The 56,077-nt window shown below is 68.1% G+C and carries 58 protein-coding genes (1 of these 58 cut by a window edge); 37 read left to right on the forward strand and 21 right to left on the reverse strand.

Going from position 1 to position 56,077, the window contains the following annotated elements; genetic code table 11:
* Window positions 1–131 precede the first annotated feature (131 nt).
* Window positions 132–500, reverse strand: a complete 369-nt coding sequence (locus ACFWPK_RS30665; protein ID WP_378921716.1) for an Rv2175c family DNA-binding protein — start codon at window positions 498–500, stop codon at window positions 132–134.
* 92 nt (window positions 501–592) lie between these two features.
* Between ACFWPK_RS30665 and pknB the strand changes: the two genes are divergently transcribed.
* Entirely contained in the window at window positions 593–2,545 is a 1,953-nt protein-coding gene (pknB, locus tag ACFWPK_RS30670; RefSeq protein WP_378921814.1) for a Stk1 family PASTA domain-containing Ser/Thr kinase, read from the forward strand.
* A gap of 228 nt (window positions 2,546–2,773) precedes the next feature.
* Here pknB and ACFWPK_RS30675 read toward each other — a convergent pair whose 3' ends face one another.
* Window positions 2,774–4,159, reverse strand: coding sequence for a class II 3-deoxy-7-phosphoheptulonate synthase (locus ACFWPK_RS30675; RefSeq protein WP_378921718.1), 1,386 nt, complete (start codon window positions 4,157–4,159; stop codon window positions 2,774–2,776).
* Between the two features lie 154 nt (window positions 4,160–4,313).
* Here ACFWPK_RS30675 and ACFWPK_RS30680 point away from each other — a divergent pair, with 154 nt between their 5' ends.
* The gene (locus ACFWPK_RS30680; RefSeq protein WP_378921720.1) at window positions 4,314–4,688 is read left to right on the forward strand and encodes a hemophore-related protein; all 375 of its coding nucleotides are present in this window, start codon (window positions 4,314–4,316) and stop codon (window positions 4,686–4,688) included.
* On the opposite strand, the gene ACFWPK_RS30685 is transcribed toward ACFWPK_RS30680, so the two are convergent.
* Window positions 4,689–5,879, reverse strand: coding sequence for a sensor histidine kinase (locus tag ACFWPK_RS30685; protein ID WP_378921722.1), 1,191 nt, complete (start codon window positions 5,877–5,879; stop codon window positions 4,689–4,691).
* Window positions 5,876–6,532, reverse strand: coding sequence for a response regulator transcription factor (locus ACFWPK_RS30690; protein WP_378921724.1), 657 nt, complete (start codon window positions 6,530–6,532; stop codon window positions 5,876–5,878). Before ACFWPK_RS30690 ends, ACFWPK_RS30685 begins: the two co-directional genes overlap by 4 nt.
* Window positions 6,533–6,679: 147 nt before the next feature.
* On the opposite strand from ACFWPK_RS30690, the gene ACFWPK_RS30695 reads away from it, so the two are divergent.
* Complete coding sequence (locus ACFWPK_RS30695; RefSeq protein ID WP_378921815.1) at window positions 6,680–7,177, forward strand: polyadenylate-specific 3'-exoribonuclease AS; 498 nt, start codon at window positions 6,680–6,682, stop codon at window positions 7,175–7,177.
* 64 nt (window positions 7,178–7,241) lie between these two features.
* On the opposite strand, the gene ACFWPK_RS30700 is transcribed toward ACFWPK_RS30695, so the two are convergent.
* The 4 genes from ACFWPK_RS30700 to ACFWPK_RS30715 are packed head-to-tail and all read right to left on the reverse strand — an operon-like array spanning window position 7,242 to window position 11,526.
* Window positions 7,242–8,852 carry a cytochrome bc complex cytochrome b subunit gene (locus ACFWPK_RS30700; protein ID WP_378921726.1) on the reverse strand — a complete coding sequence of 537 codons (1,611 nt, stop codon included), beginning with the start codon at window positions 8,850–8,852 and terminating at the stop codon, window positions 7,242–7,244.
* Window positions 8,849–9,988 (reverse strand): ubiquinol-cytochrome c reductase iron-sulfur subunit, encoded by a 1,140-nt coding sequence (locus ACFWPK_RS30705; RefSeq protein WP_378921728.1) that lies wholly within the window; start codon window positions 9,986–9,988, stop codon window positions 8,849–8,851. Before ACFWPK_RS30705 ends, ACFWPK_RS30700 begins: the two co-directional genes overlap by 4 nt.
* Window positions 9,985–10,857, reverse strand: coding sequence for a c-type cytochrome (locus ACFWPK_RS30710; RefSeq protein WP_378921730.1), 873 nt, complete (start codon window positions 10,855–10,857; stop codon window positions 9,985–9,987). Before ACFWPK_RS30710 ends, ACFWPK_RS30705 begins: the two co-directional genes overlap by 4 nt.
* Before the next feature lie 57 nt (window positions 10,858–10,914).
* Window positions 10,915–11,526, reverse strand: a complete 612-nt coding sequence (locus ACFWPK_RS30715) for a heme-copper oxidase subunit III (RefSeq protein ID WP_378921732.1) — start codon at window positions 11,524–11,526, stop codon at window positions 10,915–10,917.
* Window positions 11,527–11,705: 179 nt separating this feature from the next.
* Here ACFWPK_RS30715 and ACFWPK_RS30720 point away from each other — a divergent pair, with 179 nt between their 5' ends.
* Together ACFWPK_RS30720 and trpD are read left to right on the forward strand one after the other, a co-directional pair.
* Entirely contained in the window at window positions 11,706–12,122 is a 417-nt protein-coding gene (locus tag ACFWPK_RS30720; RefSeq protein WP_378921734.1) for a hypothetical protein, read from the forward strand.
* A 91-nt stretch (window positions 12,123–12,213) separates the two neighbouring features.
* Complete coding sequence (gene trpD / locus ACFWPK_RS30725) at window positions 12,214–13,275, forward strand: anthranilate phosphoribosyltransferase (RefSeq protein ID WP_378921735.1); 1,062 nt, start codon at window positions 12,214–12,216, stop codon at window positions 13,273–13,275.
* Between the two features lie 9 nt (window positions 13,276–13,284).
* Here trpD and ACFWPK_RS30730 read toward each other — a convergent pair whose 3' ends face one another.
* The 5 genes from ACFWPK_RS30730 to ACFWPK_RS30750 form a co-directional block, all read right to left on the reverse strand.
* A complete protein-coding gene (locus tag ACFWPK_RS30730) occupies window positions 13,285–13,560 on the reverse strand; it encodes an Lrp/AsnC family transcriptional regulator (protein ID WP_378921737.1) in 276 nt (91 codons plus the stop codon).
* 4 nt (window positions 13,561–13,564) lie between these two features.
* On the reverse strand, window positions 13,565–14,116 hold the full coding sequence (locus ACFWPK_RS30735) for a hypothetical protein (protein ID WP_378921739.1): 552 nt from the start codon (window positions 14,114–14,116) through the stop codon (window positions 13,565–13,567).
* A gap of 107 nt (window positions 14,117–14,223) precedes the next feature.
* Window positions 14,224–16,029: a DEDD exonuclease domain-containing protein gene (locus ACFWPK_RS30740; RefSeq protein ID WP_378921741.1), complete on the reverse strand. Its 1,806-nt coding sequence runs from the start codon at window positions 16,027–16,029 to the stop codon at window positions 14,224–14,226.
* A 69-nt stretch (window positions 16,030–16,098) separates the two neighbouring features.
* A complete protein-coding gene (locus ACFWPK_RS30745) occupies window positions 16,099–17,148 on the reverse strand; it encodes a tetratricopeptide repeat protein (protein WP_378921743.1) in 1,050 nt (349 codons plus the stop codon).
* A 9-nt stretch (window positions 17,149–17,157) separates the two neighbouring features.
* Window positions 17,158–18,438, reverse strand: a complete 1,281-nt coding sequence (locus ACFWPK_RS30750) for an ATP-binding protein (RefSeq protein WP_378921745.1) — start codon at window positions 18,436–18,438, stop codon at window positions 17,158–17,160.
* Here ACFWPK_RS30750 and ACFWPK_RS30755 point away from each other — a divergent pair.
* The 15 genes from ACFWPK_RS30755 to ACFWPK_RS30825 all read left to right on the forward strand — a co-directional run bounded on the left by ACFWPK_RS30755 (window position 18,410) and on the right by ACFWPK_RS30825 (window position 34,165).
* Window positions 18,410–18,673: a hypothetical protein gene (locus tag ACFWPK_RS30755; protein ID WP_378921825.1), complete on the forward strand. Its 264-nt coding sequence runs from the start codon at window positions 18,410–18,412 to the stop codon at window positions 18,671–18,673. The two genes, ACFWPK_RS30750 and ACFWPK_RS30755, sit on opposite strands and share 29 nt — an antisense overlap.
* Window positions 18,674–19,111: 438 nt before the next feature.
* Window positions 19,112–19,681, forward strand: coding sequence for a C40 family peptidase (locus ACFWPK_RS30760; RefSeq protein WP_378921747.1), 570 nt, complete (start codon window positions 19,112–19,114; stop codon window positions 19,679–19,681).
* Window positions 19,682–19,905: 224 nt separating this feature from the next.
* The gene (locus ACFWPK_RS30765) at window positions 19,906–20,970 is read left to right on the forward strand and encodes an NlpC/P60 family protein (protein ID WP_378921749.1); all 1,065 of its coding nucleotides are present in this window, start codon (window positions 19,906–19,908) and stop codon (window positions 20,968–20,970) included.
* 9 nt (window positions 20,971–20,979) lie between these two features.
* Complete coding sequence (locus ACFWPK_RS30770; RefSeq protein ID WP_378921751.1) at window positions 20,980–21,987, forward strand: peptidase MA family metallohydrolase; 1,008 nt, start codon at window positions 20,980–20,982, stop codon at window positions 21,985–21,987.
* Between the two features lie 100 nt (window positions 21,988–22,087).
* Window positions 22,088–23,215, forward strand: coding sequence for a glycosyltransferase family 4 protein (locus ACFWPK_RS30775; protein WP_378921753.1), 1,128 nt, complete (start codon window positions 22,088–22,090; stop codon window positions 23,213–23,215).
* A 43-nt stretch (window positions 23,216–23,258) separates the two neighbouring features.
* Entirely contained in the window at window positions 23,259–23,654 is a 396-nt protein-coding gene (locus ACFWPK_RS30780) for a polyketide cyclase / dehydrase and lipid transport (protein ID WP_378921755.1), read from the forward strand.
* Window positions 23,655–23,693: 39 nt separating this feature from the next.
* Window positions 23,694–24,131: an SRPBCC family protein gene (locus tag ACFWPK_RS30785; protein ID WP_378921757.1), complete on the forward strand. Its 438-nt coding sequence runs from the start codon at window positions 23,694–23,696 to the stop codon at window positions 24,129–24,131.
* A 26-nt stretch (window positions 24,132–24,157) separates the two neighbouring features.
* Window positions 24,158–25,408 (forward strand): ArsA family ATPase, encoded by a 1,251-nt coding sequence (locus tag ACFWPK_RS30790; RefSeq protein WP_378921817.1) that lies wholly within the window; start codon window positions 24,158–24,160, stop codon window positions 25,406–25,408.
* Window positions 25,398–26,000, forward strand: coding sequence for a hypothetical protein (locus ACFWPK_RS30795; protein WP_378921759.1), 603 nt, complete (start codon window positions 25,398–25,400; stop codon window positions 25,998–26,000). Before ACFWPK_RS30790 ends, ACFWPK_RS30795 begins: the two co-directional genes overlap by 11 nt.
* On the forward strand, window positions 25,997–26,992 hold the full coding sequence (locus tag ACFWPK_RS30800; protein WP_378921761.1) for an ROK family protein: 996 nt from the start codon (window positions 25,997–25,999) through the stop codon (window positions 26,990–26,992). Before ACFWPK_RS30795 ends, ACFWPK_RS30800 begins: the two co-directional genes overlap by 4 nt.
* Before the next feature lie 117 nt (window positions 26,993–27,109).
* Entirely contained in the window at window positions 27,110–27,838 is a 729-nt protein-coding gene (locus tag ACFWPK_RS30805) for a lysophospholipid acyltransferase family protein (RefSeq protein ID WP_378921764.1), read from the forward strand.
* 183 nt (window positions 27,839–28,021) lie between these two features.
* Window positions 28,022–29,401, forward strand: a complete 1,380-nt coding sequence (locus tag ACFWPK_RS30810; protein WP_378921766.1) for an ABC1 kinase family protein — start codon at window positions 28,022–28,024, stop codon at window positions 29,399–29,401.
* A 97-nt stretch (window positions 29,402–29,498) separates the two neighbouring features.
* On the forward strand, window positions 29,499–31,052 hold the full coding sequence (locus tag ACFWPK_RS30815) for an alkaline phosphatase D family protein (protein WP_378921768.1): 1,554 nt from the start codon (window positions 29,499–29,501) through the stop codon (window positions 31,050–31,052).
* A gap of 51 nt (window positions 31,053–31,103) precedes the next feature.
* Window positions 31,104–32,375, forward strand: a complete 1,272-nt coding sequence (locus ACFWPK_RS30820; RefSeq protein ID WP_378921769.1) for an FAD-binding oxidoreductase — start codon at window positions 31,104–31,106, stop codon at window positions 32,373–32,375.
* Between the two features lie 293 nt (window positions 32,376–32,668).
* Window positions 32,669–34,165 carry an MFS transporter gene (locus ACFWPK_RS30825; RefSeq protein ID WP_378921770.1) on the forward strand — a complete coding sequence of 499 codons (1,497 nt, stop codon included), beginning with the start codon at window positions 32,669–32,671 and terminating at the stop codon, window positions 34,163–34,165.
* Between the two features lie 136 nt (window positions 34,166–34,301).
* Here the strand turns inward: ACFWPK_RS30825 and ACFWPK_RS30830 are convergent, their stop codons facing one another.
* The gene (locus tag ACFWPK_RS30830; protein WP_101463622.1) at window positions 34,302–34,718 is read right to left on the reverse strand and encodes a cytochrome c oxidase subunit 4; all 417 of its coding nucleotides are present in this window, start codon (window positions 34,716–34,718) and stop codon (window positions 34,302–34,304) included.
* A 10-nt stretch (window positions 34,719–34,728) separates the two neighbouring features.
* Window positions 34,729–35,718 (reverse strand): cytochrome c oxidase subunit II, encoded by a 990-nt coding sequence (locus ACFWPK_RS30835; RefSeq protein ID WP_378921819.1) that lies wholly within the window; start codon window positions 35,716–35,718, stop codon window positions 34,729–34,731.
* Window positions 35,719–36,201: 483 nt separating this feature from the next.
* Between ACFWPK_RS30835 and asnB the strand changes: the two genes are divergently transcribed.
* Entirely contained in the window at window positions 36,202–38,145 is a 1,944-nt protein-coding gene (gene asnB, locus ACFWPK_RS30840) for an asparagine synthase (glutamine-hydrolyzing) (protein ID WP_378921821.1), read from the forward strand.
* A 57-nt stretch (window positions 38,146–38,202) separates the two neighbouring features.
* On the opposite strand, the gene ACFWPK_RS30845 is transcribed toward asnB, so the two are convergent.
* Together ACFWPK_RS30845 and ACFWPK_RS30850 are read right to left on the reverse strand one after the other, a co-directional pair.
* Window positions 38,203–39,129: a carbohydrate kinase family protein gene (locus ACFWPK_RS30845; protein WP_378921823.1), complete on the reverse strand. Its 927-nt coding sequence runs from the start codon at window positions 39,127–39,129 to the stop codon at window positions 38,203–38,205.
* A 232-nt stretch (window positions 39,130–39,361) separates the two neighbouring features.
* Window positions 39,362–39,718 carry an iron-sulfur cluster assembly accessory protein gene (locus ACFWPK_RS30850; RefSeq protein WP_056816608.1) on the reverse strand — a complete coding sequence of 119 codons (357 nt, stop codon included), beginning with the start codon at window positions 39,716–39,718 and terminating at the stop codon, window positions 39,362–39,364.
* Window positions 39,719–40,033: 315 nt separating this feature from the next.
* On the opposite strand from ACFWPK_RS30850, the gene ACFWPK_RS30855 reads away from it, so the two are divergent.
* Window positions 40,034–40,633 (forward strand): DUF3043 domain-containing protein, encoded by a 600-nt coding sequence (locus tag ACFWPK_RS30855; protein ID WP_378921824.1) that lies wholly within the window; start codon window positions 40,034–40,036, stop codon window positions 40,631–40,633.
* 58 nt (window positions 40,634–40,691) lie between these two features.
* Here ACFWPK_RS30855 and ACFWPK_RS30860 read toward each other — a convergent pair whose 3' ends face one another.
* Entirely contained in the window at window positions 40,692–40,859 is a 168-nt protein-coding gene (locus tag ACFWPK_RS30860; protein WP_378921772.1) for a hypothetical protein, read from the reverse strand.
* A gap of 85 nt (window positions 40,860–40,944) precedes the next feature.
* Between ACFWPK_RS30860 and ACFWPK_RS30865 the strand changes: the two genes are divergently transcribed.
* Window positions 40,945–41,898, forward strand: coding sequence for a helix-turn-helix domain-containing protein (locus ACFWPK_RS30865; protein ID WP_378921773.1), 954 nt, complete (start codon window positions 40,945–40,947; stop codon window positions 41,896–41,898).
* Between the two features lie 188 nt (window positions 41,899–42,086).
* Complete coding sequence (locus ACFWPK_RS30870) at window positions 42,087–42,827, forward strand: response regulator transcription factor (RefSeq protein ID WP_378921775.1); 741 nt, start codon at window positions 42,087–42,089, stop codon at window positions 42,825–42,827.
* A 52-nt stretch (window positions 42,828–42,879) separates the two neighbouring features.
* Here the strand turns inward: ACFWPK_RS30870 and ACFWPK_RS30875 are convergent, their stop codons facing one another.
* From ACFWPK_RS30875 to ACFWPK_RS30885, 3 genes are read right to left on the reverse strand one after another with little or no spacing between them, the layout of a single operon-like run.
* Window positions 42,880–43,392 carry a nuclear transport factor 2 family protein gene (locus ACFWPK_RS30875; protein ID WP_378921776.1) on the reverse strand — a complete coding sequence of 171 codons (513 nt, stop codon included), beginning with the start codon at window positions 43,390–43,392 and terminating at the stop codon, window positions 42,880–42,882.
* A gap of 3 nt (window positions 43,393–43,395) precedes the next feature.
* A complete protein-coding gene (locus ACFWPK_RS30880; RefSeq protein ID WP_378921777.1) occupies window positions 43,396–43,884 on the reverse strand; it encodes a hypothetical protein in 489 nt (162 codons plus the stop codon).
* Window positions 43,885–43,904: 20 nt separating this feature from the next.
* Window positions 43,905–44,363 (reverse strand): MarR family winged helix-turn-helix transcriptional regulator, encoded by a 459-nt coding sequence (locus tag ACFWPK_RS30885; RefSeq protein WP_378921779.1) that lies wholly within the window; start codon window positions 44,361–44,363, stop codon window positions 43,905–43,907.
* A 300-nt stretch (window positions 44,364–44,663) separates the two neighbouring features.
* Between ACFWPK_RS30885 and ACFWPK_RS30890 the strand changes: the two genes are divergently transcribed.
* The 13 genes in view from ACFWPK_RS30890 to ACFWPK_RS30950 are tightly spaced (at most 22 nt apart) and all read left to right on the forward strand, a layout consistent with a single transcriptional unit that may run on beyond the window.
* Window positions 44,664–46,394, forward strand: a complete 1,731-nt coding sequence (locus ACFWPK_RS30890) for a biotin carboxylase N-terminal domain-containing protein (protein ID WP_378921781.1) — start codon at window positions 44,664–44,666, stop codon at window positions 46,392–46,394.
* 22 nt (window positions 46,395–46,416) lie between these two features.
* Entirely contained in the window at window positions 46,417–47,037 is a 621-nt protein-coding gene (locus tag ACFWPK_RS30895) for a TcmI family type II polyketide cyclase (RefSeq protein ID WP_378921783.1), read from the forward strand.
* Complete coding sequence (locus ACFWPK_RS30900; protein WP_378921784.1) at window positions 47,034–48,305, forward strand: beta-ketoacyl-[acyl-carrier-protein] synthase family protein; 1,272 nt, start codon at window positions 47,034–47,036, stop codon at window positions 48,303–48,305. Before ACFWPK_RS30895 ends, ACFWPK_RS30900 begins: the two co-directional genes overlap by 4 nt.
* Window positions 48,302–49,546 (forward strand): ketosynthase chain-length factor, encoded by a 1,245-nt coding sequence (locus tag ACFWPK_RS30905; RefSeq protein WP_378921786.1) that lies wholly within the window; start codon window positions 48,302–48,304, stop codon window positions 49,544–49,546. Before ACFWPK_RS30900 ends, ACFWPK_RS30905 begins: the two co-directional genes overlap by 4 nt.
* On the forward strand, window positions 49,543–49,800 hold the full coding sequence (locus ACFWPK_RS30910; RefSeq protein ID WP_378921787.1) for an acyl carrier protein: 258 nt from the start codon (window positions 49,543–49,545) through the stop codon (window positions 49,798–49,800). The genes ACFWPK_RS30905 and ACFWPK_RS30910 overlap by 4 nt, the downstream gene beginning before the upstream one ends.
* A gap of 11 nt (window positions 49,801–49,811) precedes the next feature.
* Entirely contained in the window at window positions 49,812–50,588 is a 777-nt protein-coding gene (gene fabG, locus ACFWPK_RS30915; RefSeq protein ID WP_378921788.1) for a 3-oxoacyl-ACP reductase FabG, read from the forward strand.
* A gap of 13 nt (window positions 50,589–50,601) precedes the next feature.
* Window positions 50,602–51,552 carry an aromatase/cyclase gene (locus ACFWPK_RS30920; RefSeq protein ID WP_378921790.1) on the forward strand — a complete coding sequence of 317 codons (951 nt, stop codon included), beginning with the start codon at window positions 50,602–50,604 and terminating at the stop codon, window positions 51,550–51,552.
* The gene (locus tag ACFWPK_RS30925) at window positions 51,549–52,406 is read left to right on the forward strand and encodes an alpha/beta hydrolase (protein WP_378921792.1); all 858 of its coding nucleotides are present in this window, start codon (window positions 51,549–51,551) and stop codon (window positions 52,404–52,406) included. Before ACFWPK_RS30920 ends, ACFWPK_RS30925 begins: the two co-directional genes overlap by 4 nt.
* A 16-nt stretch (window positions 52,407–52,422) precedes the next feature.
* Window positions 52,423–54,006 (forward strand): acyl-CoA carboxylase subunit beta, encoded by a 1,584-nt coding sequence (locus ACFWPK_RS30930; RefSeq protein ID WP_378921794.1) that lies wholly within the window; start codon window positions 52,423–52,425, stop codon window positions 54,004–54,006.
* An 8-nt stretch (window positions 54,007–54,014) separates the two neighbouring features.
* The gene (locus ACFWPK_RS30935) at window positions 54,015–54,182 is read left to right on the forward strand and encodes a hypothetical protein (RefSeq protein ID WP_378921796.1); all 168 of its coding nucleotides are present in this window, start codon (window positions 54,015–54,017) and stop codon (window positions 54,180–54,182) included.
* Between the two features lie 3 nt (window positions 54,183–54,185).
* Window positions 54,186–54,578, forward strand: coding sequence for a lipocalin-like domain-containing protein (locus ACFWPK_RS30940; protein ID WP_378921798.1), 393 nt, complete (start codon window positions 54,186–54,188; stop codon window positions 54,576–54,578).
* Complete coding sequence (locus ACFWPK_RS30945; RefSeq protein ID WP_378921800.1) at window positions 54,562–55,314, forward strand: SDR family NAD(P)-dependent oxidoreductase; 753 nt, start codon at window positions 54,562–54,564, stop codon at window positions 55,312–55,314. The genes ACFWPK_RS30940 and ACFWPK_RS30945 overlap by 17 nt, the downstream gene beginning before the upstream one ends.
* On the forward strand, window positions 55,307–56,077 hold the 5' portion of the coding sequence (locus ACFWPK_RS30950) for a phytoene desaturase family protein (RefSeq protein WP_378921802.1). Its footprint extends 771 nt past the window's final position; 771 of the gene's 1,542 nt are visible here — the first part of the coding sequence; it begins with the start codon at window positions 55,307–55,309; its stop codon lies beyond the right edge, outside the window. The genes ACFWPK_RS30945 and ACFWPK_RS30950 overlap by 8 nt, the downstream gene beginning before the upstream one ends.

Genomic DNA, 56,077 nt, shown 5'->3' on the forward strand with positions numbered 1-56,077 from the left:
CGGACACAACGATCTCAACAGCAGAAGGCCCACGATTCGACACGCAAACAGGCTAACAATTTATCTGGCTTATTTCAGGCGTGACACACTAGTCGCCCGCCGGACCGAACCCGTTCGATCCGGCGTGACGATCAGAAGGGTTCGGCGTGGGCGCGGCGAACCACTTCGCGGGCCAATTGGCCGTGCAGGGCGTCGACCGGGCGACCGGGGAGGGTGGGGTCGTCGGTGTAGAGCCAGCCGAGGATGTCCTCGTCGGTGTACTTGGCGTCACGCATGACGGTGATCACGCCGGGAAGCATGCGGACGATCTCGTCCTCATCGTCGAAGAAGCGAGACGGAATGCCTGCGATGCCGTCGCGGCGGATCGCGAGGACCTGGTGGTCACGCAGCAGTTGGTGCACCGAGGTGACCGGGACGCCGAGAATATCGGCCGCCTCCGGCAGCGAGACGATGGTTTCGGTGTCGGGCAGCACGTCGTTGCTGCAGGGGAAGGCACTCACCCGCACAACGGTAGTACGTGTCAGCGCGCACGCATCGTCTGGCATGCCGACACCACCCGGTTACCATCGTGGTGGCCGCACACGGCGGCCGGTTGAATGCCGGAGGACATCACTTGATCGGCCAGATGCTGGAAGGGCGCTATCGCATCGATGCGCCGATCGCTCGCGGCGGGATGTCGATGGTCTTCCGTGGGACCGACACCCGGCTCGATCGCCCCGTGGCGATCAAGGTGATGGACCCGAAGTTCGCCGGCGACCCGCAGTTTCTCAGCCGTTTCGAGTTCGAGGCGCGGGCAGTGGCCAAACTCAAGCATCCCTCGCTGGTCGCGGTGTACGACCAGGGCGTCGACGGCGAATACCCGTTCCTGATCATGGAACTTGTCGAGGGCGGCACGCTGCGTGAGCTGCTGCGCGAACGCGGGCCGATGCCGCCGCACGCCGTGCGCGCCGTGGCCGAACCGGTGCTGCGCGCGATCGGCACCGCCCACGACGCCGGGCTGGTGCACCGCGACGTGAAGCCCGAGAACGTGCTGATCTCCGACGCGGGTGAGGTGAAGATCGCCGACTTCGGCCTGGTCCGCGCCGTGGCCGCGGCCAATACCACCTCCGCGAGTGTGATCCTGGGTACGGCCGCCTACCTCTCCCCCGAGCAGGTCACCACCGGCACCGCCGACGCCCGCAGTGACGTGTACTCCTTCGGCGTCCTGATCTTCGAGCTGCTCACCGGGCGGGTGCCGTTCACCGGCGACAACTCGCTGTCGGTGGCGTATCAGCGGGTCGAGAACGACGTGCCCGCGCCGAGCAATTTCATCGGTGGCGTGCCGCCCGAATTCGACGCGCTGGTCGCCAAGGCCACCTCCCGTGACCCCGCGCAGCGTTTCGCCGACGCCAACGAGATGGCGGCGAAACTGCAGACGATCGCGATGGAACTGAACCTGCCGCCGTACCGGGTGCCCGCACCACGGGATTCGGCCGAACATCTCAGTGAGAGCTATCAGACCGGCGCCGCGCATCATCCCGGCGAGCGCCCGGCGACCCCACATCATGTCGCCGCACACCATTCCCCAGCACCCGAACCGCACCACACCAGGGTGGTGACCGCACAGCGCCCACGGCAGGAGGAATACTCCCCCGCACCGGCGGCGAGCGCGTTCGGCAACGGCGACAATCATTCTCGCCGAACAGGTCTGGTGTGGGTGGGCATCGTCACCGTGCTGACCCTGCTGGTCGGCATCGGCGGCTGGTGGCTCGGCGTCGGCCGCTACTCCTCGGTGCCGCCGATCGCGGGCATGGACTCCGAGCGGGCCGTCGCGGTCCTGCACGAAGCCGGTTTCGAGACGGCGTTGCGGCAGAAGGCCTCCGACACGATCCCGGTGGGCGGGGTCGTCGGCACCGATCCGTCGGCCGGTTCGCGGGTGACCAAGAGTTCCACGATCGCGGTGCTGATCTCCAACGGCAAACCACGAGTGCCCGATGTCAAGCCCGGCGACCAGCTCAGCGCGACCAATCAGGCGATCCGCGATGCGGGCCTGCAGCCGATCGACAGTGGTGAGGCGGCGAGTACCGCGCCGAAGGGTTCGGTGGCGAAGGTGGAGCCCGCGCCGGGCACGATCCTGCCGATGGGCGCGCAGGTGAAGGTGTACCGCAGCAAGGGATCTCAGCCGGTCAATGTGCCCGATGTGCGCGGGAAGACCGCCGAGGAGGCAGCAAGTGCGCTGACCACCGCGGGCCTGGTCGTGCGCGAGACGCGGGTGCAGTTCGACAAGAACGTCGAGGGCGACAAGGCGATCGCCACCGAACCCGCCGTCGGCACCACCCTGCAATCGGGCGACACCGTGACGCTGATCGTTTCGAACGCGGTGAAGGTGCCCAATGTGATGGGTCAAAGCGTCGGCAATGCCCGCTCCAAGCTGCAACAGCTCGGCCTGCGGGTGGAGGTCAAGTCCCTCACCGACTCCGACGGTTCCCTGGTCATCGGCCAGGTGCCCGGCATCAACTCCAACGTGGAGGCGGGCAGCGTCGTGACGCTCACCGCCCTGCCTTGAAGGGGTAAGGATCCCGAGAAGGAGAAGCCCGGTCGCGGTCCTCGCTGACCGCCCCTGGCTCGTCAACCGCGCACGACCCGACCTCGAGGAGGGTCCGCCGCGCAGCGGCGGTTCGCGGCCGTCCCGCTGTTCAGGTGCCGTTGCGTAGGCGACGAAGGAGCAAGCAACGGTGCCTGAACAGCGGGACCGGCGGGGCCGCGAACTCGAGCGCGCCAGCGCTCCAAAAACTCAGCGCAGCATCTCTGCGACCAGGAACGACAGTTCCAGCGACTGCTGGGTGTTCAGGCGCGGGTCGCAGGCGGTTTCGTAGCGGCCGCCGAGGTCGAGGTCGGAGATGTCCTGGGCGCCGCCCAGGCACTCGGTGACGTTCTCGCCGGTCAGCTCGATGTGCAGGCCGCCGGGGTGGGTGCCGAGGGCGTGGTGGACCTCGAAGAAGCCCTGGACCTCATCGACGATGCGGTCGAAGTGGCGGGTCTTGAAACCGGTGGACGACTCGTGGGTGTTGCCGTGCATGGGGTCGCACTGCCAGATGACCTGGTGGCCGGTGGCCTGCACCTTCTCGATAATCGGGGGCAGCACATCGCGCACCTTGCCGTTGCCCATGCGGGCGACCAGGGTGAGCCTGCCCGGCTCGTTGTTCGGGTCGAGCCGCTCGACGTATTCCACGGCCAGCTCCGGCGTGGTGGTCGGCCCGATCTTGAGGCCGATCGGGTTCGCGAGCAGTTCGGCCAGCGCGATGTGGGCGCCGTCGAGCTGACGGGTGCGCTCACCGATCCACAAGAAGTGCGCGGACAGGTCGTAGAGCAGCGGTTCGCCCGTTTCGGACTCGCTCAGCCGCAGCATGGCGCGCTCGTAGTCGAGGACCAGCGCCTCGTGCGAGGCGTAGATGCGCGCGGTCTTCAGGCTCGGGTCGTTGACCTGACAGGCGGCCATGAAGCGCAGGCCGCGGTCGATCTCCTCGGCGAGGGTCTCGTAGCGCGCGCCCGCGGGCGACTGGGCGACGAAATCGCGGTTCCAGTCGTGCAGGCGGTGCAGGTCGGCGGTGCCCGCGCTGGTGAGGGCGCGGACCAGGTTCATCGCGGCGCTGGCATTGGCGTAGGCGCGGACGAGGCGCGACGGGTCGTGGCGGCGCAATGCCTCGTCGGCGACGAGCGAGTTCACCATGTCGCCACGGTAGGACTTCAGGCCGAGCGCGTCGGTGTCGGACGAGCGCGGCTTGGCGTACTGGCCCGCGATCCGCGCCACCTTCACCACCGGCAGACTCGCGCCGTAGGTGAGCACGACGGCCATCTGCAGGAGTGTGCGGATATTGCCGCGGATGTGGGGTTCGGTGTTGTCGGCGAAGGTCTCCGCGCAGTCGCCGCCCTGCATGAGGAACGCCTCACCGCGCGCGACGGCGGCCAGCTGCGCCTTGAGGTCCTCCACTTCGGCGGGCAGGCAGATCGGTGGCACGCTCTCGAGCACGGTGCGCATGGCGGCGGCCTCGTCGGCGTCCCACGACGGCTGCTGCAGGGCGGGCCTGGCCAGCGCGGCGTCGAGGCGACCGCGCAACTCGGCGGGCAACGGCGGCAGTTCCGGCAGGCGGTCAATGGGTACGTCGACGGTCCAGGTCACCAGATCAGAATACGGACCCGCTCTGGCGGGGCCTACCCCCGGGCCGCTCCGTCCGGCCGTGTCAGCGCTTCCTCACACCGGGCAAACGGGCAGGTTGGTGGACTGGCATGCGGTCACGACACCGCGACCACACGATCAGAAGGGTCTACCGAAGATGAAGACGAACCTGCCCGAACGCACGACTGTCCGCACCGCGCTGGTGATCGGCCTCGCCGCACTCGCCACTATGGGCACCATCGGTATGGCGGCCGCCGCACCGGCCGACCGGACGCATCCGATGCTCGACACCACCTGTTCGCTGGAACAGATCGAGGCCGCCGCACTCGCCCACGCCCCCGACCTCGCCGCGAAGCTGGCACAGCACCCCGAGCATCGGGCGAAACTCGCCGAACTGCTGTCGAAGACGCCCGAGGAGCGGCGCATCGCCGTCCAGCAGCGACAGGGCGCGCACGCTGGACACCGCACCGGCGAGCACGCCGGGCAGCATGCCGGGATGCGCGAGGTGTTCGAGGTGTGCGGCAACTACTGATCACCCGAGGCCGGTGTTCGGGGTTCCGGCGGCGGGCAGTGTCACCGTGACGATCAGCCCGCCGGCGGGATCGGCGGCCGCGCGCACGGAGCCACCGTGCGCGTGCGCCACCGACCGGACGATCGAGAGCCCGAGCCCGGCGCCCCGGCGCGCGCCGGGCTCGTCGGCTCGGCGGGTGATCGCGGCCGCGCGGCGGAACGGCTCGAACAAGCCGTCGAGTTCGAACACCGGCACCACCGGCCCGGTGTTCGAGACCACCAGCCGAACAGATTCCTCCGCACTCTCGCAGCGGATGCGCACCAGGCCGCCGGACACGTTGTAGCGCACCGCGTTGTCGACGAGATTGTGTACCAGCCGCTCCAGCAGGATCGGGTCGCCGTCGACCGGGGCAGCGGCGAGCGAACACTCCACCGTGACTCCGGCATCAGCGGCCTCACCGGCGCTCGACCCAGCCACATGGCGTGCGAGATCGGCGAGATCGCATCGCCGGTGTTCGGTGAGCAGCTGCTCGCTCGAAACCAGCAGCAGCAATCCCTCGATGAGGCGTTCGTGCCGTCCGTTGACCTCGAGCAGGGTCTCACCGAGCTGGCGCAGCGACGCGGGCGGATCGGGCCGATCCAACGCCACCTCGATCAAGGTGCGGTTGATCGCCAGCGGCGTGCGCAGTTCGTGGGAGGCATTGGCGACGAAGCGACGCTGGCCGTCGAACGCGCGATCGAGCCGCTCGAGCATCGCGTCGAAAGTGTCGGCGAGGTCTTTGATCTCGTCGGGTGGCCCTTCCAGCGCGATCCGTTCGTGCAAGCTGCGGTCGGCGACCCGGCGCGCCGTCGCGGTGACCCGCTGCAGCGGCGCCAGTGCGCGCCCGGCGAGCAGCCAGCCGAAACCCGCCGCCGCGATCCCGACCACAACGAGCGCGGTCAACGACGAGAGCAGCATCGCCCGCAGGACTTCGCGACGCTCCTGTTCGGCCTGCGCGACGATGGCCTCGGCCAACCGGTCGGCAGCCGGTGCCCGGTCACCCAGCGCCAGATGCTTGCTGATGATCATGTGGGTGGCCGCCATGGGCCGCTGCTCCAGCCATTGCTCGAGCGAGAAGTACATCAGCCCGATCAGCACCGCACCGGCCACGAAGAACGATCCCGCGTACAGCAGCGTCAACCGCACACGGATGGTCGAGCGCGAGTTGCTCATCGGATCCGGTAGCCGATGCCCGGCTCGGTCTCGATCAACGCCGGTTCTCCGAGTTTGCGTCGCAGCATCATGATCGCGTACCGCACCACCCCGGTGAACGGGTCGATGTTCTCGTCCCATGCCTTCTCCAACAGCTGTTCGGTCGACACCACGCCCCCATCCGCGCGCATGAGCTCACCCAGCACCGCGAACTCCTTGCGCGACAGGGCGATCGGCACACCATCGCGGGTGAGCGCGCATCGGTGCACGTCGAGACGCAGGCCGGCACGCGTGAGGATCGGCGGTGTCGCCGGCCTGGCCCGGCGCCCGAGCGCCTGCACCCGCGCGACCAGCTCGGCGAAGGCGAACGGTTTGGTCAGATAATCGTCGGCACCCAGCCCGAGCCCGGCGACCCGCTCGCGAATCGCGGTCGCCGCGGTCAGCATCAGCACCCGGCTGTGCACTTCGTGCTCGATCATCCAGCGGCACACCTCGTCGCCGGAGGCACCGGGCAGGTCGCGGTCGAGGACGACGACGTCGTAGTCGTTCACCGGCACTCTCTCCAAGGCGGCGTCACCGTCGTAGACGACGTCCACCGCCATCGCGTAGCGACGCAATCCCGTGCCGATCGCGTCGGCCAGCACTATCTCGTCTTCCACCACCAGCACCCGCACCCGGGTCATCCTGCCCGGCGAAGCTGTTGGTTCGCTGTGAGGGCGAATATTCGCGGTACCCGGACCCGTGCGTCCGGCAGGCCGACCGCCGACATAGGGTTTCGATCAGACGGCACGGCACCCCACCAGCACGAAGAGGCGATCTCCCTGCGATATTTCTACGATTCGGAATTCATCGAAGACGGCACGACGATCGACCTGGTCTCGATCGGCGTCGTCTGCGAGGACGGGCGCGAATACTATGCGGTCTCCACCGAATTCGATGCGGGCAGAGCGGGACCGTGGGTCCGCAAGCATGTGCTGCCGAAGCTACCGCCCGCTGGGTCCCCGCTGTATCGCACCAGGGAACAGATCCGCGACGACCTGTTCAAGTTCTTCCTGCCACGGCCCAGCGTGCAGCCGGAGCTGTGGGCCTGGGTGGGCGCCTACGACCATGTGGCGCTGTGCCAGCTGTGGGGTGACATGACCGCGCTGCCCAAGGGCATGCCGCGCTACACCAACGAGCTACGCCAGCACTGGGCTGTCAACGGCAGCCCCGCCCTGCCGCCCATCCCCGACGACGCGCACGACGCCCTCGCCGACGCCCGCCACAACCTGGCCAAATTCGAGGCCATCGAGACCTACCGGCGCACCCCGCGCCTGTAGCACCACAACAGCGAAGGCCCCGAGTCGAATTCGACTCGGGGCCTTCGTGCTTCGCGCTGTCGGGTCAGTGCCCGAACGGCTCGCTGCTGTTGGCGATCGCCTGCTGCTCGGCGAGAACGGTGAGCATCCGGTGCTCCTCGTTCTCCTCGATCTCGGCCCACGACTCGCCCTCGGCCTTGGGATCGGCCTTGAGGAAGCTGCCGATGCCCGGCTTGCCCGCCGAACCCAGCTTGTTCATCTTCTTGGGCACCGGGGCGCCCTGGTATTCCAGCGGGATGGCGTGGCCGTGTGCGTCGACCCCACCCAGTGGCTGGTGGATCTCGATGTACTCGCCGTGCGGCAGCCGCTTGATCACACCGGTTTCGATGCCGTGCTCGAGCACCGCCCGGTCACTGCGCTGCAGACCGATGCAGAACCGGTAGGTCACGAAGTACGCGATCGGCGGCAGCAACAGCACGCCGATCCGACCGATCCAGGTGGTCGCGTTCAGCGAGATGTCGAACTTCAGCGCGATGATGTCGTTGACACACGACAGCGTGAGCACCACGTAGAACGCGATGGACATGGCGCCGATCGCGGTACGCACCGGCACGTCGCGCGGACGCTGGAGCAGGTTGTGATGCGCCGTGTGATCGTTGGTGAGGCGCTTCTCGATCCACGGGTAGGCGATCAGCAGCGTGAACACCAGACCCATGACGAGCGCGACCCAGAACACCGCCGGGATGGTGTAGTTGCCGATGTAGATCTCCCACGGCGGCATCAGACGCGCCATGCCGTCGGTCCACATCATGTAGAAGTCGGGCTGTGAACCCGCCGACACCTGGGACGGGTTGTACGGACCGAGGTTCCAGATCGGGTTGATCTGCAGGACACCGCCCATGATGCCGACGATGCCGAGGGTGAACGCGAAGAACGCGCCCTGGTCGGCGGCGAACACCGGGATGATGCGCGCGCCGACCACGTTGTGCTCGGTGCGGGCCGGTCCGGGGAACTGGGTGTGCTTCTGGTACCAGACCAGCGCCACGTGCGCGCCGATCAGCGCCAGGATGATGCCGGGCAGCAGCAGCACGTGCGCGATGTAGAGGCGCGGGATGATGATGTCGCCGGGGAAGTCGCCGCCGAACATCAGCCAGTGCATCCAGGTACCCATGATCGGGATACCGATGGTGATGCCCGAGAACGCGGCACGCAGGCCGGTACCGGAGAGCAGATCGTCGGGCAGCGAGTAGCCGAAGAAGCCTTCGAACATCGCCAGGATCAGCAGCAGCGAGCCGATCACCCAGTTCGCCTCACGCGGCTTGCGGAACGCGCCGGTGAAGAAGATGCGGAACAGGTGGATGATGATCGACGCCGCGAACAGCAGGGCCGCCCAGTGGTGGATCTGCCGGACGAACAGACCGCCGCGCACCTCGAAGGAGATGTTGAGCGCGGTCTCGTACGCCCGCGACATACCGACACCGCGCAGCGGCTGGTAGGCGCCGTCGTAGACCACGTGGGTCATCGACGGGTCGAAGAACAGCGTCAGGTACACACCCGACAGCAGCAGGATGATGAACGCGTAGAGCGCGATCTCACCCAGCAGGAACGACCAGTGGGTCGGGAAGACCTTGTTGATCGAGCGTTTCACGAACGCGGCGGCGCGATACCGCTCGTCCAGCTCGTTTACCTGGCTCATGAACGACGCTCCCAGAAGGCCGGGCCGAGCGGCTCGATGAAGTCGCCCGCGGCGACCAGGAAGCCCTCGGAGTTGACGGTGATCGGCAGCTGAGGCAGTGCGCGGGCGGCAGGACCGAAGACCGGCTTACCCCACTCGGTCGCCAGGAACTGCGACTGGTGGCAGGGGCACAGGATGCGGTTGGTCTGCTGCTCGAACAGCGAGGTGGGGCAGCCGAGATGGGTGCAGATCTTCGAGTACGCGAAGTAGTCGCCGAAGTTGAAGCTCTCCTGGCCCTTACGCTTGATCGCCTTCTCGGCGTCCTCGGTGCGCAGGCGGATCATCATGACCGCGTTACGGATACCGCGCAACGACTGCAGGGTTTCGTGCGCATCCCCGCGCCACTTCTCTTTCCACGGGAACACGGTTTCCATCGAGCCCGCGTCCAGGTCTTCCGGGCGCACCAGCACGATGTCGTTGGGGCGACCGGTGTCGCGGCGGATGTAGATGGTCTCGCCCGGGTAGTCCGGGGTCCAGCCCGAGACCCACAGCGGCGACTTGTCGCGCTTGGCCCACGGGTTCTTCACCATGCCGCCGATGAACACCAGCGCGGCACCGATACCGAGCACACCGACACCGGCACCCGCGGTACCGAGCATCATCTTGCGGCGACCGAGGGTGGAGGTCTCGAGCGCGTCGCCCAGCTCGGCAGCCAGGGTGCGGCGCTCGACCTCGGGCGACGGGCCGTCGTGGCGCTGCTGGATGGAGATCTCGGCCGGGATGAACCGCTTGCGGATCAGCACGACCGCGATCCCGATGACCAGCACCGAGATGCCGAAGGTCAGGCCGACGAGCGGGGTGTACAGCGAGTAGGCGGCATGGCCTTCGTCGCCGTAGCCCTTCCACTCCCACGGCCAGAACAGGAAGACACCGATGAGCGCGGCGGCGGCCAGACCGGAGATGGCGAACCAGAACGTGACCGCACGTTCGGCGCGCTTCTCGGCCTTGGTGCCGGGCACCGGCCACCGCTCGTTGCGGTAGACGACATCGACGTCGTCGCGATTGGTGCCGAGCTCGACCAGCTCGTCACGCGTCATCGCGTCCAGTTCGTCTTCGGTGGGTTCGCGACCCATGTCGCTGTGCTCCTGTCCACTCATGATCGGGATCCGATCCACATCGCTGCGCCCACAACGGCGGTGATGCCGATGACCCAGATGGCGAGGCCTTCCGTGGCCGGACCGAAACCGCCGAGATCCCAGCCGCCGGGCGCCTTCTCCTCGGCGGAGTTCCTGACGTAGGCGACGATGTCGCGCTTCTCCTCCGGCGACAGCTGCCGGTCGGAGAACTTGGGCATGTTCTGCGGCCCGGTGATCATCGCTTGGTAGATCTGCTGCTCGTTGGCCTCGGCCAGCGGCGGCGCGAACTTGCCGCCGGAGAGCGCTCCACCGCGACCGGTGAAGTTGTGGCAGGAGGCGCAGTTCATGCGGAACAGCTCCGAACCACGGGCGATGTCGTCGCCGCGCAGCGATTCCTGGGCGATCTCACCGTTGGCATCGCGGATCACCGAGGGGCCACCGCCATTGGCGGCGACGTAGGCGCCGAGCGCGTCGGTCTGGTGCCCGTCGAACTTCACCGGCTTGCGCAGCGCCTGGGCGCCGTTCACGGCCATCGGCATACGACCGGTGGAGACCTGGAAGTAGACCGCGGCCTCGCCGACGCCGATCAGGCTCGGACCACGATCGGCGACACCCTGCAGGTTCGCGCCGTGGCACGTGACGCAGGAGGTGTCGTAGAGCTGCTTGCCCTCGCGAATGAGCGCGGACTGGTCCTCGTGCGCGGTCGCGACCTGCGGCTCGGGGGTGAGCGCGGTAGCCAGGAAGCCGGCTCCGACCAAACCGATCATCAGCGCGAGAGCACCCGCGATACGACGGCGGGCGCGACGCTGTTTACGCGCCTTGGCGGCCTGTGCGGCCTGCCCGGCGCCGGGGCCGGCGGGCTCGGGGGCCGACGGGGGAGATGAACTCATCTGTGTCCCTTTGGAGTAGACGGAACCGACTTGTGCAAATGCTGTGTGCGCCGCGCGCTAGCGGACGAAGTAGATCGTGGCGAACAGCCCGATCCAGACGATGTCGACGAAGTGCCAGTAGTAGGACACCACGATCGCGGCGGTGGCCTGGGCGGGGGTGAACTTGCTCAGCGTGGTGCGGACGAGCAGGAACACGAACGCGATCAGACCGCCGATCACGTGCAGACCGTGGAAGCCGGTGGTGATGTAGAAAACCGAGCCGTACGAGCTGCCGGCGATCGAAGTTCCCTCCTCCACCAGGTGGTAGTACTCGTAGCCCTGCCCGGCGACGAAGAACGCGCCCATCAGCAGGGTGATCGTGTACCAGCGACGGAGACCGAACACATCGCCCTTCTCCGCGGCGAACACACCCATCTGGCAGGTGAACGAGGACGCGATCAGCACGGCCGTCACCGGAATCGCGAGCGTCATGTTCAGCTCGGTCGGCTCCGGGGGCCAGCTGCCTTGCGCCTGCGCGCGCGCAACGAAGTACATGGCGAACAGGCCGGCGAAGAACATCAGCTCGCTCGACAGCCAGATGATGGTTCCGACGCTGACCATGTTGGGCCGGTTCAGCGAATGCACACGCTGAGTAATGGCCGATCCTGGGGTGCCTACTGCGGTCGTCACGGGGTAAGTATGACTCTTCGTAGTACGACACATGTACCCGGGTACGAAAGTTTGTGGCGTGAGTCGGAAAACCCACGCACAGAGGGGGTCCACGACTTCCGTCGGCGTGTTGGCGACGATCGCGCGACAACTCATTGTGACAGCGTTGGATGTGGATAGGCTGAGACGAGGAGGCGGCGATGGTCGTGGTGCGGATGTGGCGGCGACTGTTCGGTGGGTCGGCGCGGGAGTTGGACCCCAGGCGTGACGATCTCGTCGTGGTCGCATCGAGTTTCGACGATGTCGAGGCTTGTTCGACCGCGCTGGACCGGGCAGGCGAGCTGGATCGGGAAGCCGACGCGGTGTTGCGTCATCATCTGCGGCTACCCGCGGGGCAGATCGAGGCCGCGTGCGAGATCGCCGGGTACGACGGATACGAACGCGCCGAGGCCGCCGACCCCGCGCAGGAGCTGGTTCCGATCATCTTGCAGCGGGTGCAGCGGCTCGATCCGCTGACCTGTTCGCAGGAACGCTCACGGATGGCCGGACTCGCGCAGCGCCACGACGGCGTGGCCGACGGCTGGGACGCGCTGCAGCCGCCACGCACCGCCCCGTAAACTTGCCCGACGGCGCAAAAGAGCTTGTGCCACCTCCGCGCGCCCGATCCAGGAGTGGCGCACCGGTCTCGTCGAAGGAGAAGCAGAGCAGATGAGCGTGCGCAGCTGGCCCCAGGTGCTCGGAACCCTCGCCGACGGTGGCGACCTGGCCGCGGACGACACCACCTGGGTGATCGACGAGATCTTCACCGACAACGCCACCCCGGCCCAGATCGCGGCGTTCGGCGTGGCCATGAAGATCAAGGGCCCGACGCCGACCGAACTGGCTGGCATGGTGGCCGGGATGCTCGGGCACGCGCGACTGGTCCGCATCGAAGGCGACGCGGTCGATGTCGTCGGCACCGGCGGCGACCGTTCGGGGTCGGTGAACATCTCGACCATGTCCTCGGTGGTCGTGGCGGCGGCCGGGGTGCCGGTGGTCAAGCACGGGAACCGGGCGGCTTCGTCGAAGTCCGGTGGTGCCGATGTACTCGAAGCGCTGGGAGTCAAGCTCGCGCTCGGACCCGAGTCGGTGGCGCGGTCGGTGCGCGAGGCCGGGATCGGGTTCTGTTTCGCGCCGCTGTTCCACTCCGGGCTGCGTTTCGCCGGTGCCGCGCGCAAGGAGATCGGCATTCCGACCGTGTTCAACGTGCTGGGGCCGCTGACCAATCCGGCCCAGCCGCGGGCCGGGCTGATCGGGTGCGCGTTCGCCGATCTCGCGCCGGTGATCGCGGGGGTGTTCGCGGAGCGTGGGGCGAGTGCGCTGGTGGTGCGTGGACGCGACGGGCTCGACGAGATCACCACCTCGGATCTGACCGACGTGTGGGTGGTCAGTGGCGGGCGGATCCGGCACACGCTGATCGATCCGACGCGGCTCGGCATCCCCCGGGTGGATCTGGACGACCTGCGTGGTGGGGATGCCCAGGTCAACGCCCAGGTCGCCCGCGATGTCTTCGCCGGGACGGCCGGACCTGTTCGTGATGCGGTGCTGTTGAATTCGGCCGCGGCGATCGTGGCCTACGACCTCTCCCGCGGGGTCGGCGATGTGGATCTCGACCTGGACGCGGCGCTGGCCGGCGGGCTCGAGCGCGCCGCCGCCGCGGTGGACAGCGGGGCGGCGGGCAAGTTGCTGCAGAGCTGGGCCGAACTCACCCAGGTGCTCGACGAGCGCTGAACCGCGGGCTCACTCCCCCAGCGAGAATCCGGCTTCCACGTCGGCGCTGGAATAGGACTTGAAGGCGATGTGGGTGGTGGTGCGCACCACCCCGTCCACCTTGTCGATACCCGCCGTGACCACCTGGGCGATGTGCGCGTGGTCGCGGACGCGCACGATCGCGATCAGGTCGACGTCGCCCGCGCACGAGTACACCTCGGCGACTCCTTCGGTGTCGGCGAGGGCCTGCGCGGTCTCGGGGATGCGAGAGTTCTGCGCTTGGATCATCACGATCGCGGTAATCATGGGATCACTCTAGAACTTCGGGACGCTCGGTGGCCGCTTTGAACCGTCGCATCAGTTCACGGCTCTTCACACCGGGTGCCGTTTCCACCGAGCTGGACACGTCGACGCCGTAGGGCCGGTGCCGGGCGATGACATCGGCGACGTTGTCCGGGTCGAGGCCGCCCGCCAGCACGACGCGGCCCGGCTGCGCGCGCACCCAGTCGGGGAATTCCTCGAAGACGCCGGATCCCGCGCTGGCGTCGTAGAAGAAGTATTCGCTGGTCTGCCCCGGCTCCGGGGGGTTCGACGAGCAGAAGGCCAGGTTCGGCAGGTCGGCCCACCGATAGAGCTGCACGATGTCGAACGCGTCGGCCACCTCGGCGACTTCGCTCGCCTCGAGCGCGACGGCGAAGGTGGTGATGCGGCCGCGCGCGTGATCGGCGAGGGCGCGCGCCTGTTCGGGGGTGCGGTACCGCTTGCTCTTGGTCGTCAGCATGACGCCGATCGCGGAGTACCCGAGCTCGACCGCCCAGTCGATCTGCTCCTCGGTGGTCAGACCGCACACCTTCACGAACATCGACCGCACTCCTTGTCCCTCGGCTTCGCCACCATGCGCGACGTCGGGGTCCATGATCCAGGACCGGCTCCGCGCCCGTTCGGCCAGCTGCCGCGGCACACGCTCGTTCAACGTTCGGCCAGATACTGCTCCTGCTCGCTCCTGGTGGTCGCGGCCGTGCGCGCGAGCTGTGCCCAGCCCACCCACCGGGCGGCACCGTGCAGCGGTTCCCGGTAGCCGTCGCTGGTGCGCACGATCCGGGCACCGGGTTTGGCGAGCCACCGAGCGATGACTCCGACTTCCTCCGGGGGTGCCCCACGCAGCGGTGGGATGTCGTTGTCGGGCTCCGCGGGCGGATCGCTGTGGGTGCCCGACGAGGTGGTCGCGGCCCCCCGATCGGGGATCACGGTTTCGGCGGCGGCGACGATCTGGTCGACGACGGCCATCGGTGGGGTGCCGCGCGCCGCGGTGCCCGCGGCGGCGAGGCGGCCGTAGCGGATCACGGAGAATTCCCAGCCGCCCGCGCCGTCGGGCAGGGCGATGATCAGTTCGGCGAGGCGGGCGAGGGCGGCTAGTCGCTGGGTGCGGTGCAGCGTGGTGACGACGGTGGCGGTGCGGTCGCGCAAGCGGGCGGCGGCCTCGAAATGCTGCGCGGCGGAATGTGTTTCGATGCGATCGAGCATCGTGCGGAGCAGGGTGTCGGCGCGGCCGGTGAACAGGTCGAGGACCGCGTCGACGGCCGGGGCGTAGCTCGGCGCGTCGAGGTCGCCGTCGTGACGTGCGGCGGGGCAGCCGCCGACGACGGCGGGTGGACAGGTGTGTTTCGCCGTGCGGGTGAGGCGGGTGGCGCAGGTCCGCAGCCCGGCGAATTCGGCGATCGTCGACGCCACATCTACCGCGTCGACACGAGAATTGAACGGCCCCACAGCAGTTCGGGTCGGGGTACGCACGGCGATCAGCCGGGGAAAGGCTTCGTCGCTGACCGTGAGCCACCACCCTCGCTTCGGGAACTTCGAACGGCGGTTGTAGGGCGGCGCGTGCGCGGCGAGCAACCGCAGCTCGCGGACCCCGGCTTCGAGGCCGTGCGCGCACACCACGTGATCGACCCGAATCGCCAGTGCCACCATCTCTTTCATCCGGCCACGGGTCTCCGAGCCGGTGAAGTAGTTGCGCACGCGACGACGCAGATTCACCGCCGTCCCTATATAGAGGACTTCCTCCGACGGTCCACGGAAGAGATAGACGCCGGGCGCGGCAGGCAGGTCGGTCGCGAAAGTGCGCTTGGCGCGCTGGGTTCCGGTGACGCCGGGCAGATAGTCGAGCAGCTCGGTCAGGCTGTGCACACCCTGATTGCCGACCCGCCCGATCAGCGCGTGCAGCACGTCGACGGTGGCGCGGGCGTCATCGAGCGCGCGGTGCGTGGGTGTCGTCGACGCGCCGAGGATCTGCGCGAGTACCCCGAGCCGCGCCGACGGCGCCTCGTCACGCGTGAGCACCCGCCGCGCCAGTTTCACCGTGCACAACACCTGCGGATTGGGCCACGTGATGTCCTGACGCGCCGCGGCGGCTTTGAGAAACGCGGTGTCGAATCGCGCGTTGTGCGCCACCAGCACCGCCCCCGCCGCGAACTCGAAGAACCCCGGCAACACCCCCTCGATCCGTGGCGCGTCGTACACCATCGCCGTGGTGATCCCCGTGATCTGCACGATGGCGGGCGGAATCGCGTACCCCGGATTCACCAATGTCGCGAACTCCCCCAGCACCTCACCCCCGCGCACCTTCACCGCCCCGATCTCGGTGATCGCGTCCCGATCAGCGCTGGTCCCGGTCGTTTCGAGGTCGACGACGACGAAAGTGGTGGCATACAGCGGGGTATCGAGCTCATCGAAGGCCAGCTGCCGAGCGGCAGCCGGGAGCGGAACGGGATCTGGCACGGCGAGCAGCGTAGGACGGGGGTCCGACAAGCTCGCCGCGCCGAACCGGCCGCCGGTCGCCCGACCGGCTCAATTGCCGCCCGGCGGTGTCCAGTTCGGCGGGAGCGTCGGACGAGGGCCCGACGGCGGCCAGAGGTTTCCCGTCGGGAATCGGTCCATCGGGAACTGGGGGCGCGTCAGCGGCGGCTTGAAGTACGTCATCGGCGGGTAGTACGACGGCACCGCCGGTCGGGAGGTCGGTCGGGTCGACGGCGAATCCGAACCGTCGACAACGGAGGCGATACCCCGCAACGCCATCAGCACCACGACCACCGCGATACCCATCGCCACCCGCCCGGCGATACCGCCGGTGCTGCTGCTCGGCCGGTGTGGTTCCGGCTGCCGGACAGGTTGACGGGAGCGCCGTGCCGACGGCACCGGCTTGTCGGCGAGCACCTCGCGCACCGCCGATCCGTACTCCGGGTCGAGTTCGGCGACGCGCCGCAGGCGCTGTTCGGCCAGTTCCCAGTCCCCGTGCAGCGCCGCATCGTGTCCGAGCAGGAACTGCGCCTCGGTGTTGGCCGGGTCGAGGCTCAGGGCGTCCGCGAACGCCGCCCGCCCGGCCGCCGCCCTGGACGATCCGAGCTGCGCACCGAGCCAGAGCACCCGGCCGCGGACCAGCCGCAATTCGGCGTCGTCGGGCTCCAATTCGATGGCGCGCTCGATCGCCGCCAGTGCCGCGGGTCGGTCGCGGCGACGCAACGCGATCGCCGCGACGCGATGGCAACCGGCGTCGAACGGATCCAGTTCGAGGCACCGCTGCGAGGCCCGCACCGCCGCGTCCTCGTGTTCGGCGCACAAGCGCGGGTCCGCATCGGCGAACGACTCCGACAGCGCGTTCTCGGCCGTCGCGAGCAGTTTCCACGCGGGCAGGTGCTCTGGGTACCGGTGCAGCGTCTCGCGTGCCGATTCGGCGGCGCGCGAGTGGTCGCCCGACTGCGACCACGTGAACGCCAGCACGGTACGGGCTTCGCCGTTGTCGGGCTCGGCGGCCAGGATCCGCCCGAGAACCTCGCGCGCCGCGTCGAGGCGCCCGAGCTTCACCAGAACGATCGCCCTATCGAATTGTGTGTCGGTCATCGTGTCGGGTCAGCGTCGCTTGAGCTGCTTCAGATATCTCGCCAGGTCGTCATAGCTGCCGTCACCGTTGGCGAATTCGACCACATTGCGGGCGGATTCGAACCAGGCGCCGGTGCTCGGCCGGATCTGGGCCAGCGCCGCCTGCACATCCGCCATGCCGACCGGGCGTACCTCACCCGAGCGCATCGAGTCGGCCATGGCCAGCTGGGTGGCCGAGGTGCACACGTGGGCGAGGTCGGCGCCGGAGAGGCCGTCGGTGTGGGCGGCGAGGGCGTTGAGGTCGATGCCCGCCACGGGGCGGTCGCGCAGGTGGTAGTGCAGGATCGACTTGCGGGCCGCCAGATCGGGCAGGCCCACGAAGATCATCCGGTCGAAGCGGCCGGGCCTGCGCAGCGCGACGTCGACATCCCACGGGTGGTTGGTCGCGCCGAGCACGAACACCCCTTCATTGCTGTGGGTGGCCGAATCCATTTCGGTGAGCAGCTGGTTCACCACCGTGCGCATGGTCGTCGACGCCTGCATCTGACTGCGTTTGTGGCCGAGCGCGTCGACCTCGTCGAGGAACAGCACGCAGGGGGCGTTGCGGCGGGCCATCTCGAAGATGCTGTGCACGTTGCGTTCGCTGGCGCCGGTGTAGATGTCGAGGATGTCGGTGATCTCGATCGGGTAGAAGTTGGCGCCGAGCTCGCCCGCGACCGCCGAGGCGATGAAGGTCTTGCCGCAGCCGGGCGGGCCATAGAGCAGCAGGCCGCCGCGCGCCGAGGTGCCGAACGCCTTGGCCAGTTCGGGATTGCGCAGCGGGCCGAGCAGGGTGAGGTCGAGTTGCTGTTTCACCTCGGACATGCCGCCGACATCGGCCAGGCGCAGGGTCGGGCGCTCGACGGTGGCGGCATCGTCATCGGTGACGAACTCCGACGGCACGCCCTCGACGAAGGCCGGTTCGATGATGTCGCCGACCTGATCCTCGGCCGCCGCCCAGTCGTAGTCCGACGGCGGACCGGGTGTCGCCGCGGCCGTCGACGCGGGGGCAGGTGCCACGGCAGGCGCGGGGGCAGGTGCCGCCGCGGGCGCGGGGGAACCGCCGGACAACGCGGCCGTGCAGCGCGTCATCAGGCCGAGGACCTGGGCATTCCCCGGATCGTGGCCGAGCGCGGTCCCACAGTGGGCGAGCGCATCGGCATAGCGCTGCCGCTCGATCAGCAGCTCGATGACGCACACGCGCAGCGCGAGCACCCCCGGACTGCGATCCAGCATCGTCAGCATGTCGGTCAAAACCTGGTCGTCGGCCACCCGCGCCCCCTTCGAACTGCGAACATTCGGCCGTACCCTAACCGGCACAACAGCTTTCCCGCCAAGCGGCGAGCACACCGATCCACTCGGCGACCCGTGCCGCGCCCCGGCACAACACGAGTACGTGATCTTCCTGGCCGATAATTCGGCGCGAGACTTTCGTTCTGGTGCGAACAAAATGACCGAGATCAAACTCAATCGTGACCGGGCTCACATACTTATGAAATTCACATGAGTCCGCCAGATTTCAATGGGTAATCGGCCTTACCGCTCTGAGCGCGTCGCGGCTTACGGCGCGCCGCCCGCGAGGCGGACGGCCCGGCGAACCGTCGATACCCATACCGAGCGCGCGCCACCTGCGGGTTCACCGATTCAGGGAGCGAAAACCGCCCCGCCGGGCTTATTGGCGACGCGCCGGTAGCACTCCGAAATCTCGGTCGACGTGACCTGGCGTTATCGTTTCGTGATCGGATGTGATCCAGGTCGCACACTTTTCTCGGTGATATCACCCGAAACCCCCTTTGGACCGATGTCCGACTTTACAAACCCCCGTGATGTCTTCGTAACCTTTTTGAGACCTCACGGAGTCCCGCTGACCGGAAACGGCCGGCGAGACGAAGCCCGCCGCGTCATACGGACACTGCGTCGTGGGGCAGATTGGAAGTTCCGCATCATGGCGAACAACACCGTCAAGCGTCAGGCGCAGCGTGCCGTTGCCGTCGGAGCCGTCGGCGCTGCCACCATCGGCGCGTTCCTCCTGCCGGCCGCCCCGGCATCGGCCACGCCGGTGACCGTGCCCGGCATCGGCACATTCGAGGTGCCGAACGAGATTCCGCTGCCCCAGGGTGTCCCCGGTATCCAGATCCCGGCCGCGCCGCAGGTTTTCACCGCGCCGCGCGCCACCGCCGCCGACATCGCCCTCGATGCCGCGCTGAGCAAGATCGGCTCGCCCTACGTCTACGGCGCCGCGGGCCCGAACGCTTTCGACTGCTCGGGTCTGGTTCAGTGGGCCTACGCCCAGGCGGGCATGGACATTCCGCGCACCAGTGGCGCCCAGCTGGGCGCGGGCACCCCGGTCTCGTTCGACGACCTGCAGCCCGGCGACATGGTGTCCTTCTACGGCGGCGGCCACTCCGGTCTGTACGCGGGCGACGGCAACGTCGTGCACGCCTCCACCGCGGGCACCCCGGTCCAGATCGCGTCGCTGTCGTCGATGCCGTTCGCGGGCGCTCGCCGCTTCTGATCCAGCCGGGCACGGTGCGTCGTCCACGGGGAAGGGCGCACCGTAGCCGCAGTGATCGTCCGGGTATGTGCGCCGTCCACTGGGTTGGACGGCGCACGTACCTTTACTGGACACAGATGCATGCCGTTCCGTAACCTGATCGAGACCTTCTCGGCTGACGAGAAGTTCGCGCTCAGGTATTGCGCTGCATCGGCGGACAACGAGAGAACGGGGCACGGGCCACTGTGACTGCACACCACCGGAATGCGCACGCAACGCGTGGTTTCGCCGGAACCCTGTCCGCCGCGATGCTGGTGTGCGCGATCTACACCGCCGGTCCCGCCGGCGCCGACCCGGTAGCCCTGCCGACCACCGCGACCGACGCGATCTCCCGGATGGTCGACCTCTCGCGCCAGTCCGAGCAGCTCAACCAGCTCGCACTCACCGCCCAGATCGATCTCGACGCCAAGCTCGCGGTGCAACGCGAGGCCGACGACAAAGTCGCCGCCACCTCCGCGGTCGTCGAGGCCGCCCGCGCCGAAGTGCGCAAGTTCCAGCCGATGATCGACCGCACCGCCGTGGCCGCCTACACCGGCGTGCGCACCAACAGCATGTTCGCCGTGCTGTCGAGCGGTTCACCGCAGCAGTTGCTGGACAAGATGTCGACTCTGGACGTGCTCGCCCAGCAGACAACCGACACGCTCCGCCAGTTCAAACAGGCCGCCGACGCCGCCACCGCGGCCGACAATATCGCCCGCACCGCCGCCGAGGCCGCGCATGCCGCGACCACCGCCGCCGACGCCGTGCGCGCCGATGTCGAACGCAAACGCCAGGATCTCGCCACCTCGACAACCTCCGTGGTCGAGGCATGGAGCCAGCTCTCGGCCCGCGACAAGTCGACCCTGGCCGGTTCGCCGTTCCCGCCCGGCTTCGACCGCGATTCGCTGCTGGCGGGTCTGGTTCCCGGCAGCGGCACCAGCGCGCTGGCCGCCGCCCTCACCCGCGTCGGCGATCCGTATGTCTGGGGCGCCACCGGACCCGACCGGTTCGACTGCTCCGGTCTGGTGCAGTGGGCGTTCAAGCAGGTCGGTAAGAGCGTGCCGCGCACCAGTTCCCAGCAGGCGGGCTACGGCACGCCGGTGTCCAAGGACGAACTGCTGCCCGGCGACGTGATCCTGTTCTATCCCGACATCACCCACGTCGGCATCTACGCGGGCAACGGAATGATGGTGCACGCCTCCACGTTCGGTGTGCCGGTCGCTGTCGCGCCGATCAACACCACCCCGTACCACTCGGCCCGGCGATACTGAGCCGGACCGGTGACCGATCCGTCCCCCCGCTCGGGCCTGCGTTCGTGGTTCTCGTCGAACGGCCGCCTGGAGTTCTGCATCACGCTCGCCTCGGTCACGCTGCTGACCGGGGCCTGCGTCGCACTGATCCTGGTGCCGCGCAACGCGGGTTCGTTGCAGCTGGCCACCGACGAGGCCGAGGTGCTCGATACGTCCGAGGGCGTCGACAATCCGCGCCTGAGTCCGGTGCGCCGCGAGCTGCAACCCTATGGCCCGATCCTGGTGCGTGAGGTCGCCGACGGTGCCGCGTCCGAGGCACTGCTGGTGGCCCATCCCAGCCATCGTGCCGACCTCGATGTCCTCGAACATCAACTGGGCCAGGCTATTTCGGATGTGAGCGCGGTGTGGGGCACCGACTGGAACCGCGCGCCGGTCGTGGTCGTGGCGAGCACGCCTGCCGAATTCACCGCGCTGACCAGGTCCGCGGGCACCACCGGGGCCGACGTGGCCGCCGTGTCGCTCACCGGGTCCTACGCCCCCGGCACCCAGCCCACCGACCAGCGCATCGTGTTCAACCCCGACGCGCGCAGGCGAGTCGGCAACGAGGGCCTGGCCACTCTGCTGCGCCACGAACTCACCCACATCGCCACCAGAGCCGCCACCACCGACGGCGCGCCGTTGTGGATGCTGGAAGGCTTCGCCGAGTTCGTCGCTCAGCGCGATCAGGACACGACCTTCTCCCAGATCGCGCCCACGCTGACCACCCGGTTGCGCGCGGGCACCCTGCCCACCGAGCTCGTCGCCGATACCGATTTCACCGGTGTCGACGCGGCCTACGCCTACGAAAGCGCGTGGAGCACCTGCGCGTTCCTCGCCGATCGCTACGGCACGAGCACGCTCACCACGTTGTACAAGCGGCTCGCGACCGGCCCGCAGTCTCCCGCGGCGCAGGACGCCGCGTTCACCGCCGTGCTCGGGGCCTCGCGCGCCGAGCTGCTGGACGGGTGGCGGGCCTGGTTGCGCGGTCACGCTGCATGATGGGCGCAGCGCTTCCCGGACACGCACGGCCGCAGCGAAGGCGCAGGTACGCCTGACCACGTCCGCCCACCCCTCAGCCGACCGATTAGGTTGTTCTCTTATGGCCCGAACTCTGCTGGTTACCAACGATTTCCCGCCTCGGCCGGGCGGAATCCAGTCGTATCTGCAGGCACTGTCGAATCAGCTGCCGCCTGAGGACCTGGTGGTGTACGCGCCGCGCTGGCGCGGTGACAGCCACGAGAAGTTCGACGCGGCGCAGAAGTTCCAGGTGGTGCGTCATCCGACGACGCTGATGCTGCCGACCCCCGCGGTCATCAAGCGGGCGAGCGCGCTGCTGCGCGAACACGGCTGCGACACCGTGTGGTTCGGCGCGGCCGCACCCCTGGCGGTGATGGCGCCGATGCTGCGGCGCGCGGGCGCGGAGCGCATCCTGGCCAGCACCCACGGTCACGAGGTCGGCTGGTCGATGCTGCCCGGATCGCGGCAGGTGCTGCGTTCGATCGGCGAGCACACCGATGTGGTGACCTACGTCAGCAAGTACACCCGTGGCCGTTTCGCCTCGGCCTTCGGTCCGCGCGCGGCACTCGAGCACCTGCCGCCAGGCGTCGACCCCACCGAGTTCCGGCCCGACCCGGCCGCCAGGGCAGAGCTGCGCGCCCGCTACGGACTCGGCGAGCGCCCGACCGTGCTGTGCCTGTCGCGGCTGGTCCCGCGCAAGGGCCAGGACATGCTGATCGTGGCGATGACCGAGATCCGCGAGCGGGTCGACGGCGCGGTGCTGGTGATCGCGGGCGGCGGACCGTACGAGCCGCGCCTGCGCGCGCTGGCCGAGGCGCTCGGCGTGCAGGACAGCGTGGTGTTCACCGGCCGGGTGCCCTCCGGCGAGCTGGCCGCCCATCACACGATCGCCGACGTGTTCGCGATGCCGTGCCGCACGCGCGGGGCGGGCCTGGACGTCGAGGGTCTGGGGATCGTGTTCCTCGAGGCGTCGGCGACCGGGGTCCCGGTCGTGGCCGGTGATTCCGGTGGCGCCCCCGAGACCGTGCGCGAGGGCGAGACCGGCATCGTCGTGCACGGCCGGTCGGTCCCGCAGATCAGCGATGCCATCGTCGAGCTGCTCACCGACCGGGACAAGGCGGCCGAGATGGGCGCCGCGGGCCGGGCGTGGGTGGAACAGAACTGGCATTGGGACCGCCAGGGTGCCCGCTTGCGGGAACTGCTGCGGTGACACCCCGGCCGGGCCCGGTGTGGCGTCCACTACGCTCAGCCGGGTGAGCAGTATCCAGGTCGCAGATCAGACCTTCCTCGCCGCACCGGGCGCCGCGATCGCCGACGTGCTGAGCGCCGCGAACAATTGGCGCCGCTGGTGGCCCGACCTGCGCCTCGACGTGCACGAGGATCGCGGCGACAAAGGCATCCGCTGGACGGTGGAAGGCGCGTTGACCGGCACCATGGAGGTGTGGTTGGAGGCCGTCCCCGAGGGGGCGATCCTGCACTACTTCCTGCACGCCGAACCCACCGGGGCCGAATCGAAGTCGGCGCGCGCGCTGGCCGCGGCCAATCGGGCCCGCCGGGTCGCGGGCCGGAACATGGCATTCGAACTCAAGGCACGGCTCGAAGCCGGTCGACCCGCAGGCGTCGCACCCGCGGTCGCCGCTGCCCCCTGACAGGCATCGTTCCCAGACAGAAAGTAGGGCTTGGCTGCCATGGCCGACCGGACTCAGAGATCGATCCTGATCGACGCACCGTCGCAGCAGGTGATGGCCGTCATCGCGGATCTGGAGTCCTACCCGGAGTGGGTGGCTGCCGCGAAGTCGGTCGAGGTCATCGAGCGTGACGCCGATGGACGCGCGGCCACCGCCCGGTTCGTGCTCGACGCGGGCGTCGTCAAGGACACCTACGTGCTGTCCTACACCTGGCGAGCCGACGGCAAAGCCGTGGCATGGCGCCTGCTCAGCGGTGACCTGCAGAAGGCCCAGGACGGCAGCTACGAACTGCTCGACCGGCCCGGCGGCGGTACCGAGGTGGTCTACGAACTCACCGTCGACCTGAACATCCCGATGATCGGCATGTTCAAACGCAAAGCCGAGAAGGTCATCACCGACACGGCGCTGAACGAGCTGAAGAAGCGGGTCGAAGGCTGAGCGCCCCGGGCGGTACCCGCGTCGAACTGTTCGTCGGCAAGGGTGGTGTCGGGAAGACGACGCTGGCCTGCGCGACGAGCATGACCTATGCCCGCTCTGGTCAGCGTGTGCTGATCGCCTCGCTGGATCAAGCCCATTCGCTCGGCGACGCGCTCGGTTTCCGCTTCCCGCACGATCCGGGCACCGTCGCCGGGGTGGCCAGGGTGGCACCCGGTATCGAGGTGATCGAGATCGACTCGCTCGCCCTGCTCGAGGACCGTTTCCGCGATGTGGTGGCGATGCTGGCCAAGGGCGGCGGCCACGATCACGGCTTCGATCTGGCGGCACTGGACCCGGCCGAGCTGACCGGGCTGCCCGGTGTGCAGGAACTGTTGATGCTGGTCGAGATCGCCCAGTACGCCGAGGAGAACGACTGGGACGTCATCGTCGTCGACTGCCCGCCCTCGGCCGACATGCTGCGCATCGTCACCGCCCCCGACACGATGCTCAACTATCTCGAACGCCTCTGGCCCAAGCACGCGCGCACGATGAGCGCGATCGGCCTCGACCTGCGCAAGGCGGTGCTCGCGGCCGCGGTCGAACGGATCGTGGTCGCGGTGACACAGGTCCGCGACCTGCTCGCCGACCGCACCCGCACCAGCGCCCGCCTGATCACCGGCCCCGAACAGGTCGCCGTCGCCGAGGCCCGGCGGGTGCGTTCGGCGGCCGCGCTGCTCGGCCTGCGGATGGACGCGGTGGTGGTGAACAAGGTGCTCGCCGCGGTGCCCCCGCCCGGCGACAACGCCCACCCGGCCGTGCACTGGTATCTCAACCGCCGCGCCGAGCAGCTCGAAGTGGTGGCCCGGCTGCACGAACAACTCACCGATGTCCCGATCCTGATCGCTCAGCACGCCGGTGCCGAACCGGTGGGGGTGAATTCGCTGTCGATGTTCTCGCATTCGGTCGACACGCTGCCCGCCCCGCACGCTCAGGGCGCCGAATCGGGCGAACCGATGGTTCGATGGGAGTCCGGCTCCGGTGTCGACTCCGTGTACGCGATGCGGATGCGGCTGCCGGTGGTCGATCCCGGCACCTTGCGGCTGGGCCGAGTGGAGGACGATCTGATCGTGGGAGCCGACGGGGTACGCACACGTGTACGGCTCGCGCCGGTGCTGCGCCGCTGCACGGTGGCGGGCGCCGAACTCGATACCGGTCACCTCGTAGTCCGCTTCCGGCCCGATCCACGGGTGTGGCCCGCCGATCCGAACTACACGAAGGCCACCGCAGATGAGCACTGACAGCCAGTCCGAGCGCCACGGCCACGACGGCTTCGCCGAGTTCACCGAGGAGCTGCGCCTACTCTCCGAAGTCCTCCTTGCCCGGGTCGAACCCGTGCTGCGCCGCACCGCCGCCGACGGCAGAGCCGACCTGGGCGGTTGCGCGTGGTGCCCGGTCTGCGCGGCCGCCGCCCTGGTGCGCGGCGACCACCATGACGTGGTCGCCGCCCTCGCCGAACACGGCACCTCGATGGTGACGGTCCTGCGCGAGGCCCTCGCGGGCATCCCCGTGGAACCGGTCCTGCCCCAGGAATGGGCCGATCACGCTGCGGGACACCCGGATTCGACCGAGCGTCCCAGCGCACCGCGCGAATCGACAAGCGCCGCCGATGCCACCGGTAACCCGAGCTGGGGTACGACCCGTTCACGCCAGCCGGGCGCACCACGCCCCCGCCGCGTAGACGAATTCACCGAACCGCACCAGCAGGGTCCGCCCCCGCGCACGACACCTCCCACTGTCACGCCCGAACCGAGCTCGGGTACCGACGCTTTCGCCACCGCCCGCGCGCCGCGCTCGCAATATGTCGACATTCCGGTGACGATCCGGGGATGACCAGCCGGATCGACCCTCAACACCTGCTCACCGTCGGCATCGACGTAGGTGGCACCAACATTCGCGCCTCGGTGGTCGACGCCGAGGGCGAGGTGCTCGACACCGTGCAGGCGGCGACCCCGCATTCGGCGCGTGCGCTCGAGGACGCGATCGACCGCTCGGTGCGCGAGCTGGCCCGGCGCCATCCCATCGCGGCGGTCGGGCTGGCCGTCGCCGGTTTCATCTCGACGGATCAGTCGACGGTCCTGTTCGCCCCGCACCTGCCGTGGCAGAACGCCCCTGTGGCCCAACGACTCACCGCACGCCTGGGCCTGCCGGTGATCCTCGAACACGACGCGAACGCCGCGGGCTGGGCCGAGTACCGCTTCGGCGCGGCGGCGGGCGGGAGCACGGTGGTGCTCATCGCGATCGGCACCGGCATCGGCGCCGCCCTGCTCATCGACGGTCGGCTCTACCGCGGCAGCCATGGCATCGCCCCCGAACTCGGCCACCTCCAGGTCGTCCCAGAGGGGCGTGCCTGCGCCTGCGGCAAACACGGCTGCTGGGAGCGCTACTGCAGCGGAACGGCACTGGCCGAGACCGCCATCGAAATGCTCGCCACCGACCCCGTGCGTTCGGTGCTGGCCCGCGACGTGCTCCGTGATCCCGGCTCGCTCACCGGCCGCCGGGTCGCGGGCGCGGCCCAGGACGGCGACCCACTCGCGGTCCGGGTGATGGCCGACTTCGCCCGCTGGCTCGGCCTTGGCCTTGCCTTCGTCAGCGATCTGTTCGATCCCGACCTCGTGGTGATCGCCGGTGGGGTGAGCAGTTCGGCGCCGCTGTTCCTCGACGAGGCCCGCGAGCACTACGCGGCCGCGGTCACCGGCGCGGGGCATCGGCCGCTGGCCCGCCTGCGCACCACGCAGCTGGGTGAGGCCGCGGGCATGATCGGGGCAGCGGGGTTGGCGAGGGCCGCGCTCGACACACCGGTCGTCGGCCACATCGCGAGATGAGCGTCACATCCATGCGCAGCGGCTACCGTCCTGGGTTGGTTGTGACCTGCGACCAGCGGTAAAGTCGTTTTTCGACGAGGCTGCACACCACGATCCCGGTTCCGAGGAAAGGACGCCATGTTCTACTGGCTGCTCAAGTTCGTCTTCCCGGGACCGTTCATGCATCTATACAACCGGCCCGTTGTCGAGGGCGTCGAGAACGTTCCGACCGACGGGCCCGCGATCATGGCGGGTAACCATCTGTCGTTCTCCGACTGGCTGTTCGCGCCGCTGCTGAGCCCGCGGCGGATCAACTACCTCGCCAAGGCGGAGTACTTCACCACCCCTGGCTTCAAGGGACGCCTGCAGAAGTTCTTCTTCAGCGGCACCGGTCAGTACCCGATCGACCGCAGCGGCGCCTCGGCCGCCGACGACGCGCTCAACGCGGCCACCAAACTCCTCAACGAGGGCCGCCTGGTCGGCCTGTACCCCGAGGGCACCCGCTCCCCCGACGGCCGCCTCTACAAGGGCAAGACCGGCATGGCGCGGCTCGCGCTCGAGACCGGCGTCCCGGTGATCCCGGTCGCGGTGATCGGCACCGACAAGGTGAGCCCGCCCGGACCGTTCAAGTGGCGTCGTCAGAAGGTCACCCTGAAGTTCGGTGCGCCCCTTGATTTCTCGCGCTACGAGGGCATGAGCGGCAACCGCTTCGTCGAACGCGCCGTCACCGACGAGGTGATGTACGAGCTGATGCGCCTCACCGGCCAGGAATACGTCGACGTCTACGCGCACAGCCTCAAGAAGGGCGTCGCCGCGACCGACCACCAGCTCGACGCCACCCGCATCCCCGAAACCAAGGCGAGCTGAGCCGAAACCCGCTGCGCCGCACGGTGAGCTGACTCGCGGCGTCAGCCCCCTCGACCGGACTCCCGCGCGATCGACTGTCGTTGCCCGGACACCCGCGCGCCCGATTGGTAACCTTTGCCGGGCAAAGGCCGAGGGCGGGTGGGCCACCAGAGGTGGCGGGCGGCGGCAGAGGGCGAGGTGTGCATGGCCGGAGGCGAATCCGACGAGGGTCGCGTCATGCCGTTCACCCGGCGTGCGGCACCTCGCGACGGCAATCCACCCACCGGCCGGGTAGTCCGCAGCGCCCGCTTGGCCGCGGTACCGGTCGCCTACGCGGGCAGGCGCATCGCGGGCTTGGGCAAACGCGCCGTCGGCCGCGACCCCGCCGACGTCGACCGTGACATCCGCGTCCGCACCGCCGAACACCTCTTCCAGGTGCTCGGCGAACTCAAGGGCTGCGTCGCGAAACTGGGCCAGCTCCTCGGCCTGCTCGAACTCGGCCTGGCTCCCGACCTGGCCGAACCGTATCGCCAAGCCCTTGCCCGACTGCACGATTCGGCGCCCGCGATGCTGCCCGGCGCGGTCCACGCGGAACTGGCCACCCACCTGGGCCCCAACTGGCGCTCACTGTTCCTCGAATTCGAGGACCGCGCCGCCGCCGCCGCTTCGGTCGGCCAGGTTCACCGCGCCCGCTGGCACGACGGCACCCAGGTCGCGGTCAAGGTCATGTACCCCGGTTCCCGGCGTGCGGTACTGGCCGACCTGCAAGCCCTGCGTCGCGCGACCCCGCTGTTCACCGCGCTGCTGCCCGGCGCCGACACCCGCCCGGTGGTGGAGTCGCTGTGCGACGAGATCCGCGACGAACTCGACTACGCCCGTGAGGCCGTCAACCAGCGCGCCTTCGCCGCCGCCTTCGCCGAGGACCCCGACGTCGTGGTGAGCCGGGTGATCGCCCAGCGCGGCGACGTCCTGGTCACCGAATGGCTCGACGGTGCTCCCCTGTCCCGGTTGATCATTCGCGGCAACGCCGACGAACTCGACCGCCTCGGTGTGCTGATCATGCGTTTCCTGTTCTCCGCTCCCGCCCGCGCCGCCCTGGTCTACGGCGACCCCCACCCCGGCAACTTCCTGCGCATGCCCGACGGCCGCCTCGGTGTCGTCGACTTCGGCGCCTGCACCCCATGGCCCGCCACCTTCCTCGACGTGGCGAGCGACATCGGCGCCGCCGTCATCGCCGACTCCCCCGCCGATCTCGAGGCCGCCATGCGCCGCCACGGCTTCGTCGCCCCCACCCGAGACCTCGACATCGCCACCGTCGCCGCGCGCCTGCAACCGGTCCGCGAAGCCCTCCTCGCCCCCACCTACCCCCTCTCCGCCGCCTGGCTGCGCGAACAGGTCCGCCTGGCCACCGACCTGCGCCTGTCGAACGTCCTGCGCCAGCTGACGATGCCCCCCGGCCACACCCCCATCCTCCGCTCCTTCCTCGGCGGTGTGGCGGTCCTCTGCCAACTCCACACCGCCGTTCCCCTGCGCGCCGAGTGCACCCGCTGGTACCCCGAAACCGCCGCCGCCGCAGGGCTCTAGGCACCGCACCCGAGTTCGGCCCGTCGTACGGCATCGTTCACGCTCCGTTGCCTTGCTAACGACCGCGTGTTACGACCGGTGGCGCACCGTGAGGTTCATGGCTGTCTCGGATTTCGCGATGTCTCGGCGCACGCTGCTGCGCGCAACCGCTCTCGGTGTGGTGACTGCTCCTGCCCTGGTGGCCTGCGGTGACGACGGTCCCGCGCTGGTGCGGGCCAGGCCCGCACTCACGCACGGGGTCGCGGTCGGGGATCCGCGTAGCGATGGCGCGCTGATCTGGGCTCGGTCGGATCGGCCCGCGACCCTGGTGGTGGAGACCTCGGCGAGCGAGAAGTTCAGTGACGTCAAGCGATTCACCGGACCCCTGCTCACCCCGGCGACCGATGGCACCGGGCGCGTGCGGGTGAACGGTCTGCCCGCGGGGCAACTCGTGCACTACCGGGTACGCCTGGACGGGGAAGACGGTGCGAGCTCGGAGACACTCACCGGTGTCTTCCGCACGGCGCCGACCGCGCCCGCCGACATCTCGCTGCTGTGGTCCGGTGACGTCGCGGGCCAGGGCTTCGGGATCAACCCCGACCTCGGCGGTATGAAGGTGTTCTCCGCCATGGCCGCTCGCGACCCGCACTTGTTCCTGCACTCCGGCGACTGCATCTACGCCGACAACGCGCTCAAAGAGTCGGTGACGCTGCCCGACGGCCGGGTCTGGCGCAACATCACCGCCGAGGCGAAGAACGCGCCCGCGGAAACCCTCGACCAGTTCCGCGGCAACTACGCCTACAACCTCACCGACGACAACTACCGCCGGTTCAACGCCGCCGTCGCCCAGATCGTCCAGTGGGACGACCACGAGACCACCAACAACTGGTCCCCCGGCGGCACGGTGGCCGCCGACAAGGGCTACACCGAGCGCAGCATGGACACCCTCGCGACGCGGGCCTGGCAGGCCTTCCACGAGTGGATGCCCTTGGAGCCCAAGGAAGCCGTCGACGGCCGTCTCTACCGCAAGATCTCCTACGGCCCGCTGCTGGACGTGTTCGTCCTCGACATGCGCGCCTACAAGGACGCCAACACCGCCAATACCGCGGCCAAGGGCCAGATCCTGGGCGCCGCCCAGACCAGGTGGCTCACCGACGGACTGAAGGACTCCAAGGCCACCTGGAAGATCGTCGCCGCCGACCTGCCGCTGGGCGTCATCGTCCCCGACGGCAAGACCGCCTTCGAAGGCCCCGCCAACGCCGCCCCCGGCGCACCCTCCGGCCGCGAAACCGAGATCGCCCAGGTGCTCTCGGCGATCAAGGCGAACAAGGTCGCCGACGTCGTCTGGCTCACCGCGGATGTCCACTACACGGCCGCGCACCACTACTCCCCCACCCGCGCCGCCTTCACCGATTTCGACGAGTTCTGGGAGTTCGTCTCGGGCCCGCTCAACGCGGGCGCGTTCGGCCCCAACCCCCTCGACCCCACCTTCGGGCCCGAAGCCGTGTACGTCCACGCGCCGCCCACACCCAACACCTCCCCGATGGACCCGGAGTACCAGCACTTCGGTGAGGTGAAGATCGACGGCCGCACCGGAGAAATGACCGTCAACTTGTGCGACGCGACCGGAAAAGTCCTGTTCACCAAGCAACTCGCGCCCACGCGGAAATAGGTGCGAAGTACCCTGCGCAAGAACCGCGCACCTGTGGTTAGCTATGCGGTCATGGGCACGCCGCATACCGTCATCTCCGAAGAATATCTCCCCACCGACACGGCGGATGTCGTTCGCACTGTGCGTGATTCGCGCGGCCGGTCGGAACGGTTGACGGTGCGCGGCGGTGAACAGACCGAAGAGTCGTATGGTCTGACCGATCAGCGCGGCGTGCTCTCGCTGCGCAAGATGAACTCGGTGCTCGACATCAACCTGGGTCGGCGCACCGTGCGCGTGCAGGCGGGCGCGAAGCTGTCCGAGATCGACCGCCGCCTCGGCGCGCACAGCCTCGGCCTGCCGGTGGTCGGCGATCATCGCGACATCACCGCGGGCGGTTTCGCCTCCGTGGGCGGGGTGAGCACCGCCTCGCACCGCTACGGCATGTTCATCGACCAGATCGTCGACCTCGAGTACGTCGACCCCGACGGCCGGATCGGCACCTGCGGGCGCGGTCACCACACCGAGCGTTTCCACCGCATCCTCGGCGCGGGCGGTCGCGCGGGCATCATCACCGCGCTGACCCTCGATGTGGTCGAGGTCGACAAAGACCACACCATGCTCACCACCGACGCCGACCGGTTCCTCGACTTCGACTCCTTCGTCGAGCACGCGACCAACGAGATCACCAACCCCGGCAGCGCGGCGCTCCAGGTCGGCCGCTGGGTCGACACCGCCCCGCTGAAGGTGGCGCGCCCCGTCGGCACCGGCCAGGTGACCCTCGGCGCCGTCCGCTTCGGTCAGTGGTCGAGCCTGTACCCCACCGCACCCACCCGTGGCCTGCGGGCCCGGCGCGAGGTCGGCACGCGGACCCGGAAGTCGTTGGGCGCCATCGCCTCCGCCGCGGGCGGGCGGGCGGGCATGCCGGTCCGCAACGCGGCGGCGGGCGCGCTGATGTTCGCGCCGAAGGTGCTCACCATGCGCGACGCCGAGTACCTGGCCGACACCGTCATCAACTCCTCCGAGCGCGGCCCCGCCTACCGTGTCGGCGTGTTCGCCCCACTGGCCAACTACGGTTCGGTCTTCTACGGCCTGCACGACCTGTTCTCGGCCCACCGCGAACGCTCGGGCTGCTTCACCGTCATCTCCGCGATGACCTACGGCGTGCGCTCGGAGTACCTGCGCGCCGAAGCCGCCGCCCGTGGCCTCACCCCGGCCGACTACGGCCTGATCACCTTCACCTGCCGCCTGCGCCCCTCGGCCCTGCCCTCGGAGCAGCTGCGCGAGATCGTCGCAGGCATCGACGACATCTGCCGCTCGGAGCAGGCCCTGCGCTACAGCGTCTGAGGCCGGATTTCTCGACGGGAAACGCACGACGGATGATTCATCCCGTCGTGCGTTTCTCGTTTCCCGCCGTGGAGTTCACGCTTTCGGGCACCCATCTGCGCGCGTATGCGCAATGTGATACCGGCGTATCTGCTGGTCATGCAGGGTTCGACAGCGGCGATCTGACTATCAGGCATATCCGTCTCCCAGTGGATGGGATAGTCGGCTCTACGAATCACTCGGAGAAAGTGTGATGTCGGTTACGCATTCCGATCGTTCTTCGGATGCGAGCCCCATCCTCGAAAGGACCTCCGATGGTCGCTTCCACTCCGACGCCCGCCGCGGACCGCTGGACCCCACGCCTGATCTTCTCGCTCGCCTCGATCGTGCTCCTCCTGGAGATGCTCGCGGTGAGCTACATGATGATCTCGACGGCCCTACCCTCGATCGCCGCGCACTACCAGACCACCCAGGGCGCCTGGCTGCTGACGTCGTTCCTGCTGGTCGGCGCCGTCACCGCACCGCTGATCGGCAAGCTGGCCGACATGTACGGCAAGCGCAAAGCCCTGCTCGGTTGTGTGGCCGTCGCCGCGGCGGGATCGTTGCTGTCCGCGATCGCGGGCAGCTACGCGGTCCTGATCGCCGGCCGTGCGCTGACCGGCCTGCTCATCCCCTGCCTGTTCCTGAGCTATTCGCTGATCCGGGATGTGTTCCCGGCGAGGACGATCGCGCTGGCGGTCAGCATCGCGACCAGCGGCATGGGGCTGATCGCGATTCCCGCGCCGTTCCTCACCGGGTGGCTGATCGACAATCACGGGTTCCGCAGCATCTTCTGGTTCTTCGTCATCGGTCTCGCCGTGCTGGGCGCGCTGATCTATGCCACCACGGCCGAATCGTCGGTGCGGCTGCGCTCACGGATCGATCCGCTCGGCGCGATTCTGCTCGGCGGCGGTATCGCCGGCGTACTCATCGCGGTCAGCTTCGGGCCGACCTGGGGCTGGCGTGACAGCTCGACCCTGGCATACCTCGCCGGTGGCGTGGTGCTGCTGCTGGTGTGGCTGGTGAGCGCGCGAATGATCCGGGAACCGCTGATCGACCTCGATGTGCTCGGCCGTCGTTCGGTACTGCTCACCACCATCGGCGCCGGACTCTGCTACGGCGCCAGCGGGCTGTTCACCATCCTGCTGCCGATGATGGCCATGACACCCGCCGTGTTCGGGCTCGACTACGGATTCGGCGTCACCGCCGAGGGTTTCGCGATCTTCCAGGCGCCGGTGGGGTTGATGGTGGTAGTCGGCGGTGTGCTCGTCGGTGTGCTGGTCGGCCGCCGCGACGTCCGCCCCCGCATTCTGATGACCTGCGGCATGCTGTTGATGGCCATCGGATTCACGCTGACCGCCGCCGTGCACGACAGCAAGCCGCTGCTGATCGTCTTCGCGGGCATCTTCGGCACCGGCATGGGCATGGCCTACGCCGCCATTCCGAATCTGCTGATCGAGGCCGTGCCGCCGCAGTTGCAGGCGGGCACCGCGAGCATCGTCGGTGTCTCGCAGAGCGTGTTCCCCGCCGTCCTGCCGGTCATCGCGTTCACGATCATAAACAACTCCTACATCGCGCCGATCCCGCCGGAGATGACGCAGGGCGCGGTGTTCTATCTGGACCGCGGCTTCACGATCGCCTTCCTGATCGGCGCCGTCACCGCGCTCATCGGTGCGATTGTCGCCGCGGCGCTGCCCCGCCGGATCGTGCAGCTGTCCGCTCCGCGCAAGGTGGAAGGGCCGGAGGAGGAAGGACTGGTGTTCGCGCACTGAGGCATTCGATGCAACGAGCCGGTCGTGCGGTCGCACGGCCGGCTCGGTCGTTCTCGGAGGCACCTCTTCCGGCAACGAAAACGGTCGCCGCGACCCCCTCACCTCGAGGGAGTCTCGACGACCGTGTCGTGCGGTGTCAGTGCTTCTCGGCACCCAGGTAGTACTCGAACACCAGGCCGGCTGCGGCGGCGAGCACGAGCACCACGCCGAGACCGATCAGCCAGAACTGGAAGAACGCCAGGCCCAGCGCGGTGACCGAACCAGCGGCCGCCAGGAGGATGGGCCAGAAGCTACCGGGCGAGAAGAAGCCCAGGTCGCCCGCGCCGTCGACGATCTCGGCCTCTTCGTAGTCCTCGGGCCGCAGGTCGATGCGGCGCGCGACGAACCGGAAGTAGGTGCCGATGATCAGCGACAGGCCCGCGGTCAGCACGATCGCGGTGGTGCCCGCCCACTCGATGCCGGTGCGCGACTGCGCGGTGAAGAACCCGTAGACGATGCCCACCAGGATGAAGAAGGCCGTGAGCAGTTCGAAGATCCGCGCTTCGATCCTCATATCAGAATCCTCACTTGCTCTCGTTCACCGAAGCGCTCTTGGCATCGCGCTTGGTGTTGAAGGGGTACGTGGAGGTGGCCACCGGCGACTCGCCGATCGATGCCAGCGCCTCACCGTTGGTCTTGCCCTCGATGCGCGCCTGCATGTACTTGGCGTACTTCTCCGGCGAGACCGCGCGGACCTCGAAGTTCATCATCGAGTGGTAGGTGCCGCACATCTCCGCGCAGCGGCCGACGAACGCGCCTTCCTTCTCGATCTCGGAGATCTGGAAGACGTTGTCGGACTGGTTTTCCTTCGGGTTCGGCATCACGTCGCGCTTGAACATGAACTCCGGCACCCAGAAGGCGTGGATCACGTCGGCGGCGGCGAGCTGGAACTCGATGCGCTTACCGGTCGGCAGCACCAGGACCGGAATCTCTTCGCTGGAGCCGAAGGTCTCGACCTTGTCGTAGTGCAGGTACGAGAGGATGTCGTTGGCCGGCTTGCCGTGCAACGGACCCGGCTGCGGGTGACCCTTTTCGTTCTTCAGCTCACGGTATTCGGCGAGCTGCTCTTCGTTCAGCAGCTCTCGCTCGGTGTCGATGCCGTTCCAGGTGAGACCGCCGACGTTGTTGATGTTGCGGTAGCCGAACTTCCAGTTCCACTGGAAGGCGGTCACGTCGACGGTGACATCCGGGTTGTCGGTCTTCTCGTGCACGTAGTTCTGCACGACCACGGTGAAGTAGAACAGCACCGCGATGATCACGAACGGGATCGCCGTGTAGGTCAGCTCCAGCGACACGTTGTACCCGGTCTGGCGCGGGAACTCCGGGGAGTTCTTGCGCTTGCGGTGGAAGATGACCGTCCAGAAGGTCAGACCCCAGACCAGCACGCCCATGGCGAGCGCGGCCAGCACCGACCAGGTCCACAGCTCACGCATCCGGGTGGCCTGCGGGGTGATACCCGATGGCCAGCCGAACCGGAGCCAAACATTGTCGATCGAGCAGCCCGAGACGAGCATCGCGGTGATCCCCAAGGACACCGCCAGCCCGGCCCGCCGAAGGATCCGGCCCTGCCGACCCTTGACGGGTCGTGCCCCGATCTCTTCGCTCGCCTTGTGCGCCACGCTCACGCCTTCCTGGTCGCCACACATTCCGACACATTGCGTCGTCCGGGCGGCGATTCGCCCGTTCCGACACCTCTTCAAAGCAGTTTCAGGCCGTCCCGAAGTATTGCCGCTGTGACGCCTGCACACCTGAGAAGGACCTGAGTACTACGCAGCGTAGACCAAAGGGGGCACTGTCTTGTCGCGGGGTCACTTTCGACACTCCGCCGTGACGTCACCGATCATCGCGACCTGCGGTTTGACCCCCGTCCGGTGACCGGGTGCCCCGCGCGAGCGGGCGAGCGCGGCGTGTCGGGCAGGTGTGCGGCATACTCGGACACAGCGTTTCGGCCCGTTTGTGGCCACCCATCATCGAACGAGAGAAGGTTGGTCGACACCGTGTGCGGACTGCTCGGATTCCTGACAGCTGATTCCGCGACGACCGCGGTGGTCGATCAGGTGTACGACGCGCTGCACTGCCAGCGGCATCGTGGCCCGGACGAGAAGGGCACCTGGCACGACGATCACATGATCTTCGGGTTCAACCGCCTGTCCATCATCGATATCGAGCACTCGCACCAGCCGCTGCGCTGGGGCCCCGCGGACAACCCGCAGCGCTACGCGATGACCTTCAACGGCGAGATCTACAACTACCTCGAGCTGCGCGAGCAGCTGGCCGCCGAGCACGGCGCCGAATTCCCCGATGCCAAGATCTTCGCCACCGACGGTGACGGCGAGGCCATCGTGGCCGCCTTCCACTTCTGGGGCCCCGAGGCCGTGCGCAAGCTGCGCGGCATGTTCGCCTTCGCGATCTGGGACACCGAGACCTCGGAACTGTTCCTGGCGCGCGATCCGTTCGGCATCAAGCCGCTGTTCATCGCCACCGGCCCCGGCGGCACCGCCTTCGCCAGCGAGAAGAAGAGCCTGCTGGAACTGCTGAGCCCGCTCGACCTGTCCGACGAGCTCGACCCGCGCGCGCTCGAGCACTACACGGTGCTGCAGTACGTGCCAGAGCCCGAGTCGCTGCACCGCAACATCCGCCGCCTCGAATCCGGCAACTACGCCACGGTGAAGCTCGGCCAGGAGCCGGTGACGACCCGCTACTTCCGCCCCGACTTCCGGGTTCGCCCGTTCGCGGAGGGTTCGGAGAAGGCCCGCTACGCCGAGATCGCCGCCGCGCTGGAGGACTCGGTCGCCAAGCACATGCGCGCCGACGTCACCGTCGGTTCGTTCCTGTCCGGCGGCATCGACTCCACCGCCATCGCCGCGCTGGCCATGCGCCACAACCCGAAGCTGATCACCTTCACCACCGGCTTCGAGCGCGAGGGGTACTCCGAGGTCGACGTGGCCGCCGAGAGCGCCGAGCTGATCGGCGCCCGCCACATCGTCAAGGTGGTCTCCCCCGCCGAGTTCGCCGCCGCGATTCCGGAGATCGTCTGGTATCTCGACGATCCGGTCGCCGACCCGGCCCTTGTCCCGCTGTACTTCGTGGCCAAGGAAGCCCGCAAGCACGTCAAGGTGGTGCTCTCCGGCGAGGGCGCCGACGAACTGTTCGGCGGCTACACGATCTACCGGGAACCGTTGTCGCTCAAGCCTTTCGAGTACCTGCCGAGCGGTGTGCGCAAGCTCGTCGGCAAACTCAGCGACAAGATCCCCGACGGCAGGCGCGGCAAGTCGCTGCTGCACCGGGGATCGCTGTCGCTCGAAGAGCGCTACTACGGCAACGCCCGCAGCTTCAACGACGCCCAGCTGCGCGCGGTGCTGCGCGACTTCCGCCCCGAGTGGACCCACCAGGACGTGACCGCCCCGATCTACGCCCAGTCCGCGGGCTGGGACCCGGTCGCGCGCATGCAGCACCTCGATCTGTTCACCTGGCTGCGCGGCGACATCCTGGTCAAGGCCGACAAGATGACCATGGCCAACTCACTGGAACTGCGCGTGCCGTTCCTGGACAACGAGGTCATGCGCGTCGCCGAAGGCATCCCCTTCGACCAGAAGATCACCAAGGAAACCTCGAAGTACGCGCTGCGCCGGGCCCTGGACGGGATCGTCCCCGACCACGTCCTCCACCGCGCCAAGCTCGGCTTCCCGGTCCCGTTGCGCCACTGGCTGCGCGGCACCGAACTCTACGACTGGGCCGAAACCCAGATCGCCGAGTCCCAGACCGACCACCTGCTGAACAAGCCGGCCATCCTCCAGATGCTCCGCGACCACAAGGCAGGCCTGTCGGACCACAGCCGCCGCCTCTGGACCGTCCTGGTCTTCATGGTCTGGCACGGCATCTTCGTCGAAGACCGCATCAAGCCGGAGATCCAAGAACCGGTCTACCCGGTCTCGCTGTAACCCACGGAAAAACGCCCCCTGGTTCGAAAGATCCAGGGGGCGTTCGTGTTCCGTAGGTCAGAGCAGGAAGGCCAGTTCGTCGGCGGCGTCGGTGCCGTAGGCCTTGGTGAGGCGCTCGAGTGCGTCTTCGGTGTTGAGGGTCCACTCCTGGGTGCCGGTGGTCTCCAGGATGAGGACGGCGATCAGGGAGCCGAGCTGGGCGGCGCGCTCCAGGCTCAGGCCCGCGCGGTGTGCGGTGAGGAAGCCGGCGCGGAAACCGTCGCCGACACCGGTCGGGTCGACCTTGGCCACCTCGGGCACCACGCCGACGCGGACCTCGGTGCCGTCGGCGTCGACCACGAGCACACCCTCGGAGCCCAGCGTGGTGACCCGGATGCCTACCTTGGCGGTGATGTCGGCTTCGCTGAGGCCGGTCTTCTGCTGCAGCAGGGCCCACTCGTACTTGTTGGTGAACAGGTAGGCCGCACCGTCGACCAGTTCGCTCGCCTGCTCGCCGTCGAGGCGGGCCAGCTGCTGGGACGGATCGGCGGCGTAGGCGATGCCCTTCGCCTTGGCCTGGCGGGTGTGCGCGACCATCGCCTCCGGATCGTTCGCGCCCACGAGCACCAGGTCGATATCGTGCGCGGCGGCGATCGCGGCGATGTCGATATCGCGCGCCTCGCTCATCGCACCCGGGTAGAACGACGCGATCTGCGCCATCGTCTCATCGGTGGTGCACACGAACCGCGCGGTGTGCGACGTCGTGGAGACGTGCACCGCCGAGCAGTCGACGCCGCTGGCCTCCAGCCACTGGCGGTACTCGGCGAAATCGGCGCCGACGGCACCGACGAGCACCGGACGCTGCTTCAGCAGCCCCATCGCGTAGGCGATGTTGCCCGCCACTCCGCCACGGCGGATCTGCAGATCGTCGACGAGAAAGCTCAGGGACACATGATCGAGTTGATCAGCGAGCAGCGCATCGGCGAACCGGCCGGGAAAGCGCATGAGGTGGTCGGTGGCGATGGATGCGGACACGGCAACAGACACGAGGCATGGCCCCTTCGACGCTAGAGGTAGGAAGACAAAGAAGTCCGGGATCACCGGATCCCGGACTTCAACGTTAGCAAGCGCTACCGCCTGTGGTTCACCTGTTCGCTACCTCGCCACGCAACCACAATGTTCACGGCCGCGACCTGGAGGGCGAGGTTACGGCGCCGCTAACTCGCGGCGCCGAACATCAGTTGAACGAATCGCCGCAGGCGCAGGAGCCGGTGGCTTGCGGGTTGTCGATGGTGAAGCCCTGCTTCTCGATGGTGTCGACGAAGTCGATCGAGGCGCCGTCGATGTACGGGGCGCTCATGCGGTCGACAGCCAACTTCACGCCGGAGAACTCGACGACGATGTCACCGTCGAGGATGCGATCGTCGAAGAACAGCTGGTAGCGCAGACCGGCACAGCCACCGGGCTGCACGGCGATCCGCAGGGCCAGGTCGTCGCGGCCCTCCTGGTCGAGCAGCGCCTTCGCCTTGATGGCTGCAGCGTCGGTCAGCGTCGCACCGTGGGTCTCGGTGGCGGTCTCGTTCTGCACAGTCATGGACACTCCTAGTTCGACTCAGCCCGTCAACGGACCTCAGGTGCACAGCGCACGACTGATTTCAACGCTGTCGCAGCAACTGCTATTCCTATTTTGCCACCCTCGGCGCAGCCGAGTAGACGCCACCTGGGTGCTTGCGCCCACAGTACGCCCTATAACGGCGTGATCTGCGTCGCAGACCGCCTGGTATGAGATCGGGCCCACCGCTGAGCGGACCGCATTTCCCGATGGTCGGCATCATCGAATAGCCTGGTGAACGTGAAATTGTTCCGTCGCGACGAGTCCAGCACCACCGACGAGTCCGTCGACCCGTCGGTGTCCGGCTCCGAACAGGCCGCCGCCACCACTTCGACCACCCCCGGTAAGGGCAAGCCGACGCCGAAAAGGCGTGAGGCCGAAGGCAAGCGGCGCGGCCCTGTCGCGCCCGCCCCACTGACCGCCAAGGAAGCCCGCGCTCGCCGCAAGGCCGTCAAGGGCACCAAACAGGACCGCAAGGCCGCCGCGGCCGACCGCCGCGCCGCCGTGCAGGACCGCCGTGCCCGCATGCTGGCCGGCGAGGACAAGTACCTGCTGCCCCGCGATCAGGGCCCGGTCCGCGCGTACGTGCGCGACCTGGTGGACGCCCGCCGCAACCTGGTCGGCCTGTTCATGCCGATGGCGCTGGTGCTGATCCTGTCGATGTTCGTGGCCCCCGGCCTGCAGACCATCGTCACCCTGGCCATGCTGGTGATGATGGTCTTCATGATCATCGAGGGCTTCGTCCTCGGCAAGATCGTGAACAACCGGGTGATCGAGCGCTTCCCCGACACGACCGACACCGGCTTCAAGCTCGGCTGGTACGCCTTCGTCCGCGCCTCCCAAATCCGCAAGATGCGCGCCCCGAAGCCCCGAGTCGGCCCCGGCGACGCGGTCTGATTTCTCCCCGAACCTCGAATGCCGTCTCATCCACCCGGATGGGGCGGCATTCGTGTTTTCAGTGATGACTGGGACGGATGTAGTCGGCGTAGCCTGCGATGGCCTTGAGTTCGATGTCCATGCGCTGGGCGTCGCGGTCGATGATTCCGGTGGTTCCGGTGGTGCCGCGCCCGATCAGTACGGCGAGTCCGATGATGGCGGCGAGGACGATCAGGAAAGTAAGCATGGCAGTAATTTTGCGCTCGATGATTTTCAGCCGAAAGTGGCTGTTCTGTCATTGTGCGTAAAGATTCAGCCAGCTACGATGAGACATGCTCTCGAACGTCGCCGTGGTCCTCAACGACCGGCTCGCCATGTTCGAATTCGGTGTCGTCTGTGAGGTTTTCGGCCTCGACCGCACCGCGGACGGCCTACCCGGCTTCGACTTCCGGGTCTGCGGCGCCGAGCCCGGCAAGCCACTGCGCTCGACCACCCCCGGCATCTCCGTCACCCCCGACTTCGGCCTCGACCAACTCGCGAAGGCCGACCTGGTCGCCATCCCCGCCTCCCCGATCGGCAAGTACGACGACCGGGTTCTCGAAGCGGTGCGCGACGCGGCCGATGCGGGCGCGACCGTCCTCACCGTCTGCTCGGGTGCCTTCCTGGCCGGCGCGGCGGGTCTGCTCGACGGCCGCAAGTGCACCACCCACTGGCGTTATGTCGACAAACTCGCCGCGATGTTCCCCGAGGCCACCGTCGACCCCGACGTCCTGTTCGTCGACGAGGGCAACCTGATCACCAGCGCGGGCACGGCCGCGGGCATCGACGCCTGCCTGCACCTGGTCCGCCGCGAGATCGGCACCGCCGCCGCCAACGGCATCGCGCGCCGCATGGTCGTCCCGCCGCAACGCGACGGCGGCCAGCGTCAGTTCATCGAACAGCCGGTTCCCGAGTGCAGCTCCGCAGGCCTGTCCACCACCCTGGCGTGGCTCACCGAGAACCTCGCTCACCCGCACACCGTCGACGAACTCGCGGCCCGCTCCAGCATGTCCACCCGCACCTTCGCCCGCCGCTTCGCCGCCGAGACCGGCACCACTCCGGTCAAGTGGCTCACCACCCAGCGTGTGCTGTTCGCCAAGCACCTGCTCGAAACCACCGACATGGCTCTGGAGCGGATCGCCGACGAGTCCGGTTTCGGCTCCGGCGCCCTGTTGCGCCACCACTTCCAGCGCCACGTCGGCATCGCTCCCACCGAATACCGGCGCCGCTTCGGCGCGGCCAGCTGAGCAACCGTCCATTATTTTGTGTGGAATACCGATCTGAACGCTTTTCCGCAAAAAAGGCGCCGAACTCCACAGTGCACGAATGAAACGAGTCGGCTACCCTGAGATGGACAGGTGAAATCCCGGCCGCCCGTAGCAGTGTGGTCGTCAGCGCGGCATTTCGATGCCCTGGACGGTAGGGTATTCGAGCCATGCGTAGCAGCGAACTCAAGGAAGCCGATACCGAGCTCGCCCCGAATTTCCCCGAGCCTCATATCATAGCCGCGGATCGCTCGTGGCGAATTCTTATCGCGGCGGGTTCGGATGCCGTCGGATCGCTCGACAGCGAACTCCCCCGATATGGCCACCAGGTCGCCACCGTCGACACCGGAAGAATGGCACTGAAGCTGTTCGATCGCGCCGATCTGGTTCTGCTCGATCCCGATCTCCCCGATTTCGACGGATTCGAGGTATGCCGTTCCATCCGGGCGCGACATACGATTCCGATCATCGTTGTCACCGATCGCAATTCCGAATTGGACTGCGTACTCGGCCTGCGCTCGGGCGCCGACGACTATGTCACCCGCCCGTTCGGCATCAGGGAACTCATGGCCCGCATCGACTCGCTCATGCGACGGGTCAGCCCGCAGCCCGAGAGCGGCCGGACCACCACCAACTGTGGCGCGCTGCGCGTGGACGAGGGTGCCCGCGAGGCGACCCTGCACGGCCGCGCGCTCGCACTCACCAGGAAAGAGTTCGACCTGCTGCTGATGCTGTCGCGCAGGCCGGGAATCGTGGTGTCGCGCAAGCAGATCCTGGGTGAGGTCTGGGACGGTTCCTGGTCGCAGCACACGGTGGACACGCACGTCAGCAGCCTGCGGGCGAAGCTGGGAGCCAGCGATTGGATCGTCGCGGTCCGCGGTGTCGGCTTCAAGCTGATGCCGCGAGCCTGAGCGAGGTACGACGAAAGCCGCCGGCTCCCGAGGAGCCGGCGGCTTCGCTGACTCAGCTGCTGACCGCGACCACGTTCAGGTTCTCGTCGAACGCGAATCCGGGAGGCGCCTCGCCGGTGCGCAGCACCTTGATGAACTTCATCCGGGCGATCCGCCAGCCGACGGCGGTGCGCCGGACATCGGCATCGAGGTAGCCCCACACCAGCAGCGGCGCCTCACCCGGCACCACGTGCTTATGGGTGGCGGTGAGATTGAGCCGCACCGCGGCGGAATCACCGTCGATATCGGCGTGGCAATCGGTGGTGGTGTGATGCGTCGGTCCGAACAGATTGACCACATAGGTCATGTGTGCGGCAATTCCCTCGATGCCCCGATAATCCTCGGGCGGCAATTCGAGCAGGACATCGTCGGTGAAAATGGCTTCCGCCCACGCGTCGTCCATCGATTTGCGATCTTCGAAAAAGAAGAATGTATCGAAGAGGGCCGCGATCTCACGATGGTCGCGCAATTCACGGACTTCCGCGCGCAGCGATTCCAGCTCGGCACGGAGAGTGGTGTCGTTCATCATTTATCCCTGAGATTCCTCGCTACCGATGGTAGCGGTTGGATTTTCCGATTTCGGCTTGTCGAAACGGCCCGTGATGCGGAAGCCGTCGCGAATGTTGAGTGACATGAGCACGATATTCGTAGCACCGGCGACGAGTTCGAGCGCCTGCACGCCGTAAAACAACGGCCCGAACTCGTCGCGGCCCGCGAGGACCGAAAGGGTGATCGCCGAGGGAATGAGCACGAGCAGCCCATTGCCGGCGATGAAGGGCATCCGGTGCTTCTTCGCGACGATGGCGGGCATCGTCGAGTCGCCTGCCAGCCGGAAGCCGGTGCCGCCGGTGGCGGCGAGCGCGAGAACCAGGATCGGCAGGGCCCACGGGATGGTCTGCTTCACCGCGATGATCGCGTCCCTGGAACCACTGAGCTCGCTCACCACCGTCGAGGTCCAGAAGGTGAGGATGGTGAGTAATCCGATCGTGCCCGCGACGGGATGGATGCGGGAGAGCATGGTTTACCTCTCTTCGATGGTCATGTGGCCCGATCGGCCTCGAGATTGCCGATCGCCTGTCGAACCATGCGGATGAAGTCGTCACCGCGGACGTCGGGGAACCCCGAGGTCGCGATGCCGTTCACCTCCCCAGCCGCATCGATCAGCGCGGTGCGCAATCGACGGGATCGGTCGGTGAGGTAGATCAGCGCTCGCCGGCCGTCCTGCGGGTCGGCGGTGCGCTGGATGAGGCCGTCGCGCTCCATCCGCTTGAGCGTGTGGGCCATCGTCGACTGGTCGATCCGGACCTTCTCGCAGAGTTGCAGCTGCGAGATCCCCTCCTCCTCGTACAGCGCGAGCAGTTGTGCGAACTGCCCGGGCACCACGCCGTGCCCGGCGATGCGATCGCGCAGTGCCTGTTCCATAAGCCGCGCCAGATGGTTGATCACGTACCCCAGGGAGTTGCTCCGATCCATCGGTAGCGTCTCGAGCGGTTCCATACCCACCTTCCATCGTCGTTGATCTGCGGCTACCGCCAGATTACATGGCAAGCCATGTAATCGCGACCGGTAGCCGACCCCCGGTCGACCCGGTGACAGCGCGCGATGCTAAGGCCGGCGCGGGCGGCAGGCAACCGGGCGGAGTGAAACCTGAACCAGCCCGGATGAATTGGACGAATCCCACAGAGTGCGGGGCCATGACCGGGCAGCTCCTGAAGATTCCCGGAGGTTCCGTTCACCATGTGGTGATCTTCGCTACGGACGATTGGTGAAGCGTCCCAACAACTTTCAGGAGGCACCGTGCGTAGAGTGTTGATCGCCAACCGCGGTGAGATCGCCGTAAGAATCGCACGAGCCTGCCGCGATGCCGGGATCACCGCAGTGGCGGTGTACGCCGATCCCGACCGCGACGCACTACATGTCCGCACCGCCGACGAAGCCTACGCACTGGGCGGCGACACCGCGCAGTCCAGTTATCTGAATGTCGAGGCCGTGCTCGCCGCGGCACGGGCCGCGGGTGCCGACGCGGTACACCCCGGCTACGGCTTCCTGTCGGAGAACGCGGATTTCGCCGCCGCGGTCCTCGCGGCCGGCCTGATCTGGATCGGTCCGCCGCCCTCGGTGATCCGCGATCTCGGTGACAAGGTCACCGCCCGCACGATCGCGGTCGCGGCGGGGGCACCGATCGTGGCGGGCACTCCCGGCCCGGTGTCGGATCCGGACGAGGTCGTGGCGTTCGCCCGTACACACGGGCTGCCGGTCGCCATCAAGGCCGCGTACGGCGGCGGTGGTCGCGGGCTCAAGGTGGCCCGCACGCTCGAGGAGATCCCGGAGTGCTTCGCCTCGGCGGTCCGCGAGGCCACGGCCGCGTTCGGTCGCGGCGAGTGCTTCGTCGAACGCTATCTGGATTCCCCGCGACACGTGGAGACCCAGTGCCTTGCCGATGAGGCAGGCACCGTGGTCGTGGTCTCGACCAGGGATTGTTCGCTCCAGCGCCGTCATCAGAAGCTCGTCGAGGAGGCGCCGGCGCCGTTCCTCACGCCCGCGCAGCACAGTGCGCTGGTCGAGTCCTCCAAAGCAATCCTGCGTGCCGCGGGCTATCGAGGCGCGGGCACCTGCGAGTTCCTGATCGGCGCCGACGGCACTCTGTCCTTCCTCGAGGTCAACACCCGGTTGCAGGTGGAGCACCCGGTCTCGGAGGAGGTCACGGGTATCGACCTGGTCCGCGAACAACTGCGCATCGCCGCGGGTGGTCTCCTCGACTACCCCGATCCCCCCACGCGTGGTCACTCGATCGAATTCCGTATCAACTGCGAGGACGCCGGGCGCAACTTCACGCCGATGCCGGGCACGATCACCGGCTACCGGACCCCGAGCGGGCCGGGGGTGCGGGTCGACTCCGGGGTCGAGGCCGGCACCACGGTCGGCGCGAACTGGGATTCGCTGCTGGCCAAGCTCATCGTCACCGGCGAGGACCGGACCCAGGCACTGCAACGGGCGGCCCGCGCGTTGAGCGAGTTCCAGATCGACGGCATCGCGACCGTGCTGCCACTGCACCGCGCGGTGGTCACCGACCCCGACTTCACCGACGCGCCTTTCCGCGTGCACACCCGCTGGATCGAGACCGAGTTCGACAACGTCATCGAGCCCTACCCGGATACCGCCGCCACGCCCGGTGCCTCGGCGCCGCGCGAGACGGTGGTGCTCGAAGTCCGCGGCAAGCGGGTGGAGGTGACCCTGCCCGCGCGCGGCCACAAACCGGCGTCCCGGCCCTCGCCCCGCCCCCACCGCGCGAGCGCCACCACGACACCGAGCGGCGACTCACTGACCGCCCCGATGGCCGGGACGCTCGTGAAAATCGCTGCCGCCGAGGGTGATTCGGTGGCATCCGGGCAGCTCATCGCGGTGATCGAGGCGATGAAGATGGAACAACCGGTCACCGCGCACAAGGCAGGCACTGTCATCGGCCTGATCACCGACATCGGCACCAGCATCGGCAGCGGCGCCGTGCTGTGCCGGATCCAGAACTGAACCGCAGAGGAGCCGACACCGGATGCATACGACAGTCACGGTCGCCAGGACGACCACCACCGCGGCCCGCGACCGCCTGGCGGCGAAGTTCGCCGAGCACGATGCCGCGGCCACCCCGACGGACGCGAAAATCGTTCGCCGCCAGCTGTTCCACTATCACGACGACCTGTTCATCCACATCGTCGACAGCGATACACCCCTGTCCGGCGAACCCGACGGCCCCGACCTGGGTGGCGACATCGCACCGTTCGACACGACGGCGCGTGCCCAGCGCTACTACCACTGGCTGCCCGGCCCGGTGGACCCCGCCATGTTCAGCACCCTCGTCGTGAATCGCCTCGTCCCCGAACGCCGCCCGCAGGTCGCGCAGCTGTTCGCCGACTTCGACACCACCGACGTCCCGCATCGGATGGGCACCCGGCGCAGGCAGCTCTTCGCTCTCGGCGGCGTCTATTTCCACCTGCAGGACTTCGAGACCCCCGACGGCGGTGAGGTGATCGCGCAGGCCTGGAAGCAGGCCGACCCGCGCTTCATCCAGATCTGCGACGACCTCGACCCCCTGATCGACAAGTACGACTCGACGACCTGGCGCAAGCCGGCCGACGCGGTCGCACACCGCTTCTACCACTGGGAGGCACAGTGAACACCCGGCGCGTCGTCATCACCGGAATGGAGGTGATCGCCCCCGGCGGAGTCGGCACCAAGCAGTTCTGGGAACTGCTCACCGCCGGCCGCACCGCCACCCGGCGGATCAGCTTCTTCGATCCCGAACAGTTCCGGTCCAAGGTCGCCGCCGAGGTCGACTTCGACCCCGAACTGCACGGCCTGACCCCCCACGAGATCCAGCGACTCGACCGTGCCGCACAGTTCGCCGTCGTCGGTGCGCGCAGCGCGGTGGCCGACAGCGGACTCGAATTCGACACCGTCGACCCGTATTCGATCGGGGTCGCGCTGGGCAGCGCGGTCGGCGCGACGATGCGCCTGGAGCAGGACTACCGCGTCATCAGCAATGGCGGGCGGCTGGAACTGGTCGACCAGAAGTACGCCGACCAGCACCTCTACCACCACCTGTCCCCCGGCTCGTTCGCCGCCGAGGTGGCCTTCGCGGTCGGTGCCCAGGGCCCCGCGACCGTGGTGTCCTCGGGCTGCACCTCCGGTCTCGACTCGGTCGGCTACGCCGCCCAGCTCATCGCCGAGGGCTCGGTGGACATCATGGTCACCGGCGCCTCCGACGCGCCGATCTCGCCGATCACCATGGCCTGCTTCGACGCGATCAAGGCGACCACCCCGCGCCACGATGCCCCCGAAACCGCGTCCCGGCCCTTCGACGCCTCCCGCACCGGTTTCGTCCTCGGCGAGGGCGCGGCCCTGTTCGTCCTCGAGGAACTGTCCGCGGCCCGGCGGCGCGGTGCGCACATCTACGCCGAGATCGCCGGCTACGCCACCCGCGCGAACGCCTATCACATGACCGGCTTGCGCCCGGACGGCGCCGAGATGGCCGAGGCCATCCGGGTGGCGCTGAGCGAGGCCAGGATGCCCGGTGACTCGATCGACTACATCAACGCGCACGGCTCGGGCACCAAGCAGAACGACCGGCACGAAACCGCCGCGTTCAAGCGCAGTCTGGGCTCACACGCCTATGACACCCCCGTGAGCTCGATCAAGTCCATGGTCGGGCATTCGCTCGGCGCGATCGGCTCCATCGAGATCGCGGCCTCGGTCCTGGCGATCGGCGCCGATGTGGTGCCGCCGACGGCGAATCTGCACACCGCCGACCCCGAATGCGACCTGGACTACGTGCCGATCACCGCCCGTGAGCACCGCACCGACACCGTCCTCACGGTGGGCAGCGGCTTCGGCGGCTTCCAGAGCGCGATGGTCCTGACGGCCCCGAAGGAGGTGGCGGCATGACCGCGGTACTCGACGACACCCGCGCGGTGGTCACCGGCATCGGCATCACCGCACCCAATGGTCTTGGCACCCAGCCCTATTGGGACGCGGTGCGCGCGGGCCGCAGCGGCATCGGCCGGCTCACCCGCTTCGATCCGGCGGGCTATCCGGCCACCCTGGCAGGCGAGATCGACGACTTCGATCCCAAGCAGTACCTGCCCAATCGCCTTCTCCCCCAGACAGATCAGGTGACCCGCCTCGCTCTCGTCGCGGCCGAATGGGCACTGGCCGATGCCGGTGTCGACACCGACAGACTCGACGATTTCGACATGGGCGTGCTCACCGCCTCGTCGTCGGGCGGATTCGAATTCGCGCAGAAGGAGCTCGGCAATCTGTGGAGCCGGGGTAGCCGTTTCGTCAGCGCGTATCAGTCCTTCGCCTGGTTCTACGCGGTCAACAGCGGGCAGATCTCTATTCGTCACGGTATGAAAGGGCCCAGCGGTGTCCTGGTCAGTGACCAGGCGGGCGGGCTCGACGCGATCGCGCACGCGCGCAGGCAGATTCGCAAAGGCACCGCGCTGATGGTGTCGGGCGCGATGGACGCCACGCTGTGCCCGTGGGGGTGGGCGGCGCTGTGGACGAGCGGCCGGCTGCACGCGGGCACCGATCCCGAAGCCGCCTATCTGCCGTTCGATTCGCGTGCGGCGGGCCATGTTCCGGGTGAGGGCGGCGCGATCCTGATCCTCGAGTCCGCAGCGGCCGCCACCGCCCGTGGGGCCCGCAGCTACGGCGAAATCGCGGGATACGCGGCCACTTTCGATCCCGCACCGAGCACCGGCCGCGAACCGGCCCTGCGCGCCGCGATCGAGCGGGCGCTCGCCGATTCCGGTCTCGCACCCAGCGATATCGACGTGGTGTTCGCCGACGCCGCGGGCCTGCCCGAGCACGACCAGATCGAGGCCGAGGCGATCACCGCGGTCTTCGGCCACCGCGGCGTTCCCGTCACCGCACCGAAAACCATGACAGGACGGCTGTATTCGGGCGCGGGCCCGCTGGATGTCGCCACCGCCCTGCTCACCATGTCGACCGGCGAGATCCCGCCGACGATCAACGTCACCCCGAACTCCGACTCACCACTGGACCTGGTGGTCGGTGGGGTGCGGCACGCGACGGTGCGTGCCGCACTCGTCCTGGCACGCGGCTACGGCGGATTCAACTCCGCCATGGTCCTGACCGCACCCGAAGGAAGGGAAATCTCATGACATTCACCCTCGACGACCTGACCAGGATCCTCCTCGAAGGTTCCGGCGAACCCGAGAACGTCGACCTGGAATCCGACATCCTCGACCTCACCTTCGACGACCTCGGCTACGACTCGCTGGCCATGCTCGAGACCGCCAGCCGCGTCGAACGCGAATTCGGGGTGACCCTCGACGATTCGACCGTCATCGAAGCGACCACACCGCGCGCCTTCCTCGACGCGGTGAACGCCCTCCTCCCCGTTCGCACCCCCTAGCAGGAGTCATCATGTCGAAAGCACACGCAGTGGTCACCGGCGCCACCAGTGGTATCGGGCTGGCCGTGGCCCGGCTGCTCGCCTCGAACGGACACACCGTCTACCTCGGCGCACGCACCGCCGAGAACGTGGCCACCACCGTCAAGGAGTTCACCGAAGCCGGCCTCGAGGTGGACGGCAGCGCCGTCGACGTGCGCTCGGGTGAGTCGGTGCACGAGTTCATCGAGGCCGCCACCGTCCGCTTCGGCCCGGTCGACGTGCTGGTCAACAACGCGGGCATCAGCGGCGGCGGCGTCACCGCCGACCTGCTCGACGAGATCTGGGACAACGTCATCGACACCAACCTCAACAGCGTCTTCCGGATGACGCGCGAGGTGCTCAACACCGGCGGGATGCGGCACCGCAGTCGCGGCCGGATCATCAATATCGCCTCGACCGCGGGCAAGCAGGGCGTGGTCCTCGGTGCGCCGTACTCGGCGTCCAAGCACGGCGTCGTCGGGTTCACCAAGGCGCTCGGCAACGAGCTCGCCCCGACCGGCATCACCGTCAACGCGGTCTGCCCTGGCTACGTGGAAACGCCGATGGCGCAACAGGTTCGACGCAACTACGCCAGCTTGCAGCAGAGCACCGAGGACGCGGTGATGGCCAAGTTCACCGCCAAGATCCCGCTCGGCCGCTACTGCACTCCGGAGGAAGTGGCGGGCCTGGTCGGCTACCTCGCCTCCGACACCGCCGCCTCCATCACCGCCCAGGCGATGAATGTCTGTGGCGGACTCGGGAACTACTGAAAGGGGATCGATCATGTCCGCATCCGTATCCGTCACCGCCACCGGCCGTGCCGAGCACTCGATCGAGATCGCCGCGCCGGCGGCCACCGTCTACCGGCTGCTCGCCGAGGTGCAGAACTGGCCACAGTTGTTCCCGCCCACCATCTTCGCCGACTACCTCGACAACGACGAACGCGAACAGCGCATCCGGATCTGGGCCACGGCGGGCGAGGACGTCAAGCACTGGGTGTCGCGGCGGGTACTCGATCCCGAGCAACGCCGCATCGAGTTCCGCCAGGAGGTCAGCAGCCCGCCGATCGCCGCGATGGGCGGTACCTGGATCATCGAAGCGCTGTCGGTGAACCAGAGCAACGTCCGGCTGCTGCACGACTACCAGGCCACCGACGAAGACCAGCTGAGCTGGATCGACCAGGTTGTCGACCGCAATTCGCGCACCGAGCTCGCCGCGCTGAAGCGCAATATCGAACTCGGTGACGCGGGCACCGACGCGACGTTCTCCTTCACCGACACCGTCGAGGTGGCCGGTACCGCCGCCGACGTGTTCGGGTTCATCAGCGAGGCCCAGCTGTGGCCCGAGCGGCTGCCGCACGTGGCGGGGGTCGAGCTGATCGAACCGGGCCCCGGCATCCAGTCACTGGCGATGGACACGGTGGCGATGGACGGTTCCCAGCACCGCACGATGTCGTATCGAATCGTGTTCCCGGACACCATGATCGCCTACAAGCAGCTCACCATGCCCGCGCTGATGACACTGCACACCGGGTACTGGACGGTGCGGCCGACCGAGGGCGGGGTGGCGGTGTCGTCGCAGCACAGCGTGGTGATCAACACCGACAACATCACCGCGGTGCTCGGTCCCGATGCCGATGTGGCGACGGCGCGGGAGTACGTGCAGCGGGCGCTGAGCACCAACAGCATGGCGACCCTGCGCCACGCCAAGAAATTCGCCGAGGAACGGTCATGAGCTCCGTCGAGGCGAGCGCGGCTGTCCTCTCGCCGGGCGTGCACCGGATAACCCTGGACGCGGCGGGAATTCCGATCTCCGGCCTGCTCAGCACACCCGCGCTCGCCCTGCCCCGGGCCACCATCGTCGCGCTGCACGGCGCCGGCATGTCCGCCGCCTATTTCCACGGCCGCGCCCACCCGGACGTCTCGCTGCTCAGCACCGCCACCCGGCTGGGTTACGCGGTGCTGGCACTGGACCGTCCCGGCTACGGCGCCTCCGTCGACGCCCTGCCGGACGGTCAATCCCTGACCGACCAGGCCGACACCGTGCGTGCCGCGCTCGCCGACTTCACCACCGACAACGAGACCGGCGCCGGGATGTTCCTGCTCGGCCACTCCTTCGGCGGCAAGCTCGCCCTCACCCTGGCGACCGAGGGCGAGTTCCGCGGCGTCGACGTCTCGGGCTGTGGGCACCTCTACAACGAGGACACCGAAACCAAGATGTGGCAACGCAATTGGGGCGACCTCCAGTTGTATCCGCCCGGCACCTTCGCCAGGGCGGGCGCGGCGGTGGACTCGACACCGATCCTGGAACTGGTCGACGCCGCCTCCTGGCCACAGACCTTCGCCGAACTGGCCGATCGCATCCGGATTCCGGTGCGGTTCAGCTTCGCCGAGCAGGAGAAGTGGTGGCGCACCGACGATGTCGCGCTCGCCGACCTGGCCGCCCTGCTGGCCTCGGCACCCCGCCGCGGCTTGACCCGTGTTCCGCAGGCCGGCCACAACATCAGCCTGGGCTGGGCGGCACGGGCTTATCACACGAGCGCGCTGGCCTTCTTCGAAACCTGCCTGCTCGACCGCGCCGCGGCCTGAGTGAGAGGACACCGCTGTGACCGAGGAATACACGCTTCCGTTCACCTCCGAGGGTGACGTGAACCGGCTCGACGAACTACGTCTGCGCAAGGAACTGGCCGAGCTCGGGCCCGATCCGGCCGCGACCGAGCGCCAGCACGCCAAAGGCAAACTCACTGCCCGCGAACGTATCTCGCTGCTGCTCGACCCGGGCTCGTTCACCGAACTCGAACCGCTGCGCAGGCATCGGGCCACCGGGTTCGGCCTCGAGCACAGCAGGCCCTACACCGACGGCGTGGTCGCGGGCTGGGGCACCGTCGACAGGCGGACCACCTTCGTCTACGCCCACGACTTCCGGATCTTCGGTGGTGCGCTGGGCGAGGCGCACGCCGAAAAGATCCACAAGGTCATGGATCTGGCGATCAGCGCGGGGGCGCCGCTGGTATCGCTGAACGACGGTGCGGGCGCTCGGATCCAGGAAGGTGTCGCCGCGCTGGCGGGGTACGGCGGCATCTTCCGGCGCAACACCGCTGCCTCCGGAGTGATTCCGCAGATCAGCGTCATGCTCGGCCCCTGTGCGGGCGGGGCGGCCTACTCCCCCGCGCTGACCGATTTCGTGCTCATGGTGCGCGGCACCGCGCAGATGTTCATCACCGGACCCGACGTGGTCACCGCGGTCACGGGCGAATCGGTGACCCTCGACGGGCTCGGCGGCGCCGACATCCATGCCGAGCGTTCCGGTGTCGCGCATTTCGTCCACGATGACGAGGCGACCTGCCTCGCCGATGTGCGCTATCTGCTCTCCTTCCTGCCACAGAACAATCGGGAACTGCCGCCGCTGGTGCCGACCGACGACCCGGTCGACCGATCCTGTCCCGCGCTCAGCGACCTCGTCCCCGATACCGGGACCACGCCCTACGACATCCGCGCGGTGATCGCCGAAATCGTCGACGACGGTGCGTATCTGGAGATCCAGGAACGCTGGGCGGGCAATATCGTCATCGCCCTGGCCCGAATGGACGGTCACACCGTCGGTTTCGTCGCCAACCAGCCGAACTGCCTGGCGGGCACGCTCGACATCAGCGCCAGCGAGAAGGCGGCGCGCTTCGTCCAGATGTGCGACGCGATGAATATCCCGCTGATCACGCTGCTGGACGTGCCGGGGTTCCTGCCCGGCGTCGGACAGGAGCACAACGGCATCATCCGGCACGGCGCGAAACTGCTCTACGCCTACTGCAACGCGACCGTGCCGCGGATCTCGATCGTGCTGCGCAAGGCCTACGGCGGCGCCTACATCGTCATGGACTCCCGCAGCGTCGGCACCGATCTGGCGCTGGCCTGGCCCACCAACGAGATCGCGGTGATGGGTGCGCAGGGCGCCGCGAATGTGGTGTTCCGCAAACAGATCGCCGCCGCCGACGACCCCGACGCGGCCAGGACCGAGCTCGTCGCCCGGTACGCACGCGAGCTGATGCACCCCTACTACGCCGCCGAGCGCGGGCTTGTCGACGACGTGATCGACCCCGCCGATACCCGCTCGATCCTGATCCGGTCACTGAACATGCTGCGCGCCAAGCACTCCGAGCCGCCGGTGCGCAAACACGGCAACCCACCCCAGTAGGAGGACCCATGTCCGATTCCATAGCACTGGTCGATCCACGGATCGAGCTGAGCGAAGAGATGATCGCCGCCGTCGCCGCGGTGTTGCTCACCTACGACGAGCCCGCTGCGGAGCTATCCACGCGCCGGGTTGTGGCTCCTTACATCAGGTTTCGCAATCCGCGTGGCTGGCGGTAGCCCGTGCCCCGGCCCGACGACCTGATCGGCACCTGGCAACTCGCCTCGTTCCACGACACCGATCCCACGGGCGCGCCGACGGCAGGCCCACTCGGCGCCGAGCCCGCCGGGTTCCTCACCTACACCGCGTCCGGGCACCTCTCGGTCGCGATGATGCGCACCGCCCCTGGCGAACCCGCGTTCATGGGTTACGCGGGTACCTGGCGCGTCGAGGACGGTGTGCTGCGCCATCACATCCTCGTCTGTTCGCGCACCGACTGGGTCGGCGAGGAACAAGTCCGCATCGCCGAGCTGACCGACGGTCTGCTCACCATCCGCACCACCCCCGACAACGGCCGCATTGTGCAGTGGCGCAAGGCCGAAGCAGCACAGGAGAAGCATGCGATTCGAAGGTAGGACCGCTCTGATCACCGGATCGAGCGAAGGCATCGGCTACGCGATCGCGGCGGCGCTGGTCGCCGAGGGCGCCAAGGTGGTGCTCACCGGACGCCGCGAGAAGGAACTGGCCGAGGCGGCGGGCACTCTCGACGCGGCCTGGATCAGCGGTGACATCGCCGACCCGGACACCGCGCACCGGGCCGTCGACCACGCAGTCGAGCAGTTCGGTGGGCTGGATCTACTGGTGTGCAATGCCGGAATCCTCATTCCCGGTGTGGTCTTCGCCCAGCCGATGGAGCAGGTCAACCGGATCATCGACGTCAACCTACGCGGCACCATCGCCACGGTCGCCGCGGCGGCGCCCGTGCTGGCCGAGCAGACCGGCTCGTCGATCGCGGTCATCTCCTCCTCCATCGGCCGCAAACCGGGACCCGGCACCGGGATCTACGGCGCCACCAAGGCCGCGTTGCAGTACCTCGTTCCGACGTGGGCGAGTGAGCTGGGCCCCATGGGAATTCGGGTGAACGGCGTGTGCGCCGGCATCACCGAAACCCCCGGTTTCCGCGCGGGCGCCGAGGCGATTCCCGGACTCGAGGCGGGCGTCGTCGCCACGAATGTCATCAAGCGCATCGCGACCGCCGACGAGGTCGCGGCACCGGTGCTCACCCTGCTCGACTCCGCCGGTGCCGGTTTCGTCACCGGCTCCACCTGGGACATCGACGGCGGCTACGGACTGGGAGCACACCATGGCTGAACATGACGTGATCGTCGTCGGCGCGGGCCACAACGGCCTGACCGCGGCCGCCTACCTCGCCAAGGCGGGCCTGGATGTGGTGGTGCTGGAATCGAAATCGGAGATCGGTGGTGGCGTCGTCAGCGAAGCGGTGACCCTGCCCGGTCACCAGCACGACCTGCACGCCGCCGCGCACATCTTCATCCACGGCAACCCGATGATCGTCGACGACGAGCTGGGCCTGCTCGCCGAGCACGGGCTGAGCTATGTCTATCCCGACCCCAGCATGTCGGTGGTGTTCCCCGACGACGACTTCATCGCCTTCTATCACGACGTGTACAAAACGGCCGAGACGATCGCGCGGATCTCCCCGGTCGACGCCGAGAACTACTTGCGTTTCTACGCATTCGCCAGTCCGCTGCTCGACCAGCTGCTGCCCGCGATGTTCAATCCACCGGCTCCGCTCGGTGCGCTGTTCGCTCAGCTCGAACAGTCCGAGGTCGGCCAGGAGACGATGCGGGTGCTCATGATGAGCTACCTCGACGTCTGCCACGAATGGTTCGTGCACCCGAAAGTCAAAGCGGCCCTGTGCCGTTGGGTCTCGGAGCTGCTCATCTCGCCGGATGAGGGCGGCACCGGCGCGTTCCTGCTGCTGATGGTGCCGTTCATCCACCGCTACGGCATGGGTTTCGCGGTGGGCGGCTCGCAGTCGTTGTCCGACGCGCTCGCCGCGGCGCTGCGCGGCTACGGCGGCACCATCCACACCGGCGCGAAGGTCGAGCAG

Source organism: Nocardia sp. NPDC058519, assembly GCF_042719755.1.
Taxonomy (GTDB): domain Bacteria; phylum Actinomycetota; class Actinomycetes; order Mycobacteriales; family Mycobacteriaceae; genus Nocardia.

What these genes read in the sequence shown, in the direction of transcription:
- ACFWPK_RS30775 (WP_378921753.1), top strand. Translation starts at nt 22,088, where the DNA reads ATGGCCCGAACTCTGCTGGTTACCAACGATTTCCCGCCTCGGCCGGGC.
- ACFWPK_RS30925 (WP_378921792.1), top strand. Translation starts at nt 51,549, where the DNA reads ATGAGCTCCGTCGAGGCGAGCGCGGCTGTCCTCTCGCCGGGCGTGCAC.
- ACFWPK_RS30895 (WP_378921783.1), top strand. Translation starts at nt 46,417, where the DNA reads ATGCATACGACAGTCACGGTCGCCAGGACGACCACCACCGCGGCCCGC.
- ACFWPK_RS30710 (WP_378921730.1), bottom strand. Translation starts at nt 10,857, where the DNA reads ATGAGTTCATCTCCCCCGTCGGCCCCCGAGCCCGCCGGCCCCGGCGCC.
- ACFWPK_RS30755 (WP_378921825.1), top strand. Translation starts at nt 18,410, where the DNA reads ATGTCGGTCAAAACCTGGTCGTCGGCCACCCGCGCCCCCTTCGAACTG.
- ACFWPK_RS30845 (WP_378921823.1), bottom strand. Translation starts at nt 39,129, where the DNA reads ATGCGCTTTCCCGGCCGGTTCGCCGATGCGCTGCTCGCTGATCAACTC.
- ACFWPK_RS30870 (WP_378921775.1), top strand. Translation starts at nt 42,087, where the DNA reads ATGCGTAGCAGCGAACTCAAGGAAGCCGATACCGAGCTCGCCCCGAAT.
- ACFWPK_RS30920 (WP_378921790.1), top strand. Translation starts at nt 50,602, where the DNA reads ATGTCCGCATCCGTATCCGTCACCGCCACCGGCCGTGCCGAGCACTCG.
- ACFWPK_RS30815 (WP_378921768.1), top strand. Translation starts at nt 29,499, where the DNA reads ATGGCTGTCTCGGATTTCGCGATGTCTCGGCGCACGCTGCTGCGCGCA.
- ACFWPK_RS30820 (WP_378921769.1), top strand. Translation starts at nt 31,104, where the DNA reads ATGGGCACGCCGCATACCGTCATCTCCGAAGAATATCTCCCCACCGAC.
- ACFWPK_RS30685 (WP_378921722.1), bottom strand. Translation starts at nt 5,879, where the DNA reads ATGAGCAACTCGCGCTCGACCATCCGTGTGCGGTTGACGCTGCTGTAC.
- ACFWPK_RS30880 (WP_378921777.1), bottom strand. Translation starts at nt 43,884, where the DNA reads ATGCTCTCCCGCATCCATCCCGTCGCGGGCACGATCGGATTACTCACC.
- ACFWPK_RS30910 (WP_378921787.1), top strand. Translation starts at nt 49,543, where the DNA reads ATGACATTCACCCTCGACGACCTGACCAGGATCCTCCTCGAAGGTTCC.
- ACFWPK_RS30830 (WP_101463622.1), bottom strand. Translation starts at nt 34,718, where the DNA reads ATGAGGATCGAAGCGCGGATCTTCGAACTGCTCACGGCCTTCTTCATC.
- ACFWPK_RS30875 (WP_378921776.1), bottom strand. Translation starts at nt 43,392, where the DNA reads ATGAACGACACCACTCTCCGTGCCGAGCTGGAATCGCTGCGCGCGGAA.
- ACFWPK_RS30885 (WP_378921779.1), bottom strand. Translation starts at nt 44,363, where the DNA reads ATGGAACCGCTCGAGACGCTACCGATGGATCGGAGCAACTCCCTGGGG.
- trpD (WP_378921735.1), top strand. Translation starts at nt 12,214, where the DNA reads ATGAGCGTGCGCAGCTGGCCCCAGGTGCTCGGAACCCTCGCCGACGGT.
- ACFWPK_RS30760 (WP_378921747.1), top strand. Translation starts at nt 19,112, where the DNA reads ATGGCGAACAACACCGTCAAGCGTCAGGCGCAGCGTGCCGTTGCCGTC.
- ACFWPK_RS30865 (WP_378921773.1), top strand. Translation starts at nt 40,945, where the DNA reads ATGCTCTCGAACGTCGCCGTGGTCCTCAACGACCGGCTCGCCATGTTC.
- ACFWPK_RS30850 (WP_056816608.1), bottom strand. Translation starts at nt 39,718, where the DNA reads ATGACTGTGCAGAACGAGACCGCCACCGAGACCCACGGTGCGACGCTG.
- ACFWPK_RS30705 (WP_378921728.1), bottom strand. Translation starts at nt 9,988, where the DNA reads ATGAGTGGACAGGAGCACAGCGACATGGGTCGCGAACCCACCGAAGAC.
- ACFWPK_RS30945 (WP_378921800.1), top strand. Translation starts at nt 54,562, where the DNA reads ATGCGATTCGAAGGTAGGACCGCTCTGATCACCGGATCGAGCGAAGGC.
- ACFWPK_RS30795 (WP_378921759.1), top strand. Translation starts at nt 25,398, where the DNA reads ATGAGCACTGACAGCCAGTCCGAGCGCCACGGCCACGACGGCTTCGCC.
- ACFWPK_RS30700 (WP_378921726.1), bottom strand. Translation starts at nt 8,852, where the DNA reads ATGAGCCAGGTAAACGAGCTGGACGAGCGGTATCGCGCCGCCGCGTTC.
- ACFWPK_RS30800 (WP_378921761.1), top strand. Translation starts at nt 25,997, where the DNA reads ATGACCAGCCGGATCGACCCTCAACACCTGCTCACCGTCGGCATCGAC.
- ACFWPK_RS30810 (WP_378921766.1), top strand. Translation starts at nt 28,022, where the DNA reads ATGGCCGGAGGCGAATCCGACGAGGGTCGCGTCATGCCGTTCACCCGG.
- fabG (WP_378921788.1), top strand. Translation starts at nt 49,812, where the DNA reads ATGTCGAAAGCACACGCAGTGGTCACCGGCGCCACCAGTGGTATCGGG.
- ACFWPK_RS30860 (WP_378921772.1), bottom strand. Translation starts at nt 40,859, where the DNA reads ATGCTTACTTTCCTGATCGTCCTCGCCGCCATCATCGGACTCGCCGTA.
- ACFWPK_RS30720 (WP_378921734.1), top strand. Translation starts at nt 11,706, where the DNA reads ATGGTCGTGGTGCGGATGTGGCGGCGACTGTTCGGTGGGTCGGCGCGG.
- ACFWPK_RS30805 (WP_378921764.1), top strand. Translation starts at nt 27,110, where the DNA reads ATGTTCTACTGGCTGCTCAAGTTCGTCTTCCCGGGACCGTTCATGCAT.
- ACFWPK_RS30905 (WP_378921786.1), top strand. Translation starts at nt 48,302, where the DNA reads ATGACCGCGGTACTCGACGACACCCGCGCGGTGGTCACCGGCATCGGC.
- ACFWPK_RS30730 (WP_378921737.1), bottom strand. Translation starts at nt 13,560, where the DNA reads ATGATTACCGCGATCGTGATGATCCAAGCGCAGAACTCTCGCATCCCC.
- ACFWPK_RS30825 (WP_378921770.1), top strand. Translation starts at nt 32,669, where the DNA reads ATGGTCGCTTCCACTCCGACGCCCGCCGCGGACCGCTGGACCCCACGC.
- ACFWPK_RS30935 (WP_378921796.1), top strand. Translation starts at nt 54,015, where the DNA reads ATGTCCGATTCCATAGCACTGGTCGATCCACGGATCGAGCTGAGCGAA.
- ACFWPK_RS30680 (WP_378921720.1), top strand. Translation starts at nt 4,314, where the DNA reads ATGAAGACGAACCTGCCCGAACGCACGACTGTCCGCACCGCGCTGGTG.
- ACFWPK_RS30785 (WP_378921757.1), top strand. Translation starts at nt 23,694, where the DNA reads ATGGCCGACCGGACTCAGAGATCGATCCTGATCGACGCACCGTCGCAG.
- ACFWPK_RS30735 (WP_378921739.1), bottom strand. Translation starts at nt 14,116, where the DNA reads ATGTTCGTGAAGGTGTGCGGTCTGACCACCGAGGAGCAGATCGACTGG.
- ACFWPK_RS30745 (WP_378921743.1), bottom strand. Translation starts at nt 17,148, where the DNA reads ATGACCGACACACAATTCGATAGGGCGATCGTTCTGGTGAAGCTCGGG.
- ACFWPK_RS30835 (WP_378921819.1), bottom strand. Translation starts at nt 35,718, where the DNA reads ATGCTCGTCTCGGGCTGCTCGATCGACAATGTTTGGCTCCGGTTCGGC.